Annotated in this window: 53 protein-coding genes and 2 pseudogenes (2 of these 55 running past the window's edge); 39 read left to right on the top strand and 16 right to left on the bottom strand. The window is 68.6% G+C overall.

The features are described from left to right. From AC3AGO_RS31510 to AC3AGO_RS31450, 13 genes are all read left to right on the top strand, one after another. Positions 1-1,650: the 3' portion of a lantibiotic dehydratase gene (locus AC3AGO_RS31510; RefSeq protein ID WP_487823674.1), read on the top strand. It extends 1,440 nt beyond the left edge of the window; the window shows 1,650 of its 3,090 coding nt (coding positions 1,441-3,090); its start codon lies off the left edge, out of view; the stop codon is at positions 1,648-1,650. A gap of 2 nt (positions 1,651-1,652) precedes the next feature. Beyond that, positions 1,653-2,921, top strand: coding sequence for a lanthionine synthetase C family protein (locus AC3AGO_RS31505; protein ID WP_487823673.1), 1,269 nt, complete (start codon positions 1,653-1,655; stop codon positions 2,919-2,921). Positions 2,922-2,940: 19 nt separating this feature from the next. Further along, positions 2,941-5,031, top strand: coding sequence for a methyltransferase, FxLD system (fxlM, locus tag AC3AGO_RS31500; RefSeq protein ID WP_487823672.1), 2,091 nt, complete (start codon positions 2,941-2,943; stop codon positions 5,029-5,031). Between the two features lies 1 nt (position 5,032). Beyond that, complete coding sequence (locus AC3AGO_RS31495; protein ID WP_487823671.1) at positions 5,033-6,175, top strand: hypothetical protein; 1,143 nt, start codon at positions 5,033-5,035, stop codon at positions 6,173-6,175. Positions 6,176-6,335: 160 nt separating this feature from the next. After that, positions 6,336-6,782, top strand: a complete 447-nt coding sequence (locus AC3AGO_RS31490) for an NUDIX hydrolase (RefSeq protein WP_487823670.1) — start codon at positions 6,336-6,338, stop codon at positions 6,780-6,782. After that, a complete protein-coding gene (locus tag AC3AGO_RS31485) occupies positions 6,779-7,672 on the top strand; it encodes an aminoglycoside phosphotransferase family protein (protein ID WP_487823669.1) in 894 nt (297 codons plus the stop codon). Before AC3AGO_RS31490 ends, AC3AGO_RS31485 begins: the two co-directional genes overlap by 4 nt. 17 nt (positions 7,673-7,689) lie before the next feature. Then, the gene (locus tag AC3AGO_RS31480) at positions 7,690-8,106 is read left to right on the top strand and encodes an NUDIX domain-containing protein (RefSeq protein WP_487823668.1); all 417 of its coding nucleotides are present in this window, start codon (positions 7,690-7,692) and stop codon (positions 8,104-8,106) included. Between the two features lie 125 nt (positions 8,107-8,231). Then, positions 8,232-9,284 (top strand): NUDIX hydrolase, encoded by a 1,053-nt coding sequence (locus AC3AGO_RS31475; protein WP_487823667.1) that lies wholly within the window; start codon positions 8,232-8,234, stop codon positions 9,282-9,284. Continuing rightward, entirely contained in the window at positions 9,278-11,296 is a 2,019-nt protein-coding gene (locus AC3AGO_RS31470) for an ABC transporter ATP-binding protein (protein WP_487823666.1), read from the top strand. The genes AC3AGO_RS31475 and AC3AGO_RS31470 overlap by 7 nt, the downstream gene beginning before the upstream one ends. Positions 11,297-11,521: 225 nt before the next feature. Then, complete coding sequence (locus AC3AGO_RS31465) at positions 11,522-12,424, top strand: NUDIX domain-containing protein (protein ID WP_487823665.1); 903 nt, start codon at positions 11,522-11,524, stop codon at positions 12,422-12,424. Between the two features lie 12 nt (positions 12,425-12,436). Continuing rightward, complete coding sequence (fxlM, locus tag AC3AGO_RS31460; protein ID WP_487824883.1) at positions 12,437-13,846, top strand: methyltransferase, FxLD system; 1,410 nt, start codon at positions 12,437-12,439, stop codon at positions 13,844-13,846. After that, the gene (locus AC3AGO_RS31455; RefSeq protein WP_487823664.1) at positions 13,839-14,870 is read left to right on the top strand and encodes a phosphotransferase enzyme family protein; all 1,032 of its coding nucleotides are present in this window, start codon (positions 13,839-13,841) and stop codon (positions 14,868-14,870) included. The genes fxlM (AC3AGO_RS31460) and AC3AGO_RS31455 overlap by 8 nt, the downstream gene beginning before the upstream one ends. 137 nt (positions 14,871-15,007) lie before the next feature. After that, entirely contained in the window at positions 15,008-15,148 is a 141-nt protein-coding gene (locus tag AC3AGO_RS31450; protein ID WP_487823663.1) for a hypothetical protein, read from the top strand. 288 nt (positions 15,149-15,436) lie between these two features. Here the strand turns inward: AC3AGO_RS31450 and AC3AGO_RS31445 are convergent, their stop codons facing one another. Beyond that, positions 15,437-15,775, bottom strand: coding sequence for a hypothetical protein (locus tag AC3AGO_RS31445; RefSeq protein WP_487823662.1), 339 nt, complete (start codon positions 15,773-15,775; stop codon positions 15,437-15,439). 29 nt (positions 15,776-15,804) lie between these two features. On the opposite strand from AC3AGO_RS31445, the gene AC3AGO_RS31440 reads away from it, so the two are divergent. Together AC3AGO_RS31440 and AC3AGO_RS31435 are read left to right on the top strand one after the other, a co-directional pair. Beyond that, positions 15,805-15,963, top strand: coding sequence for a hypothetical protein (locus AC3AGO_RS31440; RefSeq protein WP_487823661.1), 159 nt, complete (start codon positions 15,805-15,807; stop codon positions 15,961-15,963). A 210-nt stretch (positions 15,964-16,173) separates the two neighbouring features. Continuing rightward, positions 16,174-17,231 (top strand): annotated as a pseudogene (locus tag AC3AGO_RS31435) (IS630 family transposase); the annotation flags it as partial. Positions 17,232-17,254: 23 nt separating this feature from the next. On the opposite strand, the gene AC3AGO_RS31430 reads toward AC3AGO_RS31435, so the two are convergent. Next, positions 17,255-23,488 carry an RHS repeat-associated core domain-containing protein gene (locus AC3AGO_RS31430; RefSeq protein WP_487823660.1) on the bottom strand — a complete coding sequence of 2,078 codons (6,234 nt, stop codon included), beginning with the start codon at positions 23,486-23,488 and terminating at the stop codon, positions 17,255-17,257. An 18-nt stretch (positions 23,489-23,506) separates the two neighbouring features. Next, entirely contained in the window at positions 23,507-25,543 is a 2,037-nt protein-coding gene (locus tag AC3AGO_RS31425; protein WP_487823659.1) for a hypothetical protein, read from the bottom strand. A 255-nt stretch (positions 25,544-25,798) separates the two neighbouring features. Between AC3AGO_RS31425 and AC3AGO_RS31420 the strand changes: the two are divergent. After that, positions 25,799-26,110, top strand: a pseudogene (locus AC3AGO_RS31420) (LutC/YkgG family protein); the annotation flags it as partial. A 336-nt stretch (positions 26,111-26,446) separates the two neighbouring features. Continuing rightward, positions 26,447-27,034, top strand: a complete 588-nt coding sequence (locus tag AC3AGO_RS31415) for a hypothetical protein (RefSeq protein WP_487823658.1) — start codon at positions 26,447-26,449, stop codon at positions 27,032-27,034. 456 nt (positions 27,035-27,490) lie between these two features. On the opposite strand, the gene AC3AGO_RS31410 is transcribed toward AC3AGO_RS31415, so the two are convergent. Then, a complete protein-coding gene (locus AC3AGO_RS31410; RefSeq protein ID WP_487823657.1) occupies positions 27,491-28,435 on the bottom strand; it encodes a phosphotransferase family protein in 945 nt (314 codons plus the stop codon). On the opposite strand from AC3AGO_RS31410, the gene AC3AGO_RS31405 reads away from it, so the two are divergent. Further along, on the top strand, positions 28,349-28,711 hold the full coding sequence (locus AC3AGO_RS31405; protein ID WP_487823656.1) for a DUF8094 domain-containing protein: 363 nt from the start codon (positions 28,349-28,351) through the stop codon (positions 28,709-28,711). The genes AC3AGO_RS31410 and AC3AGO_RS31405 overlap by 87 nt on opposite strands. 45 nt (positions 28,712-28,756) lie before the next feature. Here the strand turns inward: AC3AGO_RS31405 and AC3AGO_RS31400 are convergent, their stop codons facing one another. Next, a complete protein-coding gene (locus AC3AGO_RS31400; protein ID WP_487823655.1) occupies positions 28,757-29,656 on the bottom strand; it encodes a restriction endonuclease in 900 nt (299 codons plus the stop codon). Positions 29,657-29,986: 330 nt separating this feature from the next. Here AC3AGO_RS31400 and AC3AGO_RS31395 point away from each other — a divergent pair, with 330 nt between their 5' ends. The 3 genes from AC3AGO_RS31395 to AC3AGO_RS31385 all read left to right on the top strand — a co-directional run bounded on the left by AC3AGO_RS31395 (position 29,987) and on the right by AC3AGO_RS31385 (position 31,642). Next, the gene (locus AC3AGO_RS31395; protein WP_487823654.1) at positions 29,987-30,613 is read left to right on the top strand and encodes a hypothetical protein; all 627 of its coding nucleotides are present in this window, start codon (positions 29,987-29,989) and stop codon (positions 30,611-30,613) included. A gap of 155 nt (positions 30,614-30,768) precedes the next feature. After that, positions 30,769-30,924: a hypothetical protein gene (locus AC3AGO_RS31390; protein WP_487823653.1), complete on the top strand. Its 156-nt coding sequence runs from the start codon at positions 30,769-30,771 to the stop codon at positions 30,922-30,924. 271 nt (positions 30,925-31,195) lie between these two features. Continuing rightward, complete coding sequence (locus AC3AGO_RS31385) at positions 31,196-31,642, top strand: hypothetical protein (RefSeq protein ID WP_487823652.1); 447 nt, start codon at positions 31,196-31,198, stop codon at positions 31,640-31,642. 241 nt (positions 31,643-31,883) lie between these two features. Here AC3AGO_RS31385 and AC3AGO_RS31380 read toward each other — a convergent pair whose 3' ends face one another. After that, on the bottom strand, positions 31,884-32,588 hold the full coding sequence (locus AC3AGO_RS31380) for a hypothetical protein (protein ID WP_487823651.1): 705 nt from the start codon (positions 32,586-32,588) through the stop codon (positions 31,884-31,886). A 169-nt stretch (positions 32,589-32,757) separates the two neighbouring features. Between AC3AGO_RS31380 and AC3AGO_RS31375 the strand changes: the two genes are divergently transcribed. Both AC3AGO_RS31375 and AC3AGO_RS31370 read left to right on the top strand, forming a co-directional pair. Continuing rightward, a complete protein-coding gene (locus AC3AGO_RS31375) occupies positions 32,758-32,892 on the top strand; it encodes a hypothetical protein (protein ID WP_487823650.1) in 135 nt (44 codons plus the stop codon). Beyond that, complete coding sequence (locus tag AC3AGO_RS31370) at positions 32,885-33,751, top strand: methyltransferase domain-containing protein (RefSeq protein WP_487823649.1); 867 nt, start codon at positions 32,885-32,887, stop codon at positions 33,749-33,751. Before AC3AGO_RS31375 ends, AC3AGO_RS31370 begins: the two co-directional genes overlap by 8 nt. 33 nt (positions 33,752-33,784) lie before the next feature. On the opposite strand, the gene AC3AGO_RS31365 is transcribed toward AC3AGO_RS31370, so the two are convergent. The 5 genes from AC3AGO_RS31365 to AC3AGO_RS31345 all read right to left on the bottom strand — a co-directional run bounded on the left by AC3AGO_RS31365 (position 33,785) and on the right by AC3AGO_RS31345 (position 37,582). Next, positions 33,785-34,363, bottom strand: a complete 579-nt coding sequence (locus tag AC3AGO_RS31365; protein WP_487823648.1) for a hypothetical protein — start codon at positions 34,361-34,363, stop codon at positions 33,785-33,787. A 206-nt stretch (positions 34,364-34,569) separates the two neighbouring features. Further along, on the bottom strand, positions 34,570-35,175 hold the full coding sequence (locus tag AC3AGO_RS31360; protein WP_487823647.1) for a hypothetical protein: 606 nt from the start codon (positions 35,173-35,175) through the stop codon (positions 34,570-34,572). Then, the gene (locus tag AC3AGO_RS31355; RefSeq protein ID WP_487823646.1) at positions 35,165-36,376 is read right to left on the bottom strand and encodes an MAB_1171c family putative transporter; all 1,212 of its coding nucleotides are present in this window, start codon (positions 36,374-36,376) and stop codon (positions 35,165-35,167) included. The genes AC3AGO_RS31360 and AC3AGO_RS31355 overlap by 11 nt, the downstream gene beginning before the upstream one ends. A gap of 2 nt (positions 36,377-36,378) precedes the next feature. After that, the gene (locus AC3AGO_RS31350; RefSeq protein ID WP_487823645.1) at positions 36,379-36,735 is read right to left on the bottom strand and encodes a hypothetical protein; all 357 of its coding nucleotides are present in this window, start codon (positions 36,733-36,735) and stop codon (positions 36,379-36,381) included. A 364-nt stretch (positions 36,736-37,099) separates the two neighbouring features. Then, positions 37,100-37,582, bottom strand: a complete 483-nt coding sequence (locus AC3AGO_RS31345) for a helix-turn-helix domain-containing protein (protein ID WP_487823644.1) — start codon at positions 37,580-37,582, stop codon at positions 37,100-37,102. A gap of 323 nt (positions 37,583-37,905) precedes the next feature. Between AC3AGO_RS31345 and AC3AGO_RS31340 the strand changes: the two genes are divergently transcribed. The 12 genes from AC3AGO_RS31340 (at position 37,906) to AC3AGO_RS31285 (ending at position 48,551) form a co-directional block, all read left to right on the top strand. Then, on the top strand, positions 37,906-38,937 hold the full coding sequence (locus tag AC3AGO_RS31340; RefSeq protein ID WP_487823643.1) for a hypothetical protein: 1,032 nt from the start codon (positions 37,906-37,908) through the stop codon (positions 38,935-38,937). Between the two features lie 432 nt (positions 38,938-39,369). Beyond that, on the top strand, positions 39,370-39,795 hold the full coding sequence (locus tag AC3AGO_RS31335; RefSeq protein WP_487823642.1) for a class E sortase: 426 nt from the start codon (positions 39,370-39,372) through the stop codon (positions 39,793-39,795). A 699-nt stretch (positions 39,796-40,494) separates the two neighbouring features. Then, positions 40,495-41,379 (top strand): helix-turn-helix domain-containing protein, encoded by an 885-nt coding sequence (locus tag AC3AGO_RS31330; protein WP_487824882.1) that lies wholly within the window; start codon positions 40,495-40,497, stop codon positions 41,377-41,379. A 7-nt stretch (positions 41,380-41,386) separates the two neighbouring features. Beyond that, positions 41,387-42,085, top strand: coding sequence for a zinc finger domain-containing protein (locus tag AC3AGO_RS31325; protein ID WP_487823641.1), 699 nt, complete (start codon positions 41,387-41,389; stop codon positions 42,083-42,085). A 148-nt stretch (positions 42,086-42,233) separates the two neighbouring features. Further along, positions 42,234-42,875, top strand: coding sequence for a WhiB family transcriptional regulator (locus AC3AGO_RS31320; RefSeq protein WP_487823640.1), 642 nt, complete (start codon positions 42,234-42,236; stop codon positions 42,873-42,875). 116 nt (positions 42,876-42,991) lie between these two features. Beyond that, a complete protein-coding gene (locus tag AC3AGO_RS31315; protein ID WP_487823639.1) occupies positions 42,992-44,302 on the top strand; it encodes a DUF2637 domain-containing protein in 1,311 nt (436 codons plus the stop codon). Next, on the top strand, positions 44,299-44,490 hold the full coding sequence (locus AC3AGO_RS31310; protein WP_487823638.1) for a hypothetical protein: 192 nt from the start codon (positions 44,299-44,301) through the stop codon (positions 44,488-44,490). The genes AC3AGO_RS31315 and AC3AGO_RS31310 overlap by 4 nt, the downstream gene beginning before the upstream one ends. A gap of 117 nt (positions 44,491-44,607) precedes the next feature. Then, positions 44,608-44,823 (top strand): hypothetical protein, encoded by a 216-nt coding sequence (locus tag AC3AGO_RS31305; protein ID WP_487823637.1) that lies wholly within the window; start codon positions 44,608-44,610, stop codon positions 44,821-44,823. Further along, positions 44,820-45,440, top strand: coding sequence for a MobC family plasmid mobilization relaxosome protein (locus AC3AGO_RS31300; RefSeq protein WP_487823636.1), 621 nt, complete (start codon positions 44,820-44,822; stop codon positions 45,438-45,440). The genes AC3AGO_RS31305 and AC3AGO_RS31300 overlap by 4 nt, the downstream gene beginning before the upstream one ends. Positions 45,441-45,453: 13 nt before the next feature. Continuing rightward, positions 45,454-47,199 carry a relaxase/mobilization nuclease domain-containing protein gene (locus AC3AGO_RS31295; RefSeq protein WP_487823635.1) on the top strand — a complete coding sequence of 582 codons (1,746 nt, stop codon included), beginning with the start codon at positions 45,454-45,456 and terminating at the stop codon, positions 47,197-47,199. 174 nt (positions 47,200-47,373) lie between these two features. Beyond that, complete coding sequence (locus tag AC3AGO_RS31290) at positions 47,374-47,775, top strand: hypothetical protein (protein WP_487823634.1); 402 nt, start codon at positions 47,374-47,376, stop codon at positions 47,773-47,775. Positions 47,776-47,852: 77 nt separating this feature from the next. Continuing rightward, positions 47,853-48,551, top strand: a complete 699-nt coding sequence (locus AC3AGO_RS31285; protein WP_487823633.1) for a hypothetical protein — start codon at positions 47,853-47,855, stop codon at positions 48,549-48,551. A 243-nt stretch (positions 48,552-48,794) separates the two neighbouring features. Here the strand turns inward: AC3AGO_RS31285 and AC3AGO_RS31280 are convergent, their stop codons facing one another. The 4 genes from AC3AGO_RS31280 to AC3AGO_RS31265 all read right to left on the bottom strand — a co-directional run bounded on the left by AC3AGO_RS31280 (position 48,795) and on the right by AC3AGO_RS31265 (position 51,520). Further along, positions 48,795-49,694 carry a hypothetical protein gene (locus AC3AGO_RS31280; protein WP_487823632.1) on the bottom strand — a complete coding sequence of 300 codons (900 nt, stop codon included), beginning with the start codon at positions 49,692-49,694 and terminating at the stop codon, positions 48,795-48,797. A 227-nt stretch (positions 49,695-49,921) separates the two neighbouring features. Then, the gene (locus AC3AGO_RS31275) at positions 49,922-50,743 is read right to left on the bottom strand and encodes an SPDY domain-containing protein (protein ID WP_487824881.1); all 822 of its coding nucleotides are present in this window, start codon (positions 50,741-50,743) and stop codon (positions 49,922-49,924) included. Positions 50,744-50,758: 15 nt separating this feature from the next. Then, positions 50,759-51,049, bottom strand: coding sequence for a hypothetical protein (locus AC3AGO_RS31270; RefSeq protein ID WP_487823631.1), 291 nt, complete (start codon positions 51,047-51,049; stop codon positions 50,759-50,761). A 111-nt stretch (positions 51,050-51,160) separates the two neighbouring features. Further along, the gene (locus AC3AGO_RS31265) at positions 51,161-51,520 is read right to left on the bottom strand and encodes an SPDY domain-containing protein (RefSeq protein ID WP_487823630.1); all 360 of its coding nucleotides are present in this window, start codon (positions 51,518-51,520) and stop codon (positions 51,161-51,163) included. Between the two features lie 424 nt (positions 51,521-51,944). Between AC3AGO_RS31265 and AC3AGO_RS31260 the strand changes: the two genes are divergently transcribed. The 4 genes from AC3AGO_RS31260 (at position 51,945) to AC3AGO_RS31245 (ending at position 56,991) form a co-directional block, all read left to right on the top strand. Next, positions 51,945-53,933, top strand: a complete 1,989-nt coding sequence (locus AC3AGO_RS31260; protein ID WP_487823629.1) for an ATP-dependent nuclease — start codon at positions 51,945-51,947, stop codon at positions 53,931-53,933. Next, the gene (locus tag AC3AGO_RS31255; RefSeq protein ID WP_487823628.1) at positions 53,930-55,864 is read left to right on the top strand and encodes a UvrD-helicase domain-containing protein; all 1,935 of its coding nucleotides are present in this window, start codon (positions 53,930-53,932) and stop codon (positions 55,862-55,864) included. The genes AC3AGO_RS31260 and AC3AGO_RS31255 overlap by 4 nt, the downstream gene beginning before the upstream one ends. Positions 55,865-56,235: 371 nt before the next feature. Continuing rightward, a complete protein-coding gene (locus AC3AGO_RS31250) occupies positions 56,236-56,514 on the top strand; it encodes a hypothetical protein (protein WP_487823627.1) in 279 nt (92 codons plus the stop codon). A gap of 165 nt (positions 56,515-56,679) precedes the next feature. Next, positions 56,680-56,991, top strand: coding sequence for an ATP-dependent DNA ligase (locus tag AC3AGO_RS31245; RefSeq protein WP_487824880.1), 312 nt, complete (start codon positions 56,680-56,682; stop codon positions 56,989-56,991). Between the two features lie 223 nt (positions 56,992-57,214). On the opposite strand, the gene AC3AGO_RS31240 is transcribed toward AC3AGO_RS31245, so the two are convergent. After that, positions 57,215-57,671, bottom strand: the 3' portion of a protein-coding gene (locus AC3AGO_RS31240) for a hypothetical protein (protein ID WP_487823626.1). The gene runs 377 nt beyond the window's last position; only the last 457 of its 834 coding nucleotides appear in the window; the start codon falls outside the window, past its right edge; it ends in the stop codon at positions 57,215-57,217.

Genomic DNA, 57,671 nt, shown 5'->3' with positions numbered 1-57,671 from the left:
CCCTCGCGCGGCATGGGCACCACCACCGGTCGGTTCCTCCACCTGCTGGAGTCAGGAGAACAAGCAGGCGCGCAGGAGGACTTCACCCACCTGCCCACCAGCGACCCAAGGGCACTTCCCGTCCAGCTCTCCTTCCCTCCGCTCCAGCGCAGGGACACGCACGTCACCCGCACCGTGCGGCTGCTACTCGAGGTCATCAGCCTGTCCGAGCACCGGGCCGATCACCAGCGGGTGATTGGGCTGGATGACCTCGCGGTGGGCTGCGACGCGCAGCGGCTGTATCTGGTCTCGCTTTCCCGCCGGCGGCGAGTGGAGCCGATGACGCCCCACGCCCTCGACCTGTGCGCCCACACACCGCCCCTGGCGCGCTTCCTGCTGGAGATCGCCAAGGCGACCTCGACGGTGGTGATGCCCTTCGACTGGGGCGCCGCCCGCACCCTGCCGTTCCTGCCCCGCCTGCGTTACGGCCGCACGATCCTCTCGCCCGCCCGCTGGCAGCTGCACCGCGGCGAACTGCCCGACCACACCGCCCCGTTCCCGCACTGGCAGGCGGCCTTCAAAAAGTGGCAGGAGCGCCGGCGGGCACCGGACGCGGTGGCACTGACCGAAGGCGACCGGGAGCTGCCGCTCGACCTGACCGAGAACGCGCACCTGGCGCTGCTGCGTACGCACGTGGACAAGACCGAGCGCACCGTCCTCACAGAGTCGCCGACTGGTACCGACGACTGGTTCGCCGGGCACGCCCACGAGATCGTCACTCCCCTCACCGCCGCGCAGCCCCACCGGTGGCCTGCGGCGCCCCCGGTCTCGCGCCAGCGGCTGCTGCCGCGCGACCACGGCGACCTGCCATGCGCCAGCGGGTGGCTGCTGGCCAAGGTCTACAGCCACACCGACCGGCACCCGGAGATCCTCGGACAGCACCTCCCGGAGCTGCTGTCCCAGTGGGAACAGCCCCCGATGTGGTGGTACATGCGCTACCGCGACCCGCGCTGGCACCTGCGGCTGCGGATCGCGCTGACGGACGTGGAGGGTTTCGATACGTCCGCCGGTCTGGTTGCCGAGTGGGCTGCGGGCCTGCGGGGGCAGGGCCTGGCCGGGGATTTCCAGTTCGCCACCTCCTACCCGGAGACCGGCCGTTGGGGGCCTGCCGGCGGCATGGCCGCTGCGGAGCGGGTGTTCGCGGCCGACTCCGCCGCCCTGGCGACAGCGTTCGCCCAGCCCTCTCGGCCGCACCCGCAGGCTCTTGCGGCCGCGAACTTCACCGCCATCGCCGCTGCGTTCACCGGCAGCCCCGCCGCCGGCATGGAGTGGCTGATCGAGCACGCGCGCCTGCGGGACACGATCCCGCTCGATCGTGCGGTACGTACGGAAGCGCTGCGGCTCGCCGACCCGAGCGACGACTGGGCCGCTCTGCGCGCCGCGCCAGGTGGTGCTGTCATCCATGCGGCCTGGGCGCCCCGCGCCCGCGAGTTGGCCGCCTACCGGGGCCGGCTCCGCTCTGCGGGGGACGGCACCGAGGCGAACGCGGTACTCGACTCCCTGCTGCACGCCCACCACATCCGGGCTGCTGGTATCGACAAGGCCGACGAGCGCACCTGCCTCCGGCTGGCCCGCGCCGCAGCGCTCGCCTGGAAGGCACGGAGGGGGTGACCATGACCGTGCAGGACAGCCCGGCCGTCCGGACCGCGGTCGATCTGATCGCCGAGCAGCTCGCCGCACCCGAGCAAGCGCCCACCGCGCACCTGCGTCAGGGCTGGTGGCCGCAGTCGCTGGCCAACGGGGCGGTTGGGGTGGCCTTGTTGCACATCGAGCGGGCCCGGATGGGGCTGGGGTCCTGGCAGCGCGCACACGACTGGCTGGCCTGCGCTACGGCCGGCGGCGTAGCCGGCGGCCGGGACAGCCACCCGTTCTACGGTGCCCCCGCGCTCGCCGTCGCCCTGTCCGCCGCGGTCGGTCGCCCCGGCCGCTATGCCCGCACCCTGGAGAGCCTGGATGAGCATGTGGCCGCCACCATCCGCTCCCGGCTGCAGGCCGCGCACGCCCGCATCGACCGTGGCCGGTTGCCCGCGCTCGCCGAATTCGACGCCACCCGGGGCCTGTCGGGGATGGCCGCCTTGTTGCTGCGCCGGGAGAAGCATGCCGACCTGGCCCGGGAGGTCGGCACCTACCTGGTGCGGCTGACCGAACCGGTCACGCACGAGGGCGAGTTGCTGCCCGGCTGGTGGAGTGCCCAGGCCCCCTCCGGCACCCCGAGCCCGCACTTCCCCGGCGGGCACGCCAACAACGGAATGGCCCACGGCATCGGCGGACCACTGGCCGCCCTGTCCCTGGCCGCCCTGTACGGGCTGACCGTCCCCGGCCACATCGAGGCCATCGAGGCCATCTGTGCCTGGCTCGACCGCTGGCAGCGCAACGGGCCCGCCGGACCGTGGTGGCCGTACTGGATCACCCGCACGCGGCTGCGCACCGGCGATGCGGGCGCCGGCCCCTCCCGGCCGTCCTGGTGCTACGGCACCGCCGGACTCGCCCGCGCCCAGCAACTCGCCGCCCTGGCCCTGCACGACCCCCACCGGCAGCGCCGCGCCGAAGACGCCCTGCTGCACGCGGTCACCGACCCGGGACAACTGGGCCAGACCACGGACGCCTCGCTGTGCCACGGCTTCGCCGGGCTGGTCCACCTCACCCAGCTGGCCGCCACGGACGCCCGCACACCCCATCTGCCCCAGGCCCTGCCCGGCCTGTTGCAGCGCCTCCTGCCGTACGGGCCGGAGGCGTTGGCCGAGTCCCTGCTAACGCCCACCGAGGACCGGGCCGACATCGGCCTCCTCGAAGGGGCCGCCGGGATCGCACTGGCCCTGCACAGCACGCAGACCGGCACCTCGGCCGCCACCGCGTGGAACACCTGCTTCCTGATCAACTGACCGGAGAGAGAAGGCATCTGTGCTCGACGATGAGTGGCCGCAACGGGTCATCGAGTTCACCGACTGGCGGTGTGCGGAAACCCTGGCCGCCGACCGCCTCCTGCCCATCCTGACATCCGCCGGGGGCGAGTTGCTGTCGTGGTTCTTCGTCCGCAAGGCGCCGACCTGGCGCCTGCGCTACCACGCCGCGCCCGGTCCCTTTCCGGCGCTGGATCAGGCGCTAGACGAGCTAGTGGCCGACGGTCACGTACGTGAGTGGACAACGGGCCTCTACGAGCCGGAGACCGCAGCGTTCGGCGGCCCGGCCGGCATGGACCTCGCCCACGAGCTCTTCCACCGCGACAGCCGCCACGTCCTGGACGAACACCTCCGCCGCCGGGAACACCCCACCACGTGCGGCCTCGGCCGCCGGGAGCTGGCCATCCTGCTGTTCAGCACGGCCCTGCGCGCCGCCGGACTCGACTGGTACGAGCAAGGCGACGTCTGGGCCCGCGTGGCAGCCGAACGCCCCCACCCCACCGAGGCCCTACCGCAGCGGCATCGGGCGGCGGTGCACCGGCTGATGACGATCGACCTCGAACCGCACGGCAACGCCGGCCCCGGCGCACCGCTCGAGCACCTCACCGCGTGGCTCGACACCTTCGAACGGGCGGGCCGGCAACTCGCGGAGCTCAACCGCCGGGGGCGGCTGGAGCGGGGTCTGCGAGCCGTACTCGCCCACCATCTGATCTTCCACTGGAACCGCTTGGGCCTCCCGCGCGAGGACCAAAGCACCCTGTCAACACTGGCGAAAGAGGTAGTCATGGCAACGGACGACACCACCCACACCACCCCCGGCGCGAGCGCCGGGGACACTACGGTCGACCCGGTGAACAACGACACGATCGAGACCAGCACCGAGGACCTTCGCGCCCGCTTCGTCGACCACCTGGTCGAGAGCGGCAGCATCCGCACCCCGCGCGTGGAGGAGGCGATGCGCACCGTGCCCCGCCACCTCTTCGTGCCCCGGGCGCCCTTGGACAAGGCGTACTCCAACAGCACCGTGGACACCAAGTTCGACAGCGCCGGACGGTCCATCAGCTGCGCCTCCCAGCCCGACATCGTCGCGATGATGCTGGAACAACTCCACGTCGAGCCGGGCATGAAGGTGCTGGAGCTGGGCGCCGGCACCGGCTTCAACGCCGGACTGCTCGGCCACCTGGCCGGCCCGGAAGGCCACGTCACCACCATCGACGTGGACGAGGACATCGTGGACGGCGCCCGCGCCGGCCTGGAAGCCGCCGGCCTCGACAACGTCCAGGCCATCCTCGGCGACGGCGCCCAGGGCTGGGCGGACAACGCTCCCTACGACCGGATCGTGGCGACCGTCGGCGCCCACGCGGTCCCGCCCGCCTGGCTCGAGCAACTCGCCCCCACCGGGCTGCTGCTCACCCCGCTGCGGCTGCGCGGTAGCGTTTCCCGCTCGATCTCCTTCGCCCGCGACGCCGAGAACCGCTGGCGCAGCATCGACTCCGAGATGAACACGTTCATGCCGCTGCGGCGCGGTATCGCCGATGACCCGCGCACTTTCGTGCCTCTGACCGACGACGGCAGCGTCACCCTGGTCACCAACGGAGACCAGACCATCGAGGGCGACGCGCTCCACGGCGTCCTGCACCAGCCGCGCACCGAAGTCTGGACGGGCGTCACCCTCCGCGGGCCGGAGTCGCCCGAGTGGCTGGAGCTGTGGCTCACCTGCGCGCTGCCCAACGGCCTCAGCCGCATGCCCGCCCGCCAAGAAGCCCTCACCAGCGGCCTGCTCACCAACCCCTACGCCAGCTCCACCGCCACCGTCGACAAGGGCACACTCACCTACCTCACCCGCCGCAAGGCGGAGCACACCGCCGAGGACGGCGCCTCGCTGTATGAGTTCGGCGTGATCGGCCACGGACCCGACGCCGACCAGCTCACCGAGCGCGTCGCCGCATCGGTGCGCACCTGGGACGCCGACTTCCGCGACCGCGACGTCACCTTCGAAATCCAGGACCGCGACGCCCCCGTACCGGAGGACACGGCGGGCCGGTTCGTCCTGGACACCCCGCTCAACCGCCTCGTCATCGAGTGGCTGTGAGATGGACGCCGGCCAGATAGCCCGGCACTTCCCCCTGGTCGCCCGCCCTCGCCCCGGCTGCCCACCACTGACCGAACGCATCGCCGAGGTCGATGAGTTGGCGGGAACCGCCGAGCGGGAGGGGCGGCTCGGCCTGGCCGCGGCAGCACTGAACAAGGCCGCCCTGATCGCCAGCGACTGCGGCATGACGGCCCTGGCACACACCCTGTGCTGGCGCCACGCCGAGGTCTACCTGTGCGCTCAGCCCCTGAGCGCACAGGAGGCCCGGTACGCCCTCGAACCCGTGGTCAACCTCGCCCGGCTCCGCATCCGAACCGGCGAAGGGGATGCCGCCTACCACCTCCTCGACGACCTCGCCCAGGCAGCAAGAACGCGCGGCTGCACGGAAATTGACGGGCGCACCATCGACTTCCACCGCCTCACCGCCACCGACGAGGCCCATCACCAGATCTACCGCTGGCTGTGGACGGTCCTCCTCGCCGACGGAACCCGCGCCCTGGCATCCACCGGGAACTGGGCGCAGACCCGAGACCATGTACGCCGACACCGCGGAGTCGGTGCCCGCCTCCTGGACGGCCGGCAGGTGGATATCCTCGCCACCTGCCTTGCCGGAGAGCCTGATGACGCCCGCGCCTTCTTGGACGCCAGCGTGCTAGCAGAACCGTGGGAACGCCCGGTCGCCGCGTGCCTCGCAGCACTGTGCCAGCGTGTGAAGAGGGAGAGCCGGCAGGCCGAGACCGCAGCGGCAGTGCGCGCCTACCTCGGCTTGTGCACCACACAGGAACTGGACCTCTTCTGCACCCGGGTGGGCCTGTGCACCCTCGACCTCTCGGGAACAGACCGAAGCCGCAACAGCGCCGTGGCGGACCGTCTTCGCCGCGACGCAGCCAGCTGCCACAACGGGTACGTCGCGCGGGACATGCTCGCCCACGCCACCTGCCGCCAACTAATGGCACCCGCCGAAGCACACGCCCTGCGGGAGACCGTCCGCGTCGCCGGACTCGATCAAGGACACCTACCAGCAGAAACGGAATCGAAACTCCGGCAAGCGGTCAACCGCAGCGCCAGAACAAACGAACGGCTTCTGATGTCGGCCCCACGGTCACGCAATGCCCGAGACGAGTGTGCCGGCACCGTCGAGTGATTCGTACACCCCGACCGATAGCGGTAGCCCCCTGGCGTCGCAGCCCTGACTCCGAACTCGCACATCTGCCCGACATGCCCACCTCGCGTACCCGTGTCGCCCACTCCAGGTCGGCCGTTTACCGAGCATCCGTACGAACCGCTCGTCATCAGGAGGCGATGTGAGTCCCGCCAGCACCAACGTCGGCGCCCACCTGCTATTCGAACACCAGGGGCGGGTGCTTCTGGGTAAACGCGGTACGGATGCGGTCTTTGCCGCCGACACGTGGCACGTGCCAGCCGGGAAGGTGGAGGTGAGGGAGAGCGCCCGGGCCTGCGCGGTACGCGAGGCCGCCGAGGAACTCGCGGTCACCCTCGACGCCGTCGACCTGGAGCTCGTGCACACCGTGCACCTGCGCGATACCCCGGACAGCGAGCCGCTCGTCGAGCTCTTCTTCCGCGTCCACCGCTGGGTCCAGGAGCCGCGCAACGCCGAGCCGCACAAGTGCCGGAAGCTCGGCTGGTTCCCCTACACCGCGTTGCCCGAGCCCATCGTGGGCTACACGCGCACCGCACTGGAAGGCATCGCCCAGGGCTGGTCCTATACGGAACTGGGGTGGGCGGCATGAGCGACCAAGCGCTGCAGAACCTTCCGCGCACGGATGTGCAGGCGTGGGCCCAACGGCACGTCGGCGAGGTCAGCTTGTATTCGCCGATCCCGCGGCACGGGGCGCAGGCGCAGGTGTGGCGGCTCTCCACCTCCCGCGGGCAGATCTATCTCAAGGTCGCCAACAGTGGGCGGATGTATTCCCGCGAGGTGCACGCCTACCGGCACGCGGTCAGCGCGCTGGGGGCCGAGCGGGCGCCGCGCCTGATGGAGAGCAATCCGCAGCACCTGGCGCTGCTGTTGACCGAGCTGCCCGGCACTCCGGTCGACGAGCTGTGGCTGGATCGGCCCTCGCGCCGGGAGGTACACCGGCAGGCCGGGGCGCTCGCGCGGAACCTGCACGACGCCTCCTTGCCGACAGCTCCCGAACACATGCAGGTCAAAAGAGCGCTGGAGGCGGCGCCGGAGTCCGCGGAGAAGCACCTGGAGGGCGCCGGGGCGCAGCTGGATCCTTCCGAGCGGGCCTTGGTGCGGGAGTTGGCCGCCCGGCTGCCGGTTCTGGAGCCGCTGCCGGTGGGGGTCGTGCACGGGGACTGGCAGGAGCGCAACTGGCTGCTCGACCAGGGCCGTTTGGGAGTGCTGGATTTCGAGCGCACCCAGTACGGCCACGTGGTTACCGACCTGGTGCGGCTGGCCTGGGGCGGTCCGTGTGAGGACGACGCTCGCCTGCGCGGGGCTTTCTTCGAGGGCTACGGCCGCCCGTTGAACGAGGCGGAGGAGGCGGCGCTGCCCTCGCTGGCCGCCCTGGACGCGGCCAGCGCCCTCGCGTTCGCCCAGCGCAGCGGGGACATGGAGATCGACGAGCGGGCGCGCCGCACCCTGGCCGGCCTGGCCGCGGGAGGCGCCGGCTGACGGAACGGCATACGCGTGTGGTGGATGTCTTCGTGCTGCTGCACCGCGAGGACGGGCACGTACTGCTGCTGCGCCGGGCCGAAGAGCTATACGCCGGCGGGCTGTTGTGCCCACCCTCTGGCCACCTGGAGGCGGACGAAACCCTCGAAGAGGGCGCACGGCGCGAGGCACAGGAGGAGACCGGAGTCGCCCTCGGTGCGGGGGATTTGGAGTTCTGCCACGTGATCGACCACCGCAGCCCGGAGGGCATGCAGCGGCTCGGCGTGGCCTTCACCGCCCGGCGCTGGTCCGGGGAGCCGTACAACCGCGAACCCCACAAGCACTCCCAGCTGCTGTGGGCCGACCCGGCCCACCCGCCCGCGGACTGCGTCCCCTACACCGCCGCACTGCTCACCCAGTTCACCCGGGGCACGCTGCACTCCACCGACGGCTAACCCCACCCGGCCGACCACCTGCCCGCTTCCCGGAGGGACTGAGACACGTGGAAACACCCGCTGCCCCATATGGCGAACTCCCGCTCTCACCCGCCGAATACGTCCGCTCCCGGCATGCGGTGTGGATGAGCAGCGCCGCCCTGATCACCGACGAGCTGGGGCGGATCCTCATCGTGCGCGACCGGGCCAGTGGCCGCTGGCTGCTGCCCGGCGGCGGCGTCGAGGCCGGCGAGAGCCCCTGGAGCGGCTGCCGACGCGAGGTCCGCGAGGAGACCGGACTCGAACTCGCCCCCGACCCGGCAGAGTTGCTGGCGGTGTGCTGGATCGCCGTAGAGGACCGGGAACGCTACCGCGGCCTGGGCTTTCCCGGCGACGTGATGACCGTCTTCGACGGCGGCACCCTCACCGAACAACAGGCCACCGGTCTGTGCTGCATGGACGGCGAGATCGCCGAGTACGACTTCTGCGATTCCGCGCGGGCCGCCGCCTTGCTCACGCCGATGAGCGCACGCGTGGCGCTGGCCGCGCTGCGCGCCCGGCTGGGCGGCACCGGCACCGCCTATCTGGAGTCCGGCTCCCACCTGGGGACGCCCCCGCCCCTGGACCGGCACGGTGTGCATGTACGGCCTCGCTCGGGCCGCCGGTGGTCCTGGCACCCTGAGGAGCCCGTACAGGAGGGTCTGCGGGCGACGCAGGCGTGGGGATGGCTCTTCGCGCCCGACGGACGGGTGTTGCTGGTCTTCCAGAATCACTCGGCGGAGCGTCTGCAGATCCCCATGTTGCCCGGCGGCACGATCGAGGCCACCGACGCCGATCCGGCAGCCACTCTCGTACGGGAGGCGCAGGAGGAGGCCAACCTCACCCTCGCCGAAGTCGCCACGCTGGGCTGGCTGTACGACGCGGATGGCGCCGCCTACGGCGGCATCGGCCCGTGCGCCCGCATCCGGCTGACCGCCCGCATCACCGCGATCGGCCCCTCCCGTCCCGACCCGGCCACTGGGCACACCTTCGTGCGGCTGCTGGCCACACCCGCGCAGGCTGCCGAACTTCTCGGCTTCGGCGAGAACGATCGCCAACAGGCAGTCCAGGCCGCTGCCGTGGCCGCCGGGCATTGGGGCATCCCTACTGCGGCGCCGGGACCGGTCACCGAGATTCCGAGTGCGGGGATGGCATGGTGAGCCGGTGGCGCCGACCGGCCGCCAAGCAGGACACGCTCACGGCCGGGGAGCGGAGCGCCTCCGCGGCGGAGCAGGAGCTGTTCGGCGGGAAACTGCGCTGGGACCAGTCCTATGTGCACCACGAAGCCCCGCTGTTGAAGGTGGGCTTCTGGGGCATGGCCAAGGCGTTGCCGCGTATGGTCGCGGTGGTGGTGCGCTCCGCCTGGGCGGTCGACCGGCGGGCGCTGTGCGGGGTGGTGGCCGCCGAGTTGGGCCAGGGGCTGGCCTCCGCGTTCGCCCTGGTGGCCACGAGCAAGGTGCTGGCCGGACTGTTCGCCGAGGAGCCGACCGCGCAGCGGCTGCAACTGGCGCTGCCCGCACTGCTGGCCGTGGCCGGGGTGACGGTGTGCACTGCGATACTGGCGGCCTGGTCGGTGGCGATGTCCGGACGGCTGGAGCCGCGCGTCGAGCGCGCCATCTCCACCCGCTACTACACCGCCGCCACCCGCGTGGAGCTGCGTGCCACCGAGGAACCGGAAGTCCAGCGCATTCTGGAAGCGGGCAGGTTCGGCACCAACTCCGCCCGCCACATGATCGGCCTGACGGTGTCCGTCATCAACGCACTGATCGGACTGGTGGCCGCCGGGGCGGTGCTGGCCACCTTGCATGCGGCGCTGTTGCCGATGCTGGTGCTGGTCGCGGTGCCCAAGGGCTGGGGCGCGGTGCGCTCGGCCCGGCGTGAGTACGCCTCCCGCCGGCACTGGATCGACCACCGGCGGGCGATCGCCACCCTGGTGCAGTACCTGACCCTGCCGCACGCCGGACCCGAGATCCGTGCGCACGGTGCCGGTGCGCTGCTGCTGCGCGGCTACGGGGAGATGTCCGCCTCGATGGAGACCGAGCAGCAACGCCTGGCCCGCGCCCAGGCATCCACCCAACTGCTGGCCTCGGGCCTTTCCGGCGCCGCGGCCCTGGCCGCCTACGGGCTGCTGTGGGGACTGCTGTCGTGGGGCGGGATGCCGCTGGCGATCGGCGGCACCGCCGTGATCGCCATCCGCAACTCCACCGCCAAGCTGACCTCGCTGGTGATGCAGCTGAACCGGATGTATGAGGAGACCCTCTACCTCACCGACACCCAGGAAGCCTGCGAGATCGCCGACCGCAACGCCATCCCCGCCACCGGCAGACCGCTGCCCGACCCGGTGACCCAACTGCGCCTGGAAAACGTCTCCTTCACCTACCCCGGCGCCGCCCAACCCTCCCTGGAGGAGGTAAGCCTGACCGTGCCGCGCGGCGCGGTAGTCGCACTGGTCGGGGCGAACGGGTCGGGCAAGACCACCCTGTCGAAGATCCTCGCAGGGCTGATGCTGCCCACCGGCGGGAGCGTGTGGTGGGAAGGCGAGGACGGCGCCCGCGTGGACCTGCGCGACGCCGACCGCCATCAGGTCTTCGCTCACATCGCCCTGCTCGGGCAGGACTTCCCCCGCTGGCAAATGTCCGCCCGCACCAACATCACCATCGGCAACGGCCACCTCCCCGCCGATTCGGCACGGATGCACACTGCTGCCCGGGACGCCGGAGTCGACGGTGTCATCGAAGAGCTCCCGCACGGCTGGGACTCCATCGTCATCAAGGGCTACGAACGCGGCACCCAGCTTTCCGGCGGCCAGTGGCAAAAGCTCGTCAACGCCCGCATCCGCTATCGCAACGCGCCCTTCGTTCTGGTCGATGAGCCCACCTCCGCCCTCGACCCGCACGCCGAGATCGACGCGTTCGAGCGGCTGCGCCGCATGACCGACGACGGCACCACCGTCCTCCTGATCACCCACCGGCTCGCCGCCACCGCCGACGCCGACCGCATCTACGTCCTGGACCACGGGCGGCTGGCCGAATCCGGCAACCACACAGACCTGATGCGCCACCCGGGGGGCCTCTACCGCTCGATGTATGAGGCGCAGGCCGCCCAGTACGGCCACCTGCCCGCCCAGCGGCCCGCCCCCAACGGGCTGCATGCCAAGGACGGTTCGCCGTGACCGGCCCCAGGAAAGCGTGCGCGTCCGAAGCCCGTGGCGTCACCGCGACTTCCGCCTCTGCGCCGCCGTGCTCGGTCGCCGGGCGGCAGGAGTGTGGTCGAGGCAGAATCCGGCGTCCACGGCGCCCCCGCGCAGCCAGGGCGCGAGCGCCGCGTCCTGGCCCACCCGCGCGCTCAAGACCGCACCCAGCAAATGATTGCCCACCACCGTTGATGAGGAGCGACTGTGGCATACGACCACTCGGACTGGTCGCAGCACTACGACGAGGGCCGCGGCTTCCGGCCGCTGCGCGACGTGGAGCGTGACCTGCTCGCCCGGCACACACCGGCACCCGATGGCGGCTGGGCGCTGGAGGTGGGCTGCGGCACCGGTGAACTCGCCGCCCACCTCGCCGAGATGGGCTATGGCGTCGATGCCGTCGACTTCGCTGAAGGGGCCCTGGCCCGCGCCCGCGAAGAGCGGGAGCCGGCGAAGGGCGTGCGATGGTTGTGCCTGGACATCGAGCATGACGATCCGGCCGAGCTGCACGACACCTACGACCTGATCACCATGCGGCTCGTGTACGCCTTCGCGGGCGACCGCATGCGGTTGGTGCGCGGCCTGGCGGCCCGGCTGCGTCCCGGTGGCGCCCTGGTGGTCATCACCCCGGTAGCGGCGAACACGCCTGAGAAGCGGCGGCACATCGCGCTGGATGAGGACGAGATCGGTCTGCTGACCGCAGGCTGGGAGCAGGTGGAGCGGTGCGACGCCGACGGGCTCGCCTTCCTGGTACTTCGCGGGCCGGATGGGTCGTTCGAGGCGGTGGAGAAGAGCTGCCCGCAGCCGCAGGCGGTCCTGGGCGCGTGCGTCGTCGTCACCGACAGCTGCGGGCGAGTCCTGCTCGGCCGCTCGACCCGCGGCATGTGGGAACTGCCCGCCGGCAGCGTCGAGAACGGCGAATCCGCTCAGGCGGCGGCCGTACGGGAGCTGGCCGAGGAGACCGGCCTGAGCGCACAACTCGACGATGCGCACCTGCTGACGTTCCTCCACGACGACCGCGAGGATGTCCGGCGCGTCTCCGCGGTGGTCCGCGTCACCGCCTGGACCGGCACCCCTCAGGTGCGCGAGCCGCACGGCTTCAGCCGCTGAGAGTGGCACGACCTGCACACCCTGACTGGCCTCGGGAACATCTTCGCCCCCAGTGCGCAGGCCCTCGAAGCGGTCTGGCCCGGTGTACTCCCCGGCCTGCCGCCCGTCCACTCCTACCCCCACGCTGAGGTTCCCCCTGCTGTCGGCGGCGAGCCGGCCGAGGCCGTCCGGCTGCGACAGAAGATGGCGGACACGGTGATCGCCCAGGGCTGGGCCCCCTCGGAGCGCGTGCAGCAGGCGATCAGGGCGGTGCCCCGGCACCGCTTCATGCCCGAATCGCCCCTGCGTACCGCCTACGACGACGACCTGGCCGTCGTCACCCGCCGCGACGGGGACGGGGCGGCCGTCAGCTCGGTCTCCGCCACCTGGCTCCAGGCCGACATGCTCGAAACGCTGTGCCTGGGGCCGAACATGACGGTCTTCGAGTCCGGGGCCGGCGGCTACAACGCCGAGCTGGCAGCCGCGGTCACCGCCCCGCACGGGCGGGTGGTCACCGCTGATGTCGACCCGTACGTCATCCATCGCACCCGGCGGCTGGGCGCCGAGGCCGGCAGCGGCCGGGTCACCGCCGTGCTGGGGGACGGCAGCCTCGGCGCCCCCGAGCATGTCCCCGATGGCGGGTTCGACGGCATGCTCATCACCCACAACACGTGGGACATCGCCCCGGCCTGGCGCCAGCAGCTGTCCGAGGGGCGGTACCTCGTCCTCCCGTTGGAGATCCACGGCTACGTGCGTGCGATCGCCTTCCAGCGCCAGGGGGAGGTCCTGCATGCGCGCCACTGGACGTACTGCGGATTCGTGCGCGACCGCGGCGCTGCCGCACGTACCGCCCCGGCGGTCACGCTCGCCGACGGGCGGGTCCAACTGCACTTCCACGACGGCCCGGTGCTGGAGACCACCGGGGTGGAGGAGGCGCTGCGCGGGGAGCGGTACGAGGTGCCCACCGGGGTGGTCCTGCCGGGCGAGTGCCCCTTCGAAACGCTGCAGGTGTACGCGGCCACCACCCTGCCCGGCCACTGCCGCCTCACCGCCGACCACTCCTCCGAGAGTCCTCTCGTAGCCGCGCGGGCCGCGCACCTGCCGGCCCTTGTGGCAGATGGCTCCTTGGCGTACCTGACGACCGTCCAGCTCCACCAGGGCGAGACGCCGACCGACAGCCGCCACGAGTTCCACGCCCACGCTTACGGCCCTGCCGGGCCCGCTCTCGCCGAGCGGCTGACCAATTGCGTGCAGGAGTGGGACCGGCACGTACGCCACACCGGCTACCCGCCGATGACCGCCCACCCCGCCGGCGCGCCCGACCACGAACTGCCCGCGGGATACGTGCTGGACAAGACTGCCTCCCGTCTCGTCTTCCCCTGGCCTGCAGGCGCGTCGAGCTCGCGCCCCGAGGCCGTGGCTGTAGGGAGCGCCGGTGAGTAGCGGCGAGGAACTGGCGACGGCCGTCAGCGGCACACTGGCCCTTGCCTACCAGCTGGTCCCCGCCACGGTGGAGGAGGTGCCCGTCGGCACGGCGACCGCGAACTTCCGCATCACCGACCAACAGGGGCAGCGCTGGTTCGCCAAGGTCTACCGCAACGGCGCACTCGACCGCGAGCAAGGCGCCGTTGAACTCGCCGAGTTCGCGCGCACCGAGCAGGTGCCCGTCCCCGCGGTACACCGCACCGTCGAGGGCGAGCTGGTGGAGCGCGTGGGTCGCCTCCCGATGTCGCTGTGGGAGTACGTCGAGGACGCCGAGACCGCGGAAGAGGGCCTGACCGGCGGCCGATGGGCCAGCGTCGGCTCCTTGCTCGGACATCTCCACCGCCGCCTGGCCGATCATCCCGCCGCGTCACCGACACAGCGCCCGGGCACGGCCGTGTGCGACGTGGACCGGGCCCGCACCCGCTTCAGCCGTGTCATCGACGAGCTGTCGGCGCGACCCCAACTCCGGTCGTTCGAGGCGTGGGTGATGGATGCCGCACGCGAGCGCCAAGCGAAGCTGAAACGCGTCGCCGCGCTCTTGGAGCGCCTGCCGCCGCTGACCGAACAGATCGTGCACGGCGATCTGGCGGCACCGAACCTGATGATGCGTGGCGAGGAAGTGGCCGCTCTCATCGACTTCCAGCCGCCGCGCCCCCGGCTCGCGGCATGGGAGATCGCCCGCATCGCCCTGGACCCGCGGACCGTAGCGCGCGACGAGGGATGGCTGAGGGGACTTCCCCAGCTGCTCGCCGCCTACCGCGATGCGCACCCCGCAGCACGGGCAGATGATCTCCTCTCCACCGTCGCGGTGGGCTGCGCCTACACCCTCGCCTCCCCATACCGGCTCACGGAAGTGCTGGAGGCTCCCGGTGTTCTCGGTGCCACGGAGCAGACATACGCCAGAGCCCGGCACCAAGCGGGCCTGACCTTGCTGGAGCGGCTCGAGGAAGCCGAAGAGGCGGTCCATGACGGCCTGCGCTGACGACACAGTCGACGACGGAGGACAGGAGGCCGACGGCAGCTCGGCCACCCTGCCGCGCTGCCCACACCCGCGGGGCCCGCCCCGGCTGCTGCGCCGCACTCCGTTTTTCCGCGTCATCCGATGCCTTGGAGATGAGCATGAGCGACATACGGTTCGCCAACCTCAACGCCTACAAACTCAAGAGCGACACGATCGGGAGAACCTCCTGGCGAGCCCGCGTGGCCGCCATCGGGGAGATGGCCCCCGATGTCCTCGCACTCCAGGAAGGTCGTCGATGAGAGCCGGCCGCCCTCACAGTGGGCCGACGAGGCGTCCGCGATCATCCAACAACTCGCCGCCGACTGCGGCCTGTCGACCACCACTGTGCGCGCCGACGGTTCGCCCGGCCCGACCGCGATGTCCAACAATTCTCACCGCGGCTGGTTCACGGCGCTGTTGTTCAACCCGGAGACGGTGACGCCCGTGCCGGGAGGGTTCCGGCCATTGGGTGCACCGGACTTCTGGCACGGATTCACCATGATGGAATTCGACATCGGTACTCCGGTGCCGGTCACCGTGGGCAGCTATCACGGTGATCCCTTCCGCGGGACTGGCGTCGCGACGAGGCACTGCGACTCAAGGGGCTCTTCCGCGCCACCGGAGGCGCGAAGCCCGGCATCGTGCTCGGGGACTACAACGCCCTCTCCGCCGCCCAGGTCCGGCCCCAGGACGGGACGCTGTGTTTCTACGACGAGGAGCCCTACCTCACCCAGGACCACGATGACCTGGAGTACCAACTCCTGCCCGGCACGATCGGCGGCGAGCAACTGGCCGACCGCGAGCAGACCGAACTGCTGCTGCGACGCGGCTTCATGGTCGATGCCGCCGCCCACCTGCAGGCCCCGTGGCAACCATCGGTCGGTCACTGGACCGACGGCAAAGGTGACCCCGATCCGTGGGGCGCACGCAGAATCGACCTGATCCTCGCCACCCGGCCGTCGCCCCCGCTCTCCTCAGCTACGCCACCCACGCCAGCCCGGCCACCCGGGAAGTCTCCGACTACCTTCCCGTGATCACCGACATCGACCCGTCGAAGATCGAGGAGAGCGCCTGATGCGCGACTTCTGGGAAACCCACCGCAGGTCGAAGGGCGAACTCCCCATCGACGGGCTCCATGCGATCTTGCAGTCCGTCGGTCGCTCAGCGCGCCGAGGAGGCCGACGCTGCGGCGGACGCCGCACACGCGGAAGTACCACTTACTGAGCTTGAACTCGGGTTGTCGTGGCCTGCTGACGGGACTTGATCCTCGCGGTATGCCCTCCTCATGAGGTACGCGCAGGGCGGTGGTGTGAGCGATGAACGCAGGCAGTTCCGCGAGGGTGTCCGGCTGCTGGCCGCCGAGCGGTTCACGCTGGGCGAGCGGAACGCGGTGATCGCGAAGCACCTGCGGGTGAGTGTCCGATCGGTGCAGCGGTGGCGGCGGGCGTGGAACAAGGGCGGCCCGCGGGCCTTGCGGTCGGCCGGCTCGGCCTCGCCACCGCGGCTGAGCGAGTCCCAGTTCACGGTGCTGGAGGGCGAGTTGGCCAGGGGGCCTGTCGCGCACGGCTGGCCGGACCAGCGCTGGACACTCTCGCGGATCAAGGCCGTGATCGGGCGGCGCTTCCACAAGACCTACACCCTGCAGGGAGTGCGCAAGCTGCTGATACGGAACGGCTTCTCCTGCCAGGTGCCGGCCAGACGGGCCGTCGAACGGAACGAGGAGGCCATCACCGGCTGGGTGAAGGAGACCTGGCCGCAGGTGGAAGCACCGCGGCGGCACTCGACGCGTGGATCGTCTTCGAGGACGAGTCCGGCTTCTCGATGACGCCGCCCACTTCCCGCACCTGGGCCCGACGCGGGCACACCCCAGTGATCAGGGTCCGCGGCCGTTCCCGACGGCGTATCTCCATCGCAGCGCTGACCTGCTACAAGCTCGGCGAACGCTCCCGGCTGATCTACCGGCCCCGTCGTGACGACGGCCGGAGCGACGGACGCAAGAGCTTCGCCTGGACCGACTACCGCGACCTGCTTATCGCTGCCCACCAGCAGCTCGGCGGCCCGATCGTGCTCATCTGGGACAACCTCAACGTCCATCTCGCTGCCGGGATGCGGCAGTTCACGGCCGGGCGCGACTGGCTGACCGTCTACCAACTGCCCTCCTACGCGCCAGAACTCAACCCGGTGGAGGGGATCTGGTCGCTCCTGCGACGCGGCTGGCTCTCCAACACTGCCTTCACCACACCCGAGCACCTGATCCAGACGATCAGGCACGGCCTGAAAGTGATCCAGCACCACAGCCACCTCATCGACGGTTGCCTCAGCGGAACCGGCCTTTCCATCACCACATCGACAACCCGAGTTCAAGCTCAGAAGTCGTACCACGGCGACGGGCGCAGCAGGAATGCTTCCATAAGGTTCCAATCCCCACTTGTAACCTTTTCAGCCCAGCGCACCGAGTTGGCATCGGCTTGCTTTGCTGTCTCGATTGTTACCCATCCGAACCCGGCTAGCAGAGCTGGGACAGCAACAGCGGTTGCTGCAGCCCCTGAGATCGTCGAGCCTAGCGCCACTGCTTCGGGTACGCCTGCGTAGGCACCAGCCAAGGCGATGAATCCTCCGGTTATCTCCGCTGTGCCGGCAACTGCTCCGTACGTCGCAATCGCCGGGTTGTCGCTGCGAGCGGTAGAATAAATCGTGCCGACTCCCGACAGTGTCGTCAATGAGAACATCGCCAACCCCCACAGTTTAGCGGTGCTTATCTCAATCACCTGAATGGCCTTCTTCGGATCCCAGGCTTTATCGAGCCCGTGGGTCCTCCAGCCCTCTACCACTGAGCCCCGAGCAAATTTCTTCGAGCCCTTCACCCACCAAGGTCGCTGTGCGTCCCACGAAGGATTGGGGCCAAGCTTTGCGATTTGATCTTGGATCCAGGAATAGTGCGACGTCTGCCTGAGAACGTTTCCAGTCGTGCCCGGCGGGATCACCGACTCGTCAAACGACCAGAAGTTGACGGGCCCCATGAGAGCCTGACCCGCCTGGTTAACCGGCTGGAAAAGAGACTTCAACCATAGTGTCATAGCGCGCGCAGAATGTAGGGCAGCGGCCACTCTGTTATCAGGTCGGTGAGCGTCGTCCGACGGCACGGCCTGCAGGCCGATTGAGTCGTGGAAGTCGAGAGGGCTGTTCCCGACGTACGCATAAAGGTTGAGCCCGTCCACGAATCCCGCCGGGTCCCGCTGCAGCCAGCGTCCCACAGCGGGGGCGTAGGTGCGATGGACCGCCTGTCCGAAGGGGAGGCCGCCGGTGTGCCATAGGCCGGCGTAACTCAAGTCGAGCGGGCTCAATGCAAGCTCCCCGTCCTCGGTCTGCCCGAACGGCCGGAAGTTCGGTAGGGCGACCGCAGCGCCTGTGTGATCTGCAACGACGCGCGGGGAGCCAGTCTCGTCGGTGAGCACCCAATAGTCGTGGCCGTCGAGCGCGGCGTGGAGGGGCGTTCCGGGATCGTGGCCCCACACGAACTCACGGCGTCCAGAAGCAGCGTGTTCAAGGACGCAGACGTCACCGTCATAGAAGCGGAAACGTGTTTCGCGCGGTGTTGTCTCGGCGACGACGCGTCCGAACGCGTCCCGCCGGTATTCGGCGTGGAGGGCCCCTGACAGCACATCGGAGACGGATGTCATTCGATGTTCGTAGTCATATCCGAAGGAAAATACGCCGTCGGTGCGGGTATTCCCCGCGCGGTCGTGGTGCCATAGCACGCCCCCGACGGATGTGTACTGGTTCAAGGTATCGGGAACGTACGGCACGGCGTGAAGGCCGGGTTCGTGAGCGTTCAGACGGTTGCCCGTGAGGTCGTAGTCGAAGGCGTGCGGTGCTAGCGGCAGTGTCGTGGCGCCGACCTGGGCGTCCAGTGCCGCTTGCTTGGCCGCGCCGACGGCGGGCGGCACCGGTGCGTGTGGCGGTGCAACGGATACCGGGTCGAGCCACGCGGCGGGTCCGTCCTCGTAGTGTGCGATGCGGTACAGGGAGTCCAGGTACACCTTCCTCCCTCGCGCACCTGCGCGCGTGGTGGTTGTGTCCAGACGCAACCGGCCGGCGGCATCACGCAGACGCTGCTCGCGCCAGACGAGTCGGCCGTCCGACGCTTGCACGCGGCGCTCAATCACGTAGCCGCGGCCGTCGTGGCGCACGTCGTCGGTTAGGTCGTTCGCCAGTGTCGCGCGGCGAAGTCGCCGGCCAGCGTAGGCGTACGAAGCGAGAGTGCGTGGCCCCGCGAGCGTGGGCGTGCCCGGGTAGTCGCCAGACGGTGCGTGCGACCTGATGGAGGTGACCTTGCCGGCGAAGTCGCGCACCCAGTCGACGCGACGGCCGGAGGGGAAAGCCAACGTGACCAGGCGGCCGTCTGCGTCGAATGAGCGTTGCAAGACCTGCGGTGGCAATGGGTTCGGTACGCCGAGCACGTCGATGGTCTCCTCGTACGGGAGCCCCACGGAGTTCCGACGGATCGAGATCCGGCAGTGGTCGTTCTCAGCCGCGCGCACCGCCCCAAGTGCGTCGTAGGCGAAAACTGCATACGTGGCGGACTGCGGCGAGAGGGCGTAGGCGACAGGAACCGCGGCCGTGTCGATGTCGGTCCGGATGTGGCGGTCCAGCGCGTCAAAACGCATGCGGCGGACCAGGCCGTTGCCGTCGCGGATGAGGACCAGGTTGTCCGCCGCGTCGTACTCGCGTTCCTCAATGAGGAGTTCGCCATCGAGGGCGAGGGTGATGCGAGCAAGACGGTCGAGGGCATCGTGCTCGAGTTCCGTGCGGTGCCCCAGTGCATCCACTACTGCCGTGGTGTTCCCGTTCTGGTCGAATTCGCGTCGCATAATCTCGGGCGAAAGCGGGGCCCCGCTGCCGAGTCCCGTACGGGTCCGTTCTCGGATGCGCTGGGTTTCTTGACCGAATGCGTTGAACTCGCTCCTCGCGATGTTGCCCATCGGGTCGATCGTCGTGGTTGCGTTGCCGTGGGTGTCGTAGCGGGTCTCCCACCGGTTGCCGAACGGGTCCACCCGAGCTGTGAGCCGGTTACCGTGGTCGTATTCTCGGAGTTCGACTATCACCTCGTAGTGCGTGACGATGTTGGTGTCAGGATCGCGCACAGGATCCCAGCTTTGGGTCTCCACGGTGTTGCCGTTGCCGTCAAATCGGGTTAGAAGGAACTGCCCTTCGCCGTCTTCGACGGCTGTGACGCGGCGTTGTGCATCATAGGTGCGGCGTTCGATCGCACCGTCCGGTCGGCGGATCCCGACAATGTTGCCGTCGGCGTCCAGATGGAACTCGGTCTCAGCGAATGTGACGCCGCCCGCCGCTATGGCTGCGAGGAATGAAGCATCAGGGGCCCTCAGAGGATCAGGTGTCGGAAGAGGGCTGGAGAAGACGGCGTTACTGACCCGGACCGGGTCGCCGAGCTCGTCATAGGTTGCCTCACTCCGGTGGATCAACTCCTGCGTGCCGTCGATGCGGCGCTGAAACCGACGCTTGACGACGGGGTCGTGCTCGGGGTCGTACGAGAGGACCTGCAGGTTGCCCAGCGCGTCGGTGATGGCCTCGATGTCTCCGTGCGTGCTCCAGCCACTTCGGAAGCCGCCGCCCCCGTCGCGGTAGCCGTTGGCGTGTAGCGCGTTCCGCCCGTTCACTTCTACAAGGACACGGCCGACGCCATCGAAACGGGTTTGTGTGACGCTGCTCTGCGGCGTGCACGCTCCCTCGATCGTCAGCACCTCACGGTTGAGCGCGTCGTGGACATGGTAGGTACGGATGCGCCGTGCGTTTATGGTCTCGACCACGTTGTCTTCCGGGTCATACCTGTAGTTGAGGACACGTTGAGCGAGACCCTCCCCGGGGCCGCTCGATGTCCGTAAGGTCTGGCCGCCGACGTCTAGTGCGTGCCGCTCGGCGTGCTCGCCGCCGGGGACGGGCTGACCTGACTCGTCCCTCCACGGGACCCGCTTCGCCACCAGTCGTCCGCGTGGATCGTGCTCGTGGAGGGTGACAAGCATGGCGGGTCCCGGAGTTCCTCGCTCGACGCTCGTGACCATGCCGAGCACGTTGAACGTTCTTCTCGTCTCGTGTCCGACCGCGTCGGTCTCGCTTCGGGCGTGGCCGAGCACGTCCATGTCGAAGTCGACGGCAACATGGCTCTGCACTCGTCCGAGGGCGATGGACGCACCTGCGGTGTCGGACAGGTCGAGTGTGTGCAGGCCGCGCGGCAGATCTTCGACCACATGGTCGGCCATGGCTGTCTGGTCCCACATCGAATGCATGACGCCGTCCAGACGAACGGCAACCTGCGAGCTGGCGGAGACGATCTCGCCGGGGCGCATCGTCTGCGAAAGCTTGATGCGTACTCCTTCGACGGTCACACGTACGGCGTCGGTTGGGGCGCCGCTTGAGGCAATGTGACCGGGCTGCGGTGTCCATGTCCCCGAAGTTGTTACGCCGATGTCAAATGGTCGGCGTGCGTCAAGGTGTATGTCCGTGTGGGGAAGGAGCCGCCGCCGTAGGTAGCCTTCTTTGGCACTTTCATTGGGATTGGCGTCGGGCGGGTAGTACGCCTGCATCCACTCGTAACCTCGGGCGTCGACCCGTACGAGGACCCGGCCTCGAGCGTCGTAGTCCCGGAACTCCTCCCGTATCGGCCCGACCGTGGCGACACCGTCAATCACCGAGGGACGTGTGCGGTCGGGACGGATGGTTGCGCGCAGCAGATGGGTCGGTGCCGGCCCGTACTCGTGGCGGGTGAGATGGCGCTGATGGTTGAGGTAGCGCGGGTCGTTGGGGTTGTACAGCGGCGTCCCGGGGTCTGCCGATTCGACGTGCAGCGGATCGGCGGACAGCGTGAACCGGGCGTCGGAGCGGCTCAGCAGTAGCTGGGTCGCGGGGTCGTAGCGGAATTTGACGATGACGTCCGCCGCGTCCGCAGGCGCCTTCACGTGCGCAAGCGCCTGCCAGTAGTCGGCGTCGAGCAGGTCGCCTTCGGGGGAGAGGCGACGTGCGCGGGTCACGGTCGCGAGAAGAGTGCCGAACGCTGCCCGGGCCAGGGTGTCAAGGTCACCGAGGGTCGGGTCGATGTCGGGCCACGCCCGGAGATCCGCGAGGTGGTCTCGGCCGTAGAGGTATTGCACGAGCACGCCCGTCGGGTCGACGGAGGCGACCAGGTTGCCGTCGTCGTTGTACCGTTGGCGATGGATGATGTCCCGTATCCCACCGCTGTCGATAATCTGTTCTCGGCGGGCGATCTCGTTGCCGGCTTCGTTGAGAATGTGCTCGACCCGGTGGCCGTTACGGTGGTGCTCAATCACGACAAGTGCAGGGCGGTCCGGGTCAGGTGTCGAGGTGTCGGGCGCCTGCGAGGGCTGCTCGTACTCGAAGTACGACTCACCGCGGTTCTGGCGCTGGCGCACGATGCGGCCCGAGAATTCCGAGAGCCTGTCGGTTTCATACTCGTTCTCCATGAGCGCTCGTCCGGCCCAATCGAGCACTCGCGTCAGCTTCGGCACGTCTTCCACGGTGTCGTACTGATAGGTCTCTAGGTTGCAGGCCGGCTCCTGGGGCTGGGCGGGCCCTCGGACGCAGTGGAGGTTCCCCTCGTCGTCATAGGCGTAGGTGACGACGCGCCCGGAGTAATCGCGCAGGCTGGCGAGGCGGTTCTCCGTGTTGTAGTTGAGCTCGACAGCGCGGTGCGGGTTGTTGACGAGTACCCGTGCGAGCCGCCCGTCGGGGTCGTACTGGAAGTCGAGGTAGTTGCCGTGGCGGTCCTCGATGCGACGTATGCGATGCTCCCCGACGGCCGCAGCCTCGAAGTGGTGCAGGACGGCTTGCGGGCGTCGCAACACAAAGGAGCCGGCGCCGTCCGGCTCCAGGATGTCGTCCACGCCGTGCGGGGGCGCATAGTACGTGAACCCTGCTTCGCCAAAGCGTGGGTGACGCACGTAGCGATGCTCCCCTAGCCGACCGGTGAGGAGCACCACGACGTGATCGTTGTCCTCGCGCGCCAGCAGGTTCAGGCTGTGATCCCATGCCGGGCCGAGGGGACCGAAGTACGCCGCGCCGCTGCGGTAGGTACGCCGGAAAGCGAAGTCCATCCCGGCACCGTCAACGTGGAGATCTGTCACCCCGTGCTCGAACTCACCAGAGCCGAAGATCACGGGATCCGCGCCGCTCGCGACGGCTCGCTGCGGTGGCGGCGGGTTCGCTACAGCCTTGCCCCGTCGTAGAAGGTCGCTGAAGCGGGCAAGGTCCTGCAGTGCCACGTCGCGTGAGACGGTGACGCCCTCCGCTGCGAGACTAGGAGCGGCCTGTGCAAGCGCTGCGTCAAGGTGGGCGATCGCGGAGTCCAGCAACTCCGCGTCGAGCGAGGCGAGTCTGTTCAGCGGGATCCCGGCCCGTGCCATCCCTGCCATGATCTCGCCCACGAAGACGGAGCGAATCAGGTCTTCGAGGCCCTGCTGGGACAGCGTGGTCAGGACGGCGGCGACAGCTCGCACCTGTCTGGCGATCTTGACTGCCTTGACGACGGCGGCAGCGATCTTAGCGAGAACCGCCCAGAACCCCATGCCCGCCTCCTGGGACTGTCAGCGGCGTGAGCCGGGGGAACGCCGGAACTGACGGCCGAGGCCACGAAGACCGGCGACAAGGCGTGACCCTCGCGGAGCGGAGCCGTTGTCTTCGTCGTCGAGCAACATCGCGCCCTTACGAGTCTCGTCCCGCCATGCCGGTGGGTAGGAGCGGTCGTATGCGGCCGCGATCCAGCCCTGCCGCTTGCCGTTCCCTGTCGTGCTGGTGTCGAGGTCGTGCAAGGCGGCGAGGAGGATCTCCGAACGCACGGGGCGCGCGTCCGTCAAGCTGACGTCGAGGTCACGGGCGACAGCCTGCGTGGTCAGCTCGATGAGGTCGAAGACGGAGCGGACTTTGCTCGTCCGCCCGAGGCCGCGCTCGATGAGGGGACGCAATTGCGCCACTTCCGAGAGTGGTCGGTCCTTGACCTGGCCTGAGAGCGCCCGCAGGAGGACAGCCAGCTGGTCGAGGACGATCTCGCACTGGTGAAACTTCAGCTTGCCGTGGGGCAGACGTTCGGTGGACGCTACGCTTGAAGCGAGGACCTGGTTGACCTGCCGGATGAACTCGTTCTGCGTCAACCCTCGGTCTGCCATCTGGCCCGGCAGGACTGCCATGTTCGCGAGCGCGATCGGGCTTTCGTACACCACGGAGTCGTCGGTGTCGCAGGTGGACAGGTGATCTGCGTGCGAGGTCTCGCAGTCCATCGGTTGGTGGCCTTCGCTGTCGCCGTCTGCGGTCGAGTGTGCGGGGGTGACACACGAACACAGCTTGCGTGCGGTGACGAACAGCCTGCCCGAATCCGCCTCGTACTCTTCAAAGATGAGCGCTACGTTCTCCGTCCCTATCGTCGGCAGAATTCTCGCAAGCCCGAGCATTCTGAGCCAGACGGCCTCGGTGATCTGCCCGCGGGCGATGGCCCGGATCACCCGCGGTGGCCGGTAGCCGGGCGCGCTCAGGTGGTAGGAGACCGCAAAGTGCCGCAGCCACGCCGCGTGCGTGTTCCAGTTCCTGACGAGCCGGCTGTAGTAGGCGTACGCTCCTTGGGCCGGGTTGATACCCAGTGCCGTTGCCGTCTTCTGCAGGTTGCCGGGTTGGTAGAGGTCACTCAGCGCGATGATGCGGGGCTGGTAGGCCCGTTGCATGTCGGCGTGCGCAGTCTCCAGCAGAACGTCAACGCAGATTCCGGGCACATTCGCCGGCCGGTTGACGATAAGGAAGAACTCCTGCACCCCTTCGAGTCGCCGCAGGCCACGGATAAATGTGAACTTCGTGTCCTGCATGTGCGGCCGGGGCTGCAGGAAGAACAGCGCCCGATTCGAACCAAGATGAAACCCCTGCAGAAGGGTGTAGAGCTGGTTGATCTGCGTGGAGTAGGAATGGCTTTCGCGCCTCTCGCGTGAGGCATCGCCCGTCGTGATGTTCTGGTCCTGAGACTGCGCGCGATCGATGGTCCCCTCTTGCTTTTGCGATCCTGTAGAGCTGAAGAGACCGAAGAGAACGCTGCCGCCCCCGCCACCGTTCTTGAGGTCGTACCTTTCACTAGTGTCGGTGTTCGTTGTGCCTTTCGTGACGTCCACCTTGCCTGCCGACTGGCTCGCCACCTCGCCGGACTCCGTCACAGCCTCGTACAACTCGCGTTTACGCGGCTGGAACGCGGCGACGTACGGGTAGTCGTGGAGCGGGACCTCGTTTTCCGACCGGGGCAAGACGGAGACCTGTAGGAGAGCACCGAAACAGGGGAACGAAGTGATCATCCATGACTCGAACTGAGGCCAAAAGTCGAACAACCCGAAACGCTTCTTCAAGCTGTTCAGGAGGCTCAGGTCGCTTGCTTGAAAATTTGTAACCGTGGTGACAATCTTCAGGTAGGTGACCCGACGGTCGCAGTAGTCTGGCGGCAGTTCTTCGGGTTCGTGGTAGAAGACCGCGATCGAAGACCGCCACTTCTCCGGGAAGTCCTGGTCGCCCGCAGCCTGATCGATCATGTCTGGTGAGACACCCATGCGCTTCCAAGGGATGTCCATTGGAAGCGATAACTCGCTCAGCACCATGGCACGCCTTCCCTCGAAGGCCGGGGACCGATCTGCAGGGCGCACGACCGGCCAGTGCGACGCAGCCGGCCCTGGAGAAGCGGGCGGCGCGTGGCATCATGACGGCCCATTGCGTCCACGCTCCAGCCCGTTCGACGGCAAGTCAAGCGCGTACGCGGACACTATTACGCGTGCGATCGGTGACGTGCGGCCCCTGCGTCACGAGCGGGGTGCATGGCCGCCTCCCGGCCTCCGGCTACACCAGCCCGCGCGGCACCGGACGAGCTCGACCGGGTCGACACCGTGGTCACGGCGTGCGCGGTAGCGATCGCCGAGACCGGGACGATCGTGCTGGACGGTGGCCCGGACCAGGGCCGGCGCCGGATCAGCTTGGTGCCTGACCACCATGTGTGCGTGGTGCGCTTGCCGGGTCAGGGCGCCGCGTCCGTGCCGCAGGCCCTCGAACGGCTCGATCCCGCCCGTCCGTTGCCCTGGATCTCCGGCCCCTCGGCCAACAGTGACATCGAGCTGGACCGGGTCGAGGGGGTACACGGCCCACGGACGCTGCAAGTGGTGCTGGTGAACGGCAGACTTCAAGGTGATGTTGCTGGCAGCTCGACCGATGGCGAGCGCGACCAGGCTGGCGGGCGCGGCGACGCTCTGAGTTCGTAGGTGCTTGCCCCGCTTGACCCCACACCCTGCCGTTCGGGCGTTCTGCCACAATCGGCGCCGTGCACTGCGTGGTGTTCGGCGGATTCGCACCCCGATGGAACTGGCGGCAGGCATCCAGGACATGCGGTCCTCCCCCGCAAAAAGAGCACCCACCGCAGTCAGGAGGCCACTAGGACAGAGGGGCAGCAGGCCCGCACGGCTGCGGCAGAGGTCAAGGACTACCTAGCCCTCCTGCGACGGCGCGGCACAGGCATGTCCGCATCCGAACTCACCGAGACCATCCGCGCGCTGACGGCCGCTGCCCGTATCGCCGGCAGCAAGGTGACCAAGAAGCAACAGGCGCAGATCTACAACTGGAAGATGCAGGCCCCGCCCCGACGCAACAACGGACACCGAGCCAGCCGAAGCGCAGGCAGCGGCCGACAACAACCAGAGCAGGGCCAAGCATCACGGCACGCAGCGCGTCCCCAGCAGGAAGCCCGGCGACTGTCATCCGCCAAGATCGAGGACGTGGCCGCCGCCGTGCGCGGGGCCCTCAAGAAGGCCGCACGAGAGCAGAGAGCTACCTCGTGGGCCCGGGTGCAACGCCGGCTTGGCTCAGCGCTCCCCTCGCTCCACCCCGAGGATCTGGTTGCCGTCCTCACCCGGGTCGACCGCCAAACAGCAGCCGATGAACCACTGCTGTGCACGCTCCTCGTCGTCGACGAGAACACCATGCGCCCCACCTACCGCACAGTCGCCGACGCCCTGGGACGTTCTGTCCCCGCAGACGAAGACCAACTGCACGCCCAGTGCGCCAAGGACGCACTTCAACTCCATCAACTCTGGCGCCAACGTTGACGGCCAAACCGCCTCAGGCTACGGCAACGGGCGCTGAGCAGGTTTGGCGCGAGTCTGGCGTTGGAGGCCCCACGACGCCGAGCAGCTCCAGGCGGGGGTCACCACGCTCGAACAACAGGTCGTCGACCTGGAGGTCAACCCCCAGGACCGCGCCGACGGCCTGGCCGCCGCGCGGCCAACCGTGAACTCATGGGCCAGATCAATAGAGGCTGCGATTCGCCAACTACTGCTCAAAGCCTGCCATTGGCTATGCACGCGAGAATGGGGCTCTGGCCCAGATCTTGGGGAGCGGTCGCGGAAAGTGATAGTGCCGTTCGATTCGGGGCGTCGCAGAGCTGTCGACGGGATTCAGCCCGTGCTCGGGGGCGCCCCGGTGCGGGAGTGCGATCGGCTCCGCTGCCGGGCATGGCAGCCGGGCCCGGCTCGCCGCCGTGTCCGCGCCCGGACCGCCTTGGCTCAGCCCAGCGTGTCCATCAGGGCGGTGACATAGGCGTCCAGCCGTTCTTCCACGGCTCGCGTCGTCAGCTCTGTCCTGCCTGCTTCCCGCCATGGCTGCGACACCTGCTGCACTTCTTCTGAGCAGGCCAGCGCGTCCCACACCTGCCAGTACAGCCGCTCGCTCGCGGCCGCGGCCAGCACCCCGCCGGCCTCCTCGTACGCCTCGGCGAACCGCAGACCCCACGCCGGGCCGTGCAGCAGCGCGAGATTGGTGGAGCAGTGCGCCACATCGAGATCTGCCGGGCCCCAGGAGGTCGCTGCCCAGTCGACGACGCCGGTGATCCGGGCACCGCCCGACTGTGGGGGCAGCTCGTCGAACAGCACGTTGCCGGGTTGGAAGTCCCGGTGCAGGAATCGCCCTTCATAGGGCGGCGCGGGCCTGCGGATCGCGTCGATCGCGGCGGCCCATACCGCCGCGTCGGCGCCCTTCGGAACCACGACGGTGTCGGCGGTCGTCAACGTCACATACTCGCGGGGCCGCTCGGCGGGTCGCACCGCGTGGATCGCCACGAGTTGACGGGCCAGCAGGGGAACGCGCGTCTTCAATCCCTCGTCGGCGAGAGCCGTCCGGCCGGCAAGATGGGTCATCAGGAGCGATGGATACTCGCAATGCGCGGCGGTCGGATCAACCGCGACCAGTCCAGGAGCCGGCACGCCAGTCCCCGCAAGCAGGGTCAGGGCGCCGGCCTCCCGGTTCAGCCAGTCCTCGGCGTATCCCACGTAAAGCGGGTCGACGAAGCTCCGCAGCACCAAGTCACGGGTACCTCCATCCCGCGTGCCGATGGTCAGCCTCCGCATGTCGGCAGTGATGCCACCGTGCAGCACGCCGGTTCTGACGATCCGTTCGCCGACCTCCAGGTACCGGCGCACCCAAGCCAGCGTCAACGGTCGGACAGCCGCCATCTCATTGTGGTGGGTCACCGTGCCACCCGATCATCCGGACGGCGGCACGCACAAAAGCATTCGTTGGAGGCGATGGCAACACTGATCAATCCCGGCAAGGACCACCGGGCCTGGCTCTACAACGTGCCCCGCGCATCCATCACGTACACCTTCGTGTGCAACGACGCCGCCACCGTCCCTTCGCAGAGCACCCGGTCTCGGCTGATCAGCTACAGGTGCGACCGCACGGACGCCTCCGGGCCGCCGGCCGCCTCCCTCCAGTCGGACCGCGCGTAACGCCCGCCCCGCGCGTCATCGACGGGCGTGCCACCCTCAGCCCGGTCACCTGGCGCGAGGTCGGCTGGGCCTTCCGGGCCTCCGGACGCCCCTGAATCGCAGCCTCGCTCCCGCCCGGCCCGCAATGCCGACCCTCTGCGGTCGGCGGGCGCGGGCGGGCAGACGCCTGGGCCGCCGAACGTCGCCCAGCACCTCCCACAACGGTCGGCGTTCATCGGCCCACCGTTGGATCGCATGCCGGTCCACCAACCGGATTCCGTGCCGCTCGCCCCATGCCACAGCGGGCTTGCTGAACCGGCCGTTGGTGACGACCACCGCGACCTGGGCACCGTGGACCGGCTCGGCGGTGCCGTTGACCTGCTGCAGCACGTCAACGCCCGTCGCCTTCCCCGCCCAGCCATCGCGCCGATGCTTGCACTGGACCACCCAGATCCGCCCATCGGGATCCACCCCGCGCACATCGCAAGCATCGTCCCCGCTACCACCGACCCGCTCCGCCTGGAAGCCGTCCCGCCGCATGAGGTCGCGTACCACGGACTCGAACTCCCGGTGATCCGCAGAGTCCAGCTGCAGCAGGGCCACCCGCAGGCCCTGTGCACGCCGCGCTTCCCACTTCCGGCGTTGCTCCACTGCAGCCCCGTAGACGACCAAGAGCATCAACCCGGCCTGCGGCAGCAGACTGTAGATCCCCCAGTGGTCGTTCATCCAGGCCCCGAGCCACACCAGGAACCAGATGAGCCCGCCAGCCACGGCAACCAGCGAGACCGGCAGCACAGCGAGTCTCATCTTCTCGGCGGCCGACCGGTGTCCACTTCCGTCCACGCCCCGCAACGGACGCTCGGGCAGCCCCAGCGCCTCCCAGAAGTCTTCGAGGTAGTCCCATAGCTCAGAAGAGACGCCCTCAGAGGGGGCCGACTCACCGCGCGACGCGAGATCTCCAACCATGCTTCCTCCCACGGCAGTTGACGACGCTGATGCCAGCAGCCCAGTGCACCATGCGGCACTGACACCCGCCCTGACCTTCATCGAAGCGACGGCATCGGCTCCGCCGCCTCGTGGCGCAGCGAGGACACGTCCTTTGCACTGGCCGACTTCTCTAACCAGCTGATCTTGATGCACGTCGGCGCCGACGGCAGGAGCTGGCCCAACTCCCGCGATGCCAGCTCCTGCCCCCCGCCTGTAAGGACAATCTGAACTGGCGACCGGACAGTGCCGTCGCGCTGGCGTTGGGCCAGGGGCTGTCGGCGGGGCGGTACGGGCGGAGGACTGCCGGACATGCTGCGCTCTGCCCTGTTCCACCTCGCGTACCTGCCCGACCTCGCCGTCCGGTCACACATGCCGAGTGACATCGAGGAGCGCGTGTGGCTGCAGGAGTCGTACGTGTGCCGGGTGTGGGCATACGACCTCGCCCGTAACCGGTCCGCGCTGGCTTGGGCTGCCGGTCGTCTGGCCCCGGTGCTGCACCGCCGCGTGGACACCGCAGTCCTGCTGTACAGCCCGCACGAGGTCCGCCGGGACCGCTACCTGGCCACAACAGTCCAGAACCAGCGCGACAACGACCGGTTCAGCCTCGAGGCGCCGCTGCACGGCCGTGTCGAGGAGTATTTGACCCGGCTCGCAGTGGACTGCGGCTACCAGCTGATCGACACCTCCGTGCAGTCCTCTCAGGGAGCAGATCGCCGAACTCGCCGGCCTCGTAAGCGAGTCGGCATGAGCGCACTCGCCCCGGCAGCCGGGGCTTGGCAGGTACTGCCCGCCCGCTTCTACGTCGTCTCCGCCGCCCGCACGCACACCCTTGCAGGCCGACGAGCGTTGTGTGCCGGCGCCGGCGTCCTCCGCAGGAGGGTGACTACCCGCAGCACTGGTACACGGGCAGAGCCCGGGTCCTTCACCGGCCGCTGACGTACTGGACCGCCGATGGCTCGGAGCGGCTGCACGAGGCCGGAGCGGTCGCCGCCGGCAGTACCCAGCGCTCCGTCCGGCAACTGCTGTGCACCCCGGCCCTGCAAGGCCGCCAGCAGACGGCGGGCACGTGGCTAGCCTACGGACTGCGATCGGTGGCCGCGCTCGCCGCCGGTGGCCTGGCCACCGCGCCCGGCATCCACCCCGTGCTGGTCCTGGCCGCGGCGCTGCTGCTCATCCCGCCCCTTCTACTGCTGCGTTCGCCCGTACGCAGCCTCCACACCATGCCCACGCCCCGCACCGCACCCTGAGGTCGAGGTGGTCAAGAGCTCAGCCGCGGCGGCTCGACAGCATCGAGCTGGACCAAGTCCTCGGGTCACGCACGTGAACAATCTGCCGCACTGCACCGTTGGGGCTGCGCGGGGCCGTACAGTCGGGCCATGAACTGCGCGTCGGCCAGGTGGCGTGGGCACAGCAAGTCTGGTACGAACCCCGGATCCGGTGACAGGGGCAGCGGTTGCCGGCGCGGGAACGGTAGGGCCGCGGTTCTGATCGTCGGCGACGAGTAAAGCGGAGGTCGCAGTGACCGGGTGGCAGTACGCGGCACTCGGAGCGTGCGGGGGTGGGCTCGTCGAAGTGCTGTCGCTCCTACGCTGGGTTGCCGTGTGGCAAGGCGCACGGCGTACTCCGACCGGGCGGCTTAAGAGGCGGGCCCCGCAACTGCGCACCTACGTGGACCTGCCGGCGCACGCATGGCTTGTGGTCTTGCGGATGGGGCTCGGCGCTGGCATCGCGGCACTCTTCGGCGCTACCGGCCAGATCAACGGCGCGTACGTTGCTGTCGCGCTGGGATTCGCCGCTCCCTCCGTCCTCGCGCAGTTGGGCGGCATCCCCCAGATCGCTTCGGCCCTCACCGGAGCGCAAGGAACGTCGCCGGGCCTGGCGGAAGGCCAGTCCCCAGCCGCGCTGCCGGATCGCTCTTCGGGCCCGTCGGAAGGCCAGTCTCCCAGGAGCGCCGATGACCACTGACTCTTTGTCGCGCCGAATCGTCGCTGGCCTCCTGACCCGCGCAACAGCGCCGTTCCCTCCGGAAGGGCCACCCGCCGTGGTGGGTTACGGCCTACTCCGGCGCGTGCTCGCGGGATTGTTCGGCGTCAGCCTCCCACCCCGTTCCACTCCGGACAACGGCGATGCCCAGATGGGAGACGCAAGAGAACGACCGCCACGCGACGCCCGTAAACGACCGCAGTCCCGAGGTCGGGGAGGCACCTCACATCATCGACGGGCGACCGAACCAGCGGAACGCCGGATTGACCTCAGCTCGTCGAAAACTCCCATTACTGACCAGGTGAAGCAGCTGACGCGCTGGCGAGACGGCCTGCGGCTCCAGTTGCGGGGACTCGTCATGAGGCTGGAGGAAGAGCTGACACGAGTTCAGGAACGAGCAGAGCAGCTGGACGGGGCAGCCGAGGTCAACAGAGTCTTGGAGGTCCATGACTCGATCATTCGCGCGAATGATCTCGGGGACTTGCTCGCTATGGCGGAAAGTGTGGCGGAGGAGATCGAGGCAGCCGAATCCCATCGTTCGGACGAGCTCCATAATTTCCTTGTCGTGACTAGGGACATTGGCGAGGAGGACGAGCGAGTCGTAGGCCCTCAGATGTTTTCCTCTGGCCTGGTAGAGGTCCTTGGCCGCGCATCCCGGCTGGTGGATCTCTTTGGCCAAGGGAAGGGCCTTGGCGATGCTCTCGCTCGCGATATTGCGCAGGCCCGTCCACTCCTCAGAGACCTTTCCTCGAACTTCGTGGGGAGTGAACTCCGGTTTGTTGACCTGTCCGAGATCGCTCTGGAGGGTGTGCGGTGGAGCACCGCTACTACCCGGTGGCCGCGTACGTGGGCTGAGCGGATCGCGCGTGCGTCCGAACCGGATGCGGAACGCCCGGACGTGTTCATAATCCGTGGTCAGCCGGAGCACACGCCCGCCTTCATCAGCGGCTGAACAGCCCAATCTTCGGAGGCGACGCGTGTGTCTTCGTGATCGACACGGTCAGATGTCGTGCTACGACGGATCACCGTCGGCCCCTTCACTCGCCCTGTACAGCGAGGGGACCATTGAGAGCAATACCGCCGCTAGGGAGGCCGTGATGGGGCGAACCAACGGCGACCAGGAAAACCGTGATCAACAAGAGGACGGCGACGTCCGCGACACCGGACAACCGGATTCCGGCAACGGACACGGTGACATGGGCGGCGGCCCGCCGGCCGACGACGATGACTGACCTTGCCGCGCTGGCCAGCACGCTGCGCCGCGAATGCGCCGAACAGATCGACGCCCGCGGCTACTTCACCAGCACGGAATGGCTGCGCGAGGCGTTCCTCGCCGTGCCGCGCGAGCACTTCGTACCCGACCGGGTGTGGTGGCCGGAACGCGACGAACAGGGACGGTATCCGCTGTTGGACCGTCAGACCCGGCCCCGGCAGTGGCTGCGGGCTGTCTACCGGCCCGGCGCCCCACTGATCACGCAGGTCGCCGACGGAACCGTGCCGCCCAACGCGCCCACCAACTGCGGAGAGTTCACCTCGTCCATCTCCTGCTCCCGAGTCGTGGTGTTGATGCTCCACCACCTCGATCCGCAGCCCGGTGAGACGGTGCTGCACATCGGCACCGGAACCGGCTACGACACCGCGCTGCTGTGCGCCCAAGTCGGCGAAGGCGGTGTCACGAGTATCGAGATCGACGCTGGTCTCGCCGAGAGTGCCGCTCAGCGCCTCAAAGATCTCGGCTACGCGCCCCCTATCGTTTCCGGTGACGGGACCGCCGACAACCTCGGCGGCGCTACGTATGACCGGCTCATCTCGACCGGCTGCGTGCAGCAGGTCCCCGCGGCGTGGGTGCAGCGTGTCCGCCCTGGGGGCCGCATCCTGACGCCGATCAGCACCCCGCTCGGCTCCGACGCACTGCTCACCCTGACCGTGGACCGCCAGGGCGGCGCCGACGGACACCTGGTTACCGCAGTGGACTTCATGCCGTTGCGCTCCGAGCGCGACCGCCGCCCCTGGAAAGAACTGGGGTGGCCGCGACTGCCCGACTACCGCGTCCGCATCGACCAAGACAAACAGCACATCAGCCTGGACTAGTCGGCCATGTAGGGTTGTTGACCAGTGTCCGGCTCAGACCGGCTGGATGACGAGCGAGAGGTTGGCGCCCTCATACCAGTTGAGGTCGATGACCGGCGACGGCGCTGCACGAACGGCGGGGGCAACGTCGGCGAGCACCGGGTAGTCGATGCCGAAATTACGGAGACGGTGTCGTCCGAGTCCTGCGGGCACATGCGGGTGGTGTTGCGCGTAGCGGCACAGCTCGGCCCAGGCCCGACGGGCGGTATACGTGAGGTCCAGAGCGCGCTCCCGGTCGGCTGCCATCAGGGCATGCCAGTGCTCCGCGTGCGGGCCGCCAGGAGGTGGCCAACCGTCCCCGCCCCGGCCGTGGTAGAGCCAGTTGCGCAGTGTGTCCCGCACTTCATGCAGCACAAGGTCACCGATCGCGGCATCCCGTGATGCGAGGGAGAGGCGCAGCGACTCCGCGCAGGCGGCTGTGACGAGGTCGCGGTCGGCCGGGAGTTCGCCGCGACGCTGCTCGTACCAAGCCACGATCGCCTCGGCCCACTCCCATGCGTCCACCCACGGCTCATGCCCGTGGTACTGCTCGTACCGTTCGGAGTGCCGGTGAAGACAAGTGCCCGGATCCATAACAGGCACCTTGTCATACGCAGCCGCGCACACACGAGATCTCCAACTCCTCACGCATGAAGGCGTTGTTCAGCCCGAGGCGCCGGCCTCACCAGCCTCCTACAAGCTTCCGTCCGCTCGTGAGGGCTACTGCGCCAGCAGCCACCTAGGGTCGCGCCGTCCAACGGTTCGCCAGCTCGATGGAACGAGCACGCGCTACTCAGCTGTCACCGCAGAAGGGCGAATGTCGCTGCGGCGACCATTGTCCCGAGGAAGGTGCCGGCGATGACCTGGTTGCGGGTGTGGTCGCGCAGCTCGATGCGGGACCAGCCGACGAGGACGACTAGGGCGTAGCCGAGCAGCATCCACGGGCCGTAGACCTGGATGAGCACGACGCATGCGCCGGCGGAGACGGCTTGGTGGACGGAGATCTTCCACACCAGGGTGACCGCGGTCAGCGCGGCGAGGGTGATCAGCATCGTGGCGACCAGGGCGGTCATCGCCTGCGGCGCGTGCAGGACGGCCATGAGGCCGATGCCGAGGAGTACCGAGGCGAGGACGACCGGCATGACCACGAGGCGGGCGGTGCGGGCCCCCACGTGCTTGTCACCCCAGTGTCCGCGCTTGACGCCGTAGGTGATGAACAGCATGGGGAGCACGGCGGTGAACAGTGCGCCAAAGGCACCCCAGACGACGCCACTCCATTCGGCCGTCTTCCAGCCGACCAGCAGGCTGACGGCGATGATCCAGGTACTGGGCGCGAGCCAGTCGGTGATCTGGCGGGCCAGCGGTGTATAGGGGCGTTCGTTGCCGGCGAGGGTCTCAGAGGTCATGCAGGAACATCCCGGGGTCGTCTCCGGGCAGCAGCAGTGGCGGCTGCGCCTGGGCGGCCAGCTTGGCCACGAGCGGGGTCATGCAGGCCCGGCTGACCTGCAACTGCCACGCCAGCTCCTCCTCGCGCGGCAGGTCGGTCCCGCCGGGCGTGGGGTGCCCCTTGCCGCCGATGACGGGCGTGCTGTGCGGCGCACTGCGGGCAGCAGCTGCGAGCCACACGGCCTCGGCGACCGCGCCCTGTTCTGCTTCGGGGACCCCGGCCTCGGCGGCCTGCTGCTTCGCCTTGTGCTGCACGGAGGCGGGTACGTACTCGCGCAGCCGGAGGGCAGCATCGCCGATCTCGATCAGCCGCACCTCCAGACGCCGGCGGACCTGCCAGGCAGAAGGCTGCGTCTTGAGGATGACCTGCGGCGCACTCTGGGTCACGCCGTGCCACAGCGGCTCCAGCTCGCGCAGCGCCTTCCAGTTTCGGTAGGTCTTCGCGGCCACGGAGAGGGGCGGGACACAGATCCCCACCGCGATGGTGGTGATGGCCGCGACCCGCAGAGAAGTGGAGATGCGGTTTTCCATGACGGGGTGCCTCGTATCGGTGAGGAGGTTGACGGCGATGAAGACGATGCGCTGCAGGGCGTAGAGGGAGCCGATAGCGGTGCCCAGGCTGAGCAGGCGGAGGCCGAGGCGGCCCCACCCGGTGCCACTGTGGCGGGCTCCGCCGAGGAAGAGCCAGGTGGCGACGACCATTGCGGTGCCGATGTAGAGGGTGAAGATCACCATGTAGAGCACTGCGTAGGCGGAGTAGGAGCCGCCTGCGGGAAGGGCCTGCGTGATCGGGCGCGCGTTGGCCAGCGCGTAGAAGACGATCATCAGCGCTACCGCCGCCAGGAGCGCGGCCTGCCGGAAACGGCGCGCCAGCCCCTGGGGCCGAACCACGGCGATGACGAAGTCCAGGCAGGTCGCGGCCGAGAACACGGCCAGCAGGTGCTTGAACAGCGGAGCGAGCCCCCGGAAGCCGACGAGGGCGTCGAGACCCTGCTTGACCGCCGGCACGTCGAACGTCATCGAGGCGGCCAGGGCGCCGAGCGTAATGGCCAGAGAGCGCTGCATGGCGCGCGAGTGCTTCGTGCTGTTACGGCGGAAGACCGGCAGACGCCACAGCGTCACCGCCCACAGCAGGAGGGCGACCAGGAGTGCGCTGCCCACGTTCAACGGCCTCTGCGCGGGTGGGCGAGGACGCCGTCAAGACGGGCGATCGTGCCCTCCCGGCCGGATGCGGATTCCGCAACGGCGATTTCCTCGAAGATCTCGCCGAGGAAATAGGCGGCCAGTTCTGCGTCGTGCTCCTTGTCGCTGTCGTAGCTGGTACGCCCCAGCATCTCGACGACTGCCGTGGGGTCGACCCCCTCGGGCATGATCGACAAGATTTCGGCGAGGAGCTGATCGCCGTTGCTGTGCCCCAGGAGCAGGTGGGCCAGTTCATGCCGGATGATCTGTTCGCGGTGGCGCTCGCTCGTGGCCGTCACGTAGAAGACGTAGTCCCTGCTCTCCAGGGAAACGATCACTCCACAGGGGGCGTGATTGCCGCCCAGCTCCGGCAGCGGGTGCAAATCAATCGGTCGGCCACGCTTGGCAGCCAGCTGCTCACAGACCTCACCCACCGCAGAGGGGTGAGATATCCGGATCCCTGCAAGCTGGCTTTCACACTGCTCGCGGAGCTGAGCTGCGTGGGCGCGAGCACGACGGTTGTACATTCAGCGAGTCCTTTGATCTTGCCCGCCCCCTGCTTCGCGTCACCCCTGCGCAGAACGCGACACGAAACACCTACATTCACCATGCAAACGCAAATGAAGGTCTCATACGCGAAGCGGCCCTGCCAAGCTGATCAAGCTTACGGTCGGCGAAAATGGCGGACTCGCGTGAGATGAATTACTTCTCGCCTTCTTCGAGCCCCTCAAGGCGCCTGGCCTGCTCGATGACGGCCTTGATCATTTTCAAGCTGTCGACGGAGAGGCCGTTGGCGCGAAAAGCCAGGCCGCGCACTTCGTTGTCCCCTACCGCCGAAATCAGATCAAGTGCCGCGCGGACACGTTCGGACGATTCGTCATCGAAGTCGGGGAAGAAATACTGCGGCGTCACACCGAAGTGCCGGGCGAGCGCCTTGACGGTATTGACTGTGGGGTTCGGTTTGGCGCCGGAACGCAGTTGGGCAATGGCACTCGGTGAAACACTCGGCCCCTCCGGGCCTCCGGCCTCGTGAATGGCCTGGGATACCTCGGCATTGGTGTAGGGCTTCCCGGTCCCCGGGTTCCGCACCGTGTCGAAGAGGTGGTTGAGCTTCTGCGCCAGGGTGAGCTGCGAGCCCTCAGCCTCGGCCGAGTCTCTCTCCTCGCCCCCGTTGACCTCCGGCATGACCCGGGACACCTCCTGTATGCGACAACGGAGTGCCACGGTACTTGAGTGTTCTCCGAGTGCAAAAGTTGATCACTGGGCGCACTCGGGTGTTGACATCACCGGTGTACTTCAGCATAGGGTCCTCGACCAGCGACACCAGAGTGCGCGACGGGGTCAGTGGCACCCCGCTCCCGAGAGCGTCAGCCCGGGGCCTCTGGTGCGCAGCGAGCTCCAGCCCACGCGGGCGGAGTCCTCCCACCTGAATCTCCGGACCGGGCCGCGAAGTGGCCTGAGAAACCGTGCGGCCCGAGTCCGGAGCCATCCCCTTGAAGGAGACATGCATGAGTGTTGCAGCACACGCTGCTCCGGCACAGCCCCGCCCCCGTAACAGGCGGCGTGTGGTGCTGGCTACGACGGCGCTGGCGCTGGGCGCGGGTGCGGTACTGGCGCCGAACGCCTCAGCGGCGGACCGGTACGGCCCCGGCTACTCCACGCCGGACGACCACGGCCGACCGCACGCCTCCCACCTCGGCGCCTTCGGCAAGCCCGCACCGTGGGCCAAGTCCGCGATAGCGCACGGGTACTGCGCGGACCCGACGCTGGCCGGCCCCGAGGCCGGCGGCCAGTACAGCAAGATCACCCCGTTCTCGTCCTGGACCTCGAAGGCCACCGGCGAGAAGGTCAGCAAGGAGAACTTCGCCGCCGCCTCCTACGTCCTGTCCCGGTACGGGGAGACCCAGGATGACCAGCAGGCCGCCGCCGTCGATGCGGCCACCACCTCGTTCCTGAACGCGGGCAGCTCCTACGCACTGCCGCACGGCAAGCGAGCCCAGGAGCGCCTGGCATACGGGAACGTACCCGCGAACGTGAAGACGAAGGCCGAGGGCTACATCGCCGAGGCGCAGCGGTTCGCCGGTCCCTACACGCTCACCATCCACGAGCCCGAGCACGTCCAGCCGGGCAAGGTCTCGAAGTTCACGCTGGAGGTCACCTCCGCTTCCGGACACAAGGTGCCCGGCGTGAAGGTCCACGCCGAAGCCAGCGGTGCGGCCAAGGCCGAGGGCGACATCGTCACCGGCAAGCAGGGGACCGCCACCGCTCTGGTCAAGCCGCAGCGCAAGGGCCAGGTCCGCCTGGAGGCGGCGGCGCAGGGGCTGCCCGCCACTACGTTGCGCGCCCAACTGCCCAGCAAGCAGCGGGCCCAGCGCGTGGTGATCCCCAGCGCGGACACCGCCAGTGCCCGGACCGCGGCGAACGTCGCCGCATCATCCCCGGAGCACTCGCAGCGACAGGAGGCCGGCGAGACGAAGCCGCAAGCCCGGCCGAAGCCGCGCACCGTGGCACTCAAGGCGCTGCCCAAGACCGGCGCCTAAGCCCTCCCCGGCCTCCGGGCCGGCCGCGACGGGGTGGGGCGGAGACCGCCGTGTCTCCACCCCACCCCGCCTCTTCAGCATCCGCACCCCACCGCTGGACATCTCATGCCCCACGCCCCCTCGCCCGATGACTCCGGGCGCGAGGACAACGCCCCGCGGCGGCGTCGCACCGCGTTTCTAGCCGCCGCAGCTGTCACTGCGGCAGGAGCCGCCGTCGCCGTAGGCACCACAACTCACGCCCCTGGAGCAGGGCAGCATGTCGCTGCGCAGCAAGCGCATCGTTCCGCCTCACCTGCCAATCCGCAGCCCCAGCTGCACAACTCGCAGCGCACGAACGGCGGAAGCCCGAAGCACAGCTCACCCACCGGGACGCCGGGTCCCGGCAGCCACCATCCTTCTGCCGCAACTCGCACAACGCCACACCACGATGTGGTGCGCATACCCGCACTGGGCAAGCACTGGTCCCAGCCCGTCCACGAAGGCATCTCCGAAGCGGACCTCAACCGGGGATTCGGGCACTTCCCCGGCACAGAAGAGCCAGGACAGGTCGGCAATTACGCGGTCGCCGGGCACCGGTCCGGCGTGTCCAACCCGCCGCTGCGCAACGTGGACCGGATCACCCGGGGAAGCACCATCACGGTCACCACCCCTGCACAGATGACCTACACCTACTCCGTCACCAAGGTGTCGACCGTGAAGCCGACCGATGTGAACGTGATCGCACAGGTGCCCGGCCGCCCCCACGCCCGGCCCACCAAGCCGGTGCTCACCCTGGTCACCTGCTGGCCGGCAGCCGGACACGCCAAGCGCGTGGTGGTCGAAGCCACCCTGTCCTCCTCCCCCAACAGCACGCACTGAGTGTGGGGCAAGCGGTGCATTCGGCTTCCTGGATCCCGCCGAACGGGACGTTCTGCCAGGCTCGTTGGCCCTGCGGTGCCGCAGCGCGGGATGTTCTTCTGAACCGGCTGGATAGGGCGAAGCACCGTGCATACGTTGCTGGTCCCCCGGCGCAAGACGCCGAAGTACAGCCGAAAGGAGGGGACATGAGGATCGCGGCAACGATTCGCCAGCGCCCCGGACCGCTCCGCCCGAATAACGCCCCGGAGATGTCCCGGTCACGCCCTGCGACTAGTACAGAGGTTAAGAACCAACTCTGGATCTTGACTCAAACTCATGCGTATGTTCGTCGTCCCCCGGGCACGCCCGCCCGGCACGACGAAGGCGAGGAACGAGTGGCACACGAAACGGACCGCGCAAGTCCGTAAACAGCGGCGGCGTCCGAGAGCGGGAACTCCCGGACGCCGAACGCTAAGTGGCGTACCCGCCCCGGCAAGGGCGGAGATTGCCAACCATCACCACGCTGATCCCTTCCACGGGGCGCGTCAGCGTGGCAACACGCGAAGGGGATTCTTGCATGCCTTCTGCCCTGCGCAAAAGGCCCGTCCGCAGGGCCTGCGCGGCAGCCACCTCCGTCTCGGCACCTGCGCACCCCGGGTCGGAGCACACCACCTCGGCCTCCTCGAGCCTCCGGCTCCGCCCCACCGTCGGGGGATGCCGATGAGCAGCGAGGCACGCGAGTGGGTGTGGGATCACAGTGCCAGCCGGGGCACCGCGCGCCTGGTCCTGCTCTCGATCGCCGACCGGGTGACCGATGCGCAGTGCGTCTCCTGGGCGTCGCTGTCCAGCCTGGCCAAGCGCGCGAACGCGTCCGTCTCCACGGTGCGCGAAGCTATCGACCGCCTGGACGCCGCCGGTGAGTTGGAGCAACTCGACGACCTCATCGGCCCGCAGCGCAGCACGGTCTACCGTCTGCCACTTGCCGCGAAGGCCCTGGCTGAGGCCGACAGCGAGCAGGACGAGCACGCAGATCAACCGTCGGCGGGCGAGCCCGAGGCGGGTCTGACGCTCCAGCTCTCGGCCCTGAAGCGGTGCGGAATCCGCTCCCGTGAGGTGCCGGAATCCCCCGCCAGGGGCCGGAAACCGGCAGTAGCGGAATCCGGCAGGTCGCGGCGGAAACCGGCACCTCGGCGTAGCGGTTTCCGGCATAGCGAGGTACCGGAAACCGGCACACAGAACCGTAGGGAACCGGATTCGAACCGGAACAGCAGTGGTGGCGCCGTCACTTCGGCCGCCGAATGGCAGGTCGACCCCGCCACCAGCGCCTGGGCCCGCCAGCACGGACATCTCGACCGCCTCGGCGAGGAGGGGCTGCAGGCAGCCGACGCCAAGTGGCGTACCCACCGCGCTTCGTGGAGCCCTCGCTCCGCCGCTGCCTGGGCCGCCGACTGGCGCTCCTGGATCTCCCGCGAGCACACCCCAAACCGCCCCAACCTCTCCGCCGTACCCGGCCAAAACCCCGCACAGCGTGGCGGTATGACGCGGGCTGATGCCCACACCGCCGCCCTCCTCGCCGCCCTCGACGAGCCGACCGGAACGGAGTAGCCACACCGTGGACCGCCGCGAAACCGCCGCCCTGCTGGCCTACATCGGCCGGCTCGACCCCCGCACCGTCCGCACCGACCAGGGCGAGGCCCGCGACCAGCTTGCCCAGTGGCACGAACTGCTCGGCGACGTACCACTGGCCACCCCGCACGGCTGGGACGCCCGCACCACCGCACGCCAGCACATCCGCAACTCGCCGTACCAGATCGTGCCCGCCGACGTCGCCCGCCCGTGGGAGAGCTACCGGCGCGAGCGCCTGAACCGGCACACCGACCCCACGCCGTCCGCCGATCCGGACGACCAGGCCGCCTGGACCGCCGAGCTGGTCGGCGCCCGCCGTGCCGTCGCCGCCGGCACCACTCAGCCCGCCCAGTCTCCTGCAATCACCAGCGGTCGTGACGGGGCCGACCCGAGGCTGGAGGCGCGACTGCGGGAGATCGGTTCATGCATACCGCCTGCTGTCCGCGCCGCCCTCGCGCCCTACCGGCCCGCCCGAGCAGCGCGTGAGGCGGCCGTCGCCCAGGGACAGCCCGACGCCCTGAGCGTCCGCTGCGAATGGTGCCTGGCCCAGCCCGGTGAGCCGTGCCGCCGCCGGAGGATCGGCCCCGACGACGGGGCACGCGGAACTGCTCCGCGCTCCACCCCGCACCCCAGTCGCCTCGGCCTCGCCGCCGCCCAGCAGGTCCCGCACCCCGCAGCGGCCTGACCGGCACGCCGGCCGGTGCATCCCGCCCGACGCACCACCGTCCCGCCCCGGCGGCGGCGCCCGCCCGTGCGCCGCCGCCGGTACCCGACGCCGCATCCGCCCAGCACCAGTCCCAGCGGCCGACGCGGCAGTTCACCGGAGACCATCCATGCGCCACATCACCACTCACGACGCGCCAGCCACCGGCCTGCGCAGCATCAGCGACACCAACTGGCACACCCGCGGCGCCTGCTACGGCATGGATCCCGAGGACGCAGACGCTGTTTTCTTCCCACGCCCCCGGGACCACGAAGACATCGCCGAGGCGAAGGAACTCTGCGGCTGGTGCCCGGTACGCCGCGACTGCCTCAACTACGCCTTGGAGAACGGCCTCAGGGACGGTGTCTGGGGCGGCCTGACCGAGGCCGAACGGCACCTCTGGCACAAGGACCTGCCCAAGCGCGTCGACTACCAGCGCGTGAGCGCGTTCTTCCACGGGCGCGATGTGCACCTGACAGCAGCCGAACGTCAACTCGTCATCGAACACGCCTACTTCCGCGACTGGCGGCCCGAACGGCTCGCCACCGCACTGAAGGTCAGCCGCCAGCACGCCCGTGACCTGCTCCGGGACGCCGCCAACGAGGTCTTCGACCGCGAACGTGACCAGGAGGAGCCCCAGCCCAAGAAGAAGCGGAAGAAGGCCACGCCAGCAGCAGACGGTCCCACGAACACCAGGCCCGGCACTCGGCAGCCGGCGACCCGCCCGGCGGCCTCGCCCTCGACGCGCTCCCCTCTCGGAAAGGCCGCATGACCCACCCCGCTCCTGTGCACCCCGCTGCTCCCGCCGGACAGAACGGGGGCGCACCTCACCATCTGCGCCCTGCGGCTGCGGTGTCCGCCAGGCACCTGAGAAAGGGCTACCGCAACATGATCGTCGCTGGTGCTGCGCTCGTGGCTGCGGTCGCCATGTCCGCCAGCGCCGTCTCCCTCGCCGCTCTGGGACGCGCCGTGGGCTGGAGTGACGTACTCGCGTGGTCGCTGCCCATGAGTGTCGACGTACTCGCGCTCGTGGCCGGGCTCGCCTGGCTCGCTGCCGGCCCCGGCCAGAACCTCGGTCGCATCTTGACTCTCATCACCGTGGCCGTCTCGGTCCTCCTCAACGCGGTCGGCCACCTGGTGTCCACCGGCCACCTCACGACCGGCCCGCTCCTGGTGATCCTCGTGTCGGCTGTGCCGCCGCTGGCTGCTGCCCTCGCCGTCCACCTGGGGGCCACGGTCAACGCGGACCGGTCCCATGTCCCGGATGCCCCCGAGGTGTTCCAGACCGTCTCCTCCGCACCGCAGGAATTCCTCGCCCCCGAGACCGCTCCGAAGAAGCGGGCCACAGCAGACCACCAGCGCCCTGACGCCAGCAGCACCGAGACAGCGAGCCAGCGTGGTCCGCAGCGCACCGGCCCGGCTGTCACGCAGACCGCTGAGGATCGGATGCGGACTGCGGACCACCCGCACACCGCGGACCACACTGCACAGACTGGACGGACCACCGGCCCACCGCCGGATGCTGCTCCTGCGGACCACACCACAGGCGCAGCGGACCAGCCGACCACTCTGTCCAAGGGCCCGGCGGGCCTGATCAACGAGCTACGCCCGCAGCACACGGCCACCGAGGCGGGCAGCACCGCAGGCCACACAGGAGTTGAACCGTCACGGCTGGCGGATCACGAGGAAGCGGACCGCGCTGGCGGGCCTGCCGAAGACGGCACCCACCACAGCGCGGACCATGCCGCCCCTGCGGACCATAGGCAGGCCCTGGACCAGCCGCAGGCGACGGACCACGCCGCGCGGACCACAGCTGAGGCAACCGAGTCCGCTCCCCCGGAGCACAGCACTGATGCTGCGGACCAGCGGACCACTCCCGCCGCGGACCACTCCGGGGACCGCGGGGCAGATGAGTCCGCCGCCGGTCCGCAGGGCGCGCGGACCACGGACCACGTCGAGAGCGCGACTACCGCGCAGACCACCTCGGCGGACCAGGACACCGAGGTCCCCGCAGAAGTGATCGAGGTCGCCCGCCAAGCTGCCCTCGCAGAGGGGCGGATGACCCGCCGGGCCATACGTCCGCACCTGCGTAACCACGGCATCAGGGTCAGCAACGAGATGTTCGGCGACCTTCAGGCCCGTCTGCACACAGACCCCGCACTACAGCACCTGCCCCGCACCCCCAGGAGAAGCCGATGAGGACCTGCGAAACCTTCAGTCGCATCAAGGCTGGTTACGAGCAGGACATCGCATTCCTGCGCAACCACTCCCAGCTCCACGACGGCACGCCGGCAGCGAAGAGGAGTGCCAGGGACGCGGGCGACGTGAAGCGGCGCATGGCGCAGGCACTCGTCCGGCACCACGAGCGCTGCCCGTTCTGCACCTGAGAGCCGCATAACTGCAGGTCAAGCAGCAGACCCATTCGTTCGGTTGGTGGCCCGGCTACATACCGGGCCACCAGCCGCGCCCCTTGGAGGAGTGTCATCCGCCCCCGACACCACCGCATGTTCCGCCCGAGCCATGCCGAAGCGACCGCCTGGGCAGATGTCCTGGTCCGCCACCAACTGCTGCACGCGACCGTCCTGATGCCGACCGGCCAGTGGCTCGTCCAGCACGGCGCCGACTCCCCCGTCCGCGTCCTTGCCGGCCCGGCCGCCCTGGTCGAACTCGCTGCGGAAATCCAGCAACGCATTCGCACCACGAGGAATCGCACCCGATGACAGACCCGTTCCCCCACCCCATCCATGCTCGTGAGGATCCAGAACCCAACTCGGTCTCAGACGGAGCAAGTTATCCCTTTGGATACTCCGCCCACGGCGGAGTATCCAAAGGCTCCCCTGCCCCGATGGGACAGGGGCTCGCCCGGCGCCGGGGGACGCCAGACGAGGAGGCTGCGACCGAGTGCGGATCGCAGCCACAGGAACAACAACAGGGGGCCGAGCACACCGCGTCGCCACGCACCCGACGCCGCAAGTACCAGCGACGCCAACGCCCCCACGTCCGCAACACCCGTTTCAGCGACGACGAGCTCGCCCGCGTGACCGCGGGCGCAACGGCCACCAACCTCACCCTCGCCGGCTTCCTCGCCCGCGCCGCCCTCACCGCCGCCCGCGATCTCGAACGAACCGCGAGCGTCGTCGCGGGCGAACGTGAGGTGATGGCCGAGTTCTTCGCCGCCCGCCGGCACCTCGGGCACGTCGGTAGCAACCTCAACCAGATCGCCCGCGCGATCAACGCCGGCGCTCACCCGCCCGAACTTGACGCAGTCATCGCGGTCACCGACCGCGCCGTCCAGCGCGTCCAGGACGCCACCGACCAACTCCTCCAGCGGAACTGAGACCACGACCAGCATGATTCCCAGGCTCCAGAAGCGCGGGAAGCGCACCATCGGTCTCCTGCACTACCTGTACGGGCCGGGCAAATACGAGGAACACATCGATCCGCACCTGGTCGCCTCCTGGGACAACAACGCGCCTGACCCCGGCCGCGACGACACCACCACCCTCAAACAGCTCCAACAGCTCCTCGACCAGCCCGTCCAGGTCATCGACGAAGCCGAGCGACCCAGGAAGCACGTCTGGCACCTGTCCGTACGCAACGCAGCCGACGACCGCACACTGTCGGACGACGAGTGGGGAGACATCGCCCGCCGCATGGTCGCCGCCGCCGGTATCGACGCCGCGGAAGAGGGCGCAGGCTGCCGCTGGGCGGCCGTACGTCACGCCGACGACCACATCCACATCGTCGCCACCCTCGTACGCGAGGACGGCTACAAACCCGACCTCGACCACGACGCCGCCCACGTACAGCGCCAAGCCCGCGAGCTAGAGGTGGAGTTGGGGCTGCGCCGCCTCAACAAGGGCGACGGCACCGCCGCAAAACGCCCCACCAGCGCAGAGCGCCACAAGGCCAAACGCCAAGGACGGGACCGGACCGCGCGTGAAGAGCTGCGCGAGACCGTGCGCCGTGCAGTGGCTGGCACGCGGAGCGAGGAAGAGTTCTTCGACCGGCTCGCCGGCGCCGGCCTCCTGATCCGTAAGCGCGTCGCCCCCTCCGGAGACCTCCTCGGATACAAGGTGGCTCTGCCCGACGACCGCAATAAGGACGGCGAGCCGGTGTTCTACCCCGGCGCGCGCCTCGCTCCCGACCTTTCGCTGCCACGCATACGGGAGCGTTGGGCCGGCGACGGCCAGGACCAAGACAACCCAAATCCCCGGCAGGTGGATGCTGTTCATGCGGGCCCGGGTGCTCCGGCCGCCGCGCGGCGACGGACAGCGTCGGCCGCGTGGCAGGCCGTGCTCGTCGTCGAGCGCGGCGACAACGCGACCGCCGCTGCTCAAATCGCCGCCGCCGGTGAGGTCCTGGACGCTCTGGCGAAGACCTCTGCCGCCCACACGCGCCGTGAACTGCGCGACGCGGCTTGGGCGTTCGAGCGCGCATCCCGCTCTCGCATCCGTGCCGAGCGCGGGCACGACTGGGCGCTGCGGCAGGCCGCCCGCGAGCTCGTGCGCGGCGGTCCCGTGCTCGGCCGGGGCGAGGACGGGGCGACGACAGCGATGGCGATCGACATGCTGTTCTTCCTGATCACCGCCGCCGCGCACTGGCACGCGAAGAAGGGGCACGCGCAGCAGGCCGCCGCCGCCCGCCAGGCTGCCGCACACCTGCGCGCCGCCTACCCGGCCGCCGCCGCACAGCCCCTCGGAGTCCTCTATCAGCGCGGCCAGCGACTCCACCGGGCTGTGCTAGAGCGGCAGTCGGCGCTGCTGCGGGAGGCACTGCCGGGGCTGGCCGACCAGATCCTCACCGAGCCCGGCTGGTACGCCCTGGCCGCGACCCTCACGGATGCCGAAGCCATCGGCCGCGACCCGGCCGCCCTTCTGTCGGGCGCGGTAGAGCGCCGCGAACTCGACACCGCGGAGTCGGTGAGCGACGTGCTGGTGTGGCGGCTGCGCCGACTGGCTGATCTGCCAGCCGACGCCTCTGCTGCGCCCGAGAACAGCACGGTGACGGGCCCGTCCCCCACGCGTCCGGCAGCGTCTCATACCACCAAACCTGGCCGGCATCCCGGGGAAGAGACGGCGAGCAACACCCGATGAGCCCCCACGGTTGGTGCGGCAACCGCCTCACGTCCCCGCACGACGGGGACTGTTGACTTTGTGAATTGAAGCTGAGCCGGGGCATGGGGCACGATCATGAGGCGTGCAGGAGGAGACGGGGAGGACGTCAGGGTGTTTCACCGGATACGTCGCCGGGCGGCGGAGCCCAGCGAGATGCAGCGCCGTTTCGTTGAGCTGTCGGCACGGCTGGAGGGGCAAGTGCCGCCGGAGGTCGAACAGGCGCAGGCAGAACGGACCCATGCGGCGCCGGCCGCCGTGATGGACGACTTTCTTCCACCCGAGCTGCGGGTGCCGAGCCACGACCAGCTCGACGGCCGGATGATGCCCTGGAAGCAACCGCTCATCCTCGACGGCGAGATGGTCTCCTGCGGGGAGTGCGGCGCGTACCGGGACTGGCTCCTCCTCTCCACCCGCGACCAGGTCTGGCTGCGCTGCCGGGCAGGCCACCAGCAGCACGAGACGCGTCTCGACACCGCCTGGTACAACCGGCACGCCGGCCCCGCGGACGCGACGCACAGCACCTTCGAGGACTGCCTGCGCCACCTCGGTCACTAACCCCCACTCCTACGACCACCGGGCCCGCGCGCCCGTACTGACCACCCGTCACCTAGCACCAAGGGGTCAGTACACCCATGCGCGTTCGCGTCGCCACCACCGCCCTCGGCGTCACCGCCGCTCTCCTCGCCGTGCCCGCCTGCTCCACCGACACCACCAAGGCCACTCCCGAATCCGCCTCCTCCGCCCCAGCAGGGAAGCCGACCGAGGCCGACCAGCAGACCGCTTCGCTGTCGTCGGCCGCGCTGAAGACCCGCCTGCTCGACAGGAGCGACCTCGGCAGCGGCTACCTGCGCAAGCCGGAGCGTCCCACCCGACACGACGACGTGACCGTGGTCGGCTGCCCGGCCCTGAGCAAGCTGGGCGGCGATGCGGCGACCGGTGGCTCGCTCACCTTCCCCCGCAAGGCGAAGACCACCTTCGCCTACGCCGGCGGCAGCAACTCGGAGGTCTCCGAGGAGCTGTACAGCGACAGTGCCAAGAAGCTGTCCGGCGGCACCGGCCGAATCTTCGACGCCATGACCGGCTGCCCCACCTACCAAGTCGTCGCGGGCGGCTCCACGATCGACATGGCCTCGCAGGAGCTGACCGCGCCCCGCGGGCTCGGGGATGAGCAGTGGAGCCAGCTCCTGACGTTCTCCACCGGTGGGCAGAGCACCGTGGTGAAACAGACCGCGATCCGCGACGGCAACCTGCTGCTGATCATCTCCGGTTCTCCGGCCCTCGTTGACCGTCACCTCGAGAAGGCTCTCGCCAAGGCGACAACGGCCAACTGACCGCCCCGACATGCTGCTGCCCCCGACCGTGACGGTCGGGGGCAGCAGCATGTCGTGCGCGCGAGTGTTCCGGACCGAGAAGCAAGAAGCCCGGCCCTCCATTCGGGAGAGGCCGGGCTGTGCACGTCGGAGGAAGGCGACCGGAGGGCGCTGGTTGTCGCAGGCAGGAAGAGCGGCCCCTTCCCGCGTGATGGGCCGCTCTTCCTGCCTCGGTTCGTGACCACCACAAGGGCTTGTCCGGGGTCAGCTCAGGTCGCGGTACTGTCCGCACTTCGCGTCTTCGGCGGGCATTCCGACCTTCTTCACGCACACGCGGAGGCGGTCGGCTTCGTTGTAGAGGACGCCGGAGCGGGCCTCGTAGTCTCCGTTGTCCGTCGGGTCCCACCAGTCGTCCACGCTGATGGCCTTGCGCCACTTACCCTGCCCGTACTTGTCGCTCTGCAAGGAGACCTGCATGTCAGGGCTTTTCGTGGCGGCGAAGCCGTAGGACATGGCGGCCCTGCCTTTGACGATGATGTGGGCCCGGGTGTTCTTCCCGAAGCTGACGCTGTATCCCTTGGCGGGCTCGCCGTTGCGGGAGGACTCGTTGAAGTCGTAATTGGCCTCTGCGCCGGGGTCGAGCATGTAGTCCAGCTCCTCCTTGCCCGAGCCGTTCTGCCAGTGGCCGCCTGCGTCCTCACGCATCCAGTCTCCGCACTTCTTGAAGGCGAAGATGGTGGAGGTGATGCAGCCTCTGATGGAGGTGTTGCGGTTGTCGAGTACGCCGGTCTCCAGGTGCCCACCTTCACCGTCGTCGTCATCGATCCAGCGGTCGAAGCACTTCTGGCCGCTCTTCTTGTCCTCGACGTAGATGCGGATGTGGTCTTCCTTGGGCCGGTAGATGCCGTATGTGTCCTCGCGGAGGACGTGGGCCTGCCAGAGCTGCATCTGCCTGCCGCCGTGGATGGGGTTGTACTTCGGGTTGCCTGGGGAGAGTTCGGCGTGGTCCCAGTCAAAGCCGCCCTCGTCGCAGCTGGACGACGGTGCAGGGGACGCGGGAGCTGTGCCGGACTGGGCGGCGGCGGTCACGCTGCTGGTGGCCAGCCCGCCCGCCGCGATCAGCAGCGAGGCGAAGCCGATTGTGGCCGTGCGGTACTTTCGCATGCAGGTGTCCCCCTCTTGGCGCGCCACTGTCAGATACTCCGGAGTGATGCTCCTGGGCGGACCGGGGGGCTACAACGTGTTTCGGTGCGGCCCGAAACAGGGTGTCGTCTCCCACGCGTGTCGTTGTCGGCCAGCAGCCGGGAGGCCGTGCGCGCGCTGGGGCGCTTGCCCTTCCGCCCGAGGGAGCTGACGAGACGTTCGGCGTACCAGTCGACTCCCGAAGCTTCCTAGCTCGCCGGCGCGCGCAGGAGCTGCTCCCGAGTCGTCTCGGGCAGCATCTGGCGCAGGACCGGTGCCGTCGAGCTGAGGGACGCCGCGAAGGCGGCCACGAGATCGTGCGGGACGCTGGGTCCGAAAGACACCGCCCACAGGTATGGTGCGCCGAGCGCGGGCGCGGCCCACGCCTGCCAGCCGACCGGCCCCGCTTCATCAGCCTCGGTGGTCAGGGCGCGGGGATCGGCGTCCTGGATGAGGGGCGGCACCTCACCAAGGCTGAGGTGCGAGGTGAACGTGGGGTCCGTCGCCCCGGTATGAGGCTGGTCGACGTCGCGGAGCCAGCCATGCGCGGCGACGGCGTTAAGGACCAGCTCGGGGCCGGCGATCGGCACGGCGGGCGCGTTACGGGCATCGAGCGCGAGGAGGAAGTCGACCAGGACCTCCCCGGGGACATCGGGAGTGAAGTAGGCCGACCACTGAGCGAGCGGGCTGCTCGTGTCCGAACGAGCGCAGACCTGCCAGGCGATCGGCCGTTCCCCAAGGTGGAACGGCTCGTCCGCCAGGACCCACTGGGCCCAGCGGAGCGTGTCCGGGCTGATGTGCAGAACGGTGCTGCGCAAGACCTGCCGGTCCTCCGGCGCCTCGTCCAACTCGTGTCGCCCGCGGACGATCGTCAGGCTCGTCCAACCTAGGTCGGCGAGCGCATCGGCCACAACGTCGTAGGGCAGTCCGTCATCACCGGCCAAATGCCGAGGGCCGACCCAGCACGCGGGCTGGGCGCCGTTCGGGGCGGACGGACCGAGCGGAAAGTCGGGGTACAGGGGCATCTCCAGGAACTCGGTGCGGTGCTACTTGCCGCCTGCGCTGCGGCGAGGACGGCGCGGGGGTGCGTGAACGGGACCCTGCCAGGCCAGCGCGACGGCGACCTCGGGCGGCAGATGGCCAAGCTGCGTGGCCTCGTCCTGCCCTTCAGCGAGGTAAACGACGGTGCGGCCGGTCTCATCCACGGACCGCACGACCTGCGCAAGGCGATGTGCCATCGGGAAAAAGGGGTTCATCGCCTGGCGCACCGGAACGCTCCGGTCGCAGCCGGTCAGCAGGTCGATGAGATCGCCGACGGTCATCTCCGTGTGCGTCACGAACAGCCTCCTTGCATGAGGGAAAACCGTGAGGGTGAGTGGTGGAACCGGCCTGCCGCGGGCAATCAGCGAGCCGCCCTCTGACGTGAACTCCCGGCTGGTGCTGCGGTATTACGCACGCCGCGATGTCTCCAGCACGCGCGTCACGGCAGCAGCGACGATGTCGGCTGGCGTCTCGGTATCGAATGACAGCTGGTAGCCGCGCACTTTGGCCGTGCCGGTAACGGCGATCTTCCACCCCTCATCGTCGGTGCCGGCACGACCGAGCGGGAACCAGCCGAGGTAGAAACGGCCGTCCTTCGAGCTGACATGCACGTCCGCGCGGTCATCCACGACGAGGTTGAAGTCCTCGACGGAGAACTGGTCCATGACGAGCGCGGGTTGGCCAGGACCGAGCTGCCACTCGCGCAGCCGCAGGGCTTCGACGGTGGTAGAGAAACCGGGGCCAACGGGAGCCATGGACACGGGCATACACCTCTCTGAACTGGTGTTTTGCGAGGTCGTTTACGTTGACATGGCCTCACACACGTTGGCCAGTCATTCCGCGCTCCTTCTGTCTGCCCCCAGCGAATTGCCGCGCCCACAGATCTGCGGTATCTCAGACCCTGTGGCCGAATCTCATGCCAGGTGGCCACTCAACGGCCGATTGGTCACGATTGCGAGTCCGACTGGTCACCCTGTTCGCCCTCTGGGTGAGTCGAGGAGGGACGACAGGACCGGGTAGGGGCGCAGGGCAGCCACACGGCCAGCACGGATCTCGTCAGCTGCGCTCCGGGGAGCTATTGCAGACAGGACCGGCGCCGACTTTGATCGCATGAGCCCGGAGATCACACGGTTTCGGTACTGTCATCGACACAGTCGCCTTTCATGTTGTCTTTGTACCGGAAAGTGACCAATGTTCATCGAGAGTCTCGTACTGGAGAACTTCAAGTGCTTCGGGCCGGAGCGCACTTCTCTTCGCCTGGGCCGGGGCATGACTGCCTTCATCGGCGCCAATGGCTCGGGCAAGACCGCGGCCTGCGAGGCGCTGCTGCGGTTGTTCGGGGTATCCGGTCAGGAGCGGTCGATGCGTGTGGACGACTTTCACGTGCCCGCCGACGAGACCGACCTGCCTGCCAGCCGCGAGTTGACGATCGAAGCAGTGCTCACCTTCCCCGAACTCGACGATGGCGAAGAGGAGGACGACGAGGTTGGAGACGATGGTGATGCCGCAGAGGAGCGCCAGGAGCAGGCCGACGTACCCCGAGCGGTCCCGGAGTTCTTCCGGCGCATGGCCGCCACAGAGGATGGCCAGCTGAAGGTCCGAGCTGCGCTGCGGGCCGAGTGGTTCGACGACGGCACGATGGAAGGGGCGATCACCGAGACGCGCGTGATCGTCAACACCCTTGCCGAGGAGTACGGCGAGGAAGACTGCGTGCCGCTGACTGCCGCGGAACGTAGCCGTATCCAGATGATCTACATCCCAGCCTCCCGCGATGGCGTGCGTCAGGTGACGGCCTTTCTCCGCAGTCGGCTGTGGCGAGCGGCCCAGTGGTCAGGTGAGCTCCGCGACCTCGTCAACAACCACGCGGCTGAAGTTGCCGAGAAGTTCGCCGAGGAGCCCGTGATCCAGGCGGTCGAAAGCGCGCTTGCGGCACGGTGGCAGGAACTGCACGACGCAGACATTCACTCGGATCCCAAACTGCGACTCCTCGACGGCGACTTCAACCAGCTGGTCCGCAAATCCGAACTCGTCTTCGAGCCCGACCGCCACGGCCAGCCCCGGCCGGCCCGCATGCTGAGTGACGGTCAGCGGTCGCTCCTGCACCTCGCGCTGGTGGCAGCAGCCCTCGACGTCGAGGGCGCGGTCTGCGCGGGTCACCACAACGATGACTTCACGCTGCAAGCCGCTCACCTGCCGCACTTGACCCTAATCGCGGTCGAGGAACCTGAAAACAGCCTCTCGCCCTTCTACCTCTCCCGGATCGTCAGCCAGCTTCAAGACCTGAGCGGCACCACGGCGACGCAGACGATCCTCTCCAGTCACTCCGCCAGCGTCATGCCCCGCATCCGCCCCGAGGACGTCCGGTACTTCCGCACGGAGCCAGCCACCGCGACGGCATCGGTCCGCGAGATCACTCTTCCCGACGACACCACCGAGGCGGGCAAGTATGTCCGGGAGGCGGTGCGTGCCCATCCGGAGCTGTACTTCGCCCAGTTCGTGGTACTCGGTGAAGGCGACACCGAACAGCTCGTCATCCCCCGGATCGCCCATGCCCACGGTGTGCAGCTGGACCGGTCGTTCGTAGCGATGATGCCGCTCAACGGCCGGCACACCAACCACATGTGGAGGTTGCTCCACGACTTGGACATCCCCCATGCCACTCTGCTGGATCTCGACTACGGCAAGGTCGGCGCAGGCCCAGCCCGGCTCCGTGATGCCTGCAACCGCCTCCTGGACAACGGGCTCGATCCGCTGAAAGGGCTCACGAACTACGACGAGGTCGACGACATCCACGACGGCCTTCTACTCGAGCACATCAAGCCGATCGTGAAGCACCTGCGCGCATTCGCCGTTTTCTACTCCGAGCCGCTCGACCTGGACTACGCCATGTTGCGCGCGTTCGGCAACGCCTACAGGCAGCTTGAAGGCAACCAGCGCGGCCCTGACTCCAACGATCCCACCGCCACGGTGCTGGGAGAGAAGGGGACCAGGCCGCGCTACTGGAGTAAGAGGAAGCGGCCCGAGTTGCTGGGCTGGTACCGCTATCTGTTCCTGTCGCGGTCAAAACCGAGCACCCACCTGAGCGCGCTCGGCCGCCTCCGTGACGAAGAGCTCCGGATGAATACGCCGGAGGTCCTCAAGGCCCTCGTGGAGCACATCCAGAAGAAGGTCCCACTGTGAGCACCTCCGACCATCTCGGCCCCACCGGCATGCCGGCGCTGCGCCCAACGACACTGATTCCGGTAGAGGATTGGCACCCGGCAGGTATCGAGGATCTGGAGCCGACAGCGTGGGAGGCTCTGCGGGACACTGGCAACGTGGCAGTCGTCGCCGGGCCTGGCGCGGGCAAGACGGAGTTCCTCGCTCAGCGCGCCGCCTATCTCCTGCAGACCGGGCTCTGCCCGTGGCCGCAGCACATTCTGGCGATCTCCTTCAAGCGGGACGCTGCCGCCAACCTCCGCCGCCGGGTCACCGCCCGCGTTCCAGACCACGCCAGCCGCTTCGCATCGATGACCTTCGACGCATTCACTAAGGGACTGGTGGATCGGTTCGCGCCGGCCCTCCCCCCGGACTGGCGCATGCACCACGGGTACGACCTCCGCATAGCGCCCGACCGCGACGAAGTGAGTGACTTCATCAACACCATCGCCTTCACGGCGCCTCGGACACTGGCCGGGAGGCTCGGGTTCCAGCCCGGACGCTTCGTCTCCGACATCGTCGGGGGATGGAACCTGCCCGAAAGCATGTCGACGAACGACGAGGCCGATGCTGTCACCTACGCCGCACGCGAGTGGTGGCGCACCCGTTACCTGCAGCCGGAAAAGCCGGAAGTCGACTTCGTCATGCTCAACCGACTCGCCGAGCTGCTGGTCCGCACGGCACCAAAGCTCCGACGCGCCCTGCGGATGACCTACCCCATTGTGTTCGTCGACGAGTTCCAGGACACGACCAGCGCGCAATTCTCCTTCCTCACCTCGGTGTTCGGCGAGGAAACCGCACTGACCACGGTCGGAGACAGCAAGCAACGGATCATGGGCTGGGCCGGCGCTGTCCCCGAGGCCGTCCAGCGCTTCACCAATACGTTCGACGCCACCACCTACCGACTGACGTGGAACTTCCGCTCCAGCGACGCCCTGGTTGCGCTGCAGCACGTGATCGCCAGCAAACTCGAACCGACCACAGTGCAGCCCACCTCGAAGGCGACTGCCGAGCACGGGCACGACCCAGCCATGCTGTGGACGTTCTCCAGCGCAGACCGGGAGGCGAAGTTCATCGCCGACTGGATCGCCCGGGACATCGCCGACTCGGACCGTACACCGGCAGACTTCGCGCTCATCGCACGGCAGAAGATCAAAGACTTTGAGCCGCTGTTTCGGGCTCACCTCGCCGCCCACAGCATCCGAGTCCGCAATGACGACGCACGGGTCGGCAAGATGACCCTCCAAAACCTACTGAAGAGCGAGACGGCCCGCCTGCTCATGGGGCTGCTCCGGCTGGCACACCAGCCGCGCGGCCTCGCCACTGTCTGGCAGGAGGTATCGGCGACTCTGGAGCGCGTGCACGGGGCCACCGATGATGAGGTGACCCAGCAGCGTGTCGGCGAGGAATTGAGCGACCTGACCACCCGCCTCCGTGCTTGGCTTCAGAGCCACCCACCATCGGCAACGTCCGCGGGCGGCACCGTCCGGAAGGTCCTCGAACTCGTAGACAGCGCAGCCCTGCGCCGCTACGTACAGGCCGCAGCATCTGGCGAGGAGTTCGATCTCGTCACCGACGCCTTCACAGCGCACCTGGAGACCGTGATCAACTCGTCTGAAGGCTGGGGCGAGGTGCTCGACGAGTTCGAGTCAGCAGATGGAGTCGTCTTGCTCACCACCCACCGCAGCAAGGGCCTCGAATTCCACACCGTGTTCTTCCTCGGAATTCACGGCAGACAGTGGTGGGCGCTCGGAAGGGACCCACGTGAAGGGGCATCGACGTTCTTCGTAGGCTTGTCCAGGGCTGCTCACAGACTGGTCTTCACCACGGATGGGTCCGACCGCACGGGCCCCATCGCCGAATTCTTCACGATGCTCATCGAGGCGGGCGTGCCCGAGAGCAGGCAAGGATAAGGATATGACCGTGAGACTGCCCCCAGCCCACACGGTGTGAGACGCCTTGAGAAGTCGCCGGCCACAGCCTCATGTGGGACGCGCGCGATGAGATCCCACTAGCGCGGCGCTTCGGAACACCCGAGCACGATCCGGCTGGACTGCCGTCCGGGATGGCGGCCAGTTCGTACGAGCTGCAGGCGGCCCTCCGCAGCGTCGAACTGCACGCCCGTCTCCGGCTCACACGCCATGGCCCAGCTCATGCGGCCCGGCTGCGGCCAGCCCGAAGGGGATCCGTGGAATCTTGCGCTCGCTGCCACGCAACAGGCCGTCATGCAGCAGCGGACGTGACCTGAAGGCTGATGTCAGACCGTGGCCGTAACCTCGGCATCATGAGCCTCATTGACCCCGAGAAGCATGCTGACCTGATCGAACTCCAGCGCGCGGCAAATCACGCGTGGAAGGCGCTGGACGAGCACGCACCCGGGGTTCGCGGCATCGATCTCGGCGAGGAGCAGCGCGAGGAAACCGTGCAGCTGCGGATCGCCGCATCCGAGGCGGCGATCGCCCTGCGCAAGGGCATCTACGCATCCGGACTGGTGACAGAGCATGGCTATTGCCAGCCGTCACAGGATCTGATGGTCGCGGCACGGGACGCAGACGGCGAGTAACGGAACGGGGGATGGCGAGCCATGGCTTCTGCAGGGCCGCCGCGATGCACTGTGAGTGTGGGCGGCCGGCGCGGGTGTCTCCCTGGTAATGACGGTGCTCGGCGTGCGGCCGCGGTGGCGGCGGCGTACTCATGAGGGGTGACGCTGTCTCCTCCGCTCGACCCGATGCTGGCTCGCTCCGTGAGGGCAATGCCCCACGCGTCGCAGGAGTCAGCGTTCGAACCGAAGTGGGACGGCTACCGCACGATCGTCTTTCTGCGCCCCGGCAGTGTGTATCTGCAGTCCCGCAACGGCGCAGACCTCTCCCAGGCGTTCCCCGAGATCGTGCGTGCGGCGAAGGAGATGGGCGAGACTGCTGTACTCGACGGGGTTATGCGAGCTGCCCGGGTGTCGCACACCCTGTGTGTCTCAGGAACGGGCTACATCTTGCATCCCGGAGTGTCTCAGAACTTGCCGGTGAGGGACGCCAGTTGCTGACGGGGTCTTGCGCCGGCTGTGCCGCGAACGGCCGTGCAGCCTGACACCCGGTCCCGGTCGTTCGCGCCGAGGGATAGCACTGACTCTGGCGTGCGGCTCTCGTCGCAGTGCTGGCGCTATGACCGCATTGAGATGGGCCTCATTACCCCGCCTGAGTAACTTGCTCCCGTATCTCCCCGGGAAGGGCCTGCTGGTGTTCAACTGGGCGCCTTGGCCGGGGAAGCTACGTGTACTTCTGGAGTACGGCGCGTAGTTGGGGAGTTGCGAGGTAGTTGGCGACCTTGTGGAAGTCGAAGGCGTGGATTGGCTTGTTCTCTGGCTCTTGCACGCCGTGGAAGCAGCGCTGGATGCCCTTGGGCGGAATTGCGACGAGGTCGCCGGGGTCCGCAAGGTTGACCCAGTTGGCCACGTTGGGGGGACGCTGCCCTTTCTCGTTGACGGGAGCTGGCTGCAGGCGCGGGAAGATGGCGTGGGGAAGCGCTAGCGGGGAGCCGAGCGTGACTAGCAGATCTACGCTGAACTCTGGGTGTTCCCAGAGGGTTTCGTAGGCCACGACGGATCCGAGGGAGTGGGCGATGACAACGGTTGGCTGCTGGGCTGCCAAGGTCTCGGCGATGCGGGCGCGGACCTGTTGGCGCGCAGGACCGCGCAGGTAGGTGGCGACTTCGCGGAAGCAGACA

The organism is Streptomyces sp. BL1, assembly GCF_057628045.1.
Note: the sequence above shows the minus strand (reverse complement) of the source record. Positions and strands in the feature narration are given on the sequence as shown.

Excerpts from the sequence above, each read along its gene's own strand:
- AC3AGO_RS31470 (WP_487823666.1), top strand. The coding sequence starts at position 9,278 with ATGGTGAGCCGGTGGCGCCGACCGGCCGCCAAGCAGGACACGCTCACG.
- AC3AGO_RS31290 (WP_487823634.1), top strand. The coding sequence starts at position 47,374 with ATGCAGCGCCGTTTCGTTGAGCTGTCGGCACGGCTGGAGGGGCAAGTG.
- AC3AGO_RS31345 (WP_487823644.1), bottom strand. The coding sequence starts at position 37,582 with ATGCCGGAGGTCAACGGGGGCGAGGAGAGAGACTCGGCCGAGGCTGAG.
- AC3AGO_RS31415 (WP_487823658.1), top strand. The coding sequence starts at position 26,447 with ATGTCCGCATCCGAACTCACCGAGACCATCCGCGCGCTGACGGCCGCT.
- AC3AGO_RS31340 (WP_487823643.1), top strand. The coding sequence starts at position 37,906 with ATGAGTGTTGCAGCACACGCTGCTCCGGCACAGCCCCGCCCCCGTAAC.
- AC3AGO_RS31430 (WP_487823660.1), bottom strand. The coding sequence starts at position 23,488 with ATGGGGTTCTGGGCGGTTCTCGCTAAGATCGCTGCCGCCGTCGTCAAG.
- AC3AGO_RS31245 (WP_487824880.1), top strand. The coding sequence starts at position 56,680 with ATGCTGGCTCGCTCCGTGAGGGCAATGCCCCACGCGTCGCAGGAGTCA.
- AC3AGO_RS31450 (WP_487823663.1), top strand. The coding sequence starts at position 15,008 with ATGAGCGACATACGGTTCGCCAACCTCAACGCCTACAAACTCAAGAGC.
- AC3AGO_RS31300 (WP_487823636.1), top strand. The coding sequence starts at position 44,820 with ATGACAGACCCGTTCCCCCACCCCATCCATGCTCGTGAGGATCCAGAA.
- AC3AGO_RS31375 (WP_487823650.1), top strand. The coding sequence starts at position 32,758 with ATGGGGCGAACCAACGGCGACCAGGAAAACCGTGATCAACAAGAGGAC.
- AC3AGO_RS31280 (WP_487823632.1), bottom strand. The coding sequence starts at position 49,694 with ATGCGAAAGTACCGCACGGCCACAATCGGCTTCGCCTCGCTGCTGATC.
- AC3AGO_RS31305 (WP_487823637.1), top strand. The coding sequence starts at position 44,608 with ATGTTCCGCCCGAGCCATGCCGAAGCGACCGCCTGGGCAGATGTCCTG.
- AC3AGO_RS31320 (WP_487823640.1), top strand. The coding sequence starts at position 42,234 with ATGCGCCACATCACCACTCACGACGCGCCAGCCACCGGCCTGCGCAGC.
- AC3AGO_RS31475 (WP_487823667.1), top strand. The coding sequence starts at position 8,232 with ATGAGCAGCGCCGCCCTGATCACCGACGAGCTGGGGCGGATCCTCATC.
- AC3AGO_RS31360 (WP_487823647.1), bottom strand. The coding sequence starts at position 35,175 with ATGACCTCTGAGACCCTCGCCGGCAACGAACGCCCCTATACACCGCTG.
- AC3AGO_RS31295 (WP_487823635.1), top strand. The coding sequence starts at position 45,454 with ATGATTCCCAGGCTCCAGAAGCGCGGGAAGCGCACCATCGGTCTCCTG.
- AC3AGO_RS31425 (WP_487823659.1), bottom strand. The coding sequence starts at position 25,543 with ATGGTGCTGAGCGAGTTATCGCTTCCAATGGACATCCCTTGGAAGCGC.
- AC3AGO_RS31505 (WP_487823673.1), top strand. The coding sequence starts at position 1,653 with ATGACCGTGCAGGACAGCCCGGCCGTCCGGACCGCGGTCGATCTGATC.
- AC3AGO_RS31495 (WP_487823671.1), top strand. The coding sequence starts at position 5,033 with ATGGACGCCGGCCAGATAGCCCGGCACTTCCCCCTGGTCGCCCGCCCT.
- AC3AGO_RS31265 (WP_487823630.1), bottom strand. The coding sequence starts at position 51,520 with ATGCCCGTGTCCATGGCTCCCGTTGGCCCCGGTTTCTCTACCACCGTC.
- AC3AGO_RS31395 (WP_487823654.1), top strand. The coding sequence starts at position 29,987 with ATGCTGCGCTCTGCCCTGTTCCACCTCGCGTACCTGCCCGACCTCGCC.
- AC3AGO_RS31410 (WP_487823657.1), bottom strand. The coding sequence starts at position 28,435 with ATGGCGGCTGTCCGACCGTTGACGCTGGCTTGGGTGCGCCGGTACCTG.
- AC3AGO_RS31250 (WP_487823627.1), top strand. The coding sequence starts at position 56,236 with ATGAGCCTCATTGACCCCGAGAAGCATGCTGACCTGATCGAACTCCAG.
- AC3AGO_RS31365 (WP_487823648.1), bottom strand. The coding sequence starts at position 34,363 with ATGGATCCGGGCACTTGTCTTCACCGGCACTCCGAACGGTACGAGCAG.
- AC3AGO_RS31260 (WP_487823629.1), top strand. The coding sequence starts at position 51,945 with ATGTTCATCGAGAGTCTCGTACTGGAGAACTTCAAGTGCTTCGGGCCG.
- AC3AGO_RS31400 (WP_487823655.1), bottom strand. The coding sequence starts at position 29,656 with ATGGTTGGAGATCTCGCGTCGCGCGGTGAGTCGGCCCCCTCTGAGGGC.
- AC3AGO_RS31285 (WP_487823633.1), top strand. The coding sequence starts at position 47,853 with ATGCGCGTTCGCGTCGCCACCACCGCCCTCGGCGTCACCGCCGCTCTC.
- AC3AGO_RS31310 (WP_487823638.1), top strand. The coding sequence starts at position 44,299 with ATGAGGACCTGCGAAACCTTCAGTCGCATCAAGGCTGGTTACGAGCAG.
- AC3AGO_RS31330 (WP_487824882.1), top strand. The coding sequence starts at position 40,495 with ATGAGCAGCGAGGCACGCGAGTGGGTGTGGGATCACAGTGCCAGCCGG.
- AC3AGO_RS31485 (WP_487823669.1), top strand. The coding sequence starts at position 6,779 with ATGAGCGACCAAGCGCTGCAGAACCTTCCGCGCACGGATGTGCAGGCG.
- AC3AGO_RS31370 (WP_487823649.1), top strand. The coding sequence starts at position 32,885 with ATGACTGACCTTGCCGCGCTGGCCAGCACGCTGCGCCGCGAATGCGCC.
- AC3AGO_RS31315 (WP_487823639.1), top strand. The coding sequence starts at position 42,992 with ATGATCGTCGCTGGTGCTGCGCTCGTGGCTGCGGTCGCCATGTCCGCC.